The sequence below is a fragment of the Pseudomonas sp. GW821-FHT03A09 genome (assembly GCF_059421065.1).
Window position 1 is genome coordinate 57672 of sequence record NZ_JBWKUX010000007.1, and the last position, 57671, is coordinate 115342.

Sequence of the window (57671 nt, forward strand, 5' to 3'; positions counted from 1 at the left end):
TGCGACCACGCGGCCTTGGCAAAGCGTGGCCAGTCCACGGCGGGGTTGGCTTGGGGCTGGTTGGGGTCAAGCAGATCGCGGTTTTCGATAAACAACAGGCTGTTGATCACCAGCGGCGGGATCGACGTGAAACTGTCGTACAGCTGCTGTGGGTAGTTGTATTGGTACAGCGGTACGGCACGGCAATCGGTGATGGACAGCCCGGCCTGGATCTTTTGCGAGTAGGGCACGAACAGGCCCTTGGCGCTGTAGTCCATCAATGCTGGCGAGAAACGTGACTGGGCCTGGATCACATAACCGCGCTTGAGCAGGCGTGGCAAAAACGTGCCGAGGTCGCTGTAGCCCAGGCGTCGGTCAAACGGGCCCGCGCCAGGGTAGACCATGGCGTCGCTGGCACCGGGTTTTACCTGGTAAGTGAGGTCACGGGCCAGGCGGCTGAGTTCCTGGGCCTGCAGACGCGAGGTGCGCATTTCTTTGTGGGCGGCAAAACCCAGGGCGATCAATGCCATCAGCACGATCAACCAGAACAGTCGGTGCCAATGGCGGGGCCTGGGTTTATTTTCGGGTAAAGGCGCTGGGTCCGAACTGCCTTGTAGTCGCGCAGCCTTGGTCGATTCGGTTTGCCACAGTACGCCCATAGTCGATTGATCCATTCACGCAGATTGATCGGACTTGCTTGAAGCGTAGTCGCCGAGTGAAGGGTTGTGAGGAAAATATGTTCTGCATGTCGGAATCTTCTTGTGGCTACGGCGTACGGTGCGCACCGCGGCGTTTTGTCGCCCGTTGTAGGTCATATGCACCTGTTAAATTGCATTTTGACGGGTACATCCACTAAATTGGCCCGCTTTTATAGTGAATGAGCCTGACCCTGGCTTTTTATACTGCACGCCCCGCTGATCTTGCCCGGCAAGAAGGGCCCGTCCATGAGGCGGCTCCGGTCTCGGCAAGGGCACAGGCCTATCGGCTTGCACCCTGGAGACTCGACGGACAATCCAATAACAAGATGAGGTTGTACCCCTATGCCAGTTGGCAACCCACTGCCCCATGGCGAGACCGCTCAAGGCGGCCCGCTCAAGCGCGAACTCGGTGAACGGCACATTCGCCTCATGGCCCTTGGCGCCTGCATCGGTGTCGGCCTGTTCCTCGGTTCGGCCAAGGCCATTGAAATGGCCGGCCCTGCCATCATGCTTTCCTACATCATTGGCGGCCTGGCGATTCTGGTGATCATGCGCGCCCTCGGCGAAATGGCCGTGCACAACCCGGTGGCCGGCTCCTTCAGCCGCTATGCCCAAGACTACCTCGGCCCGCTGGCGGGCTTTCTCACCGGCTGGAACTATTGGTTCCTGTGGCTGGTGACCTGTGTCGCGGAGATCACTGCGGTGGCGGTGTACATGGGCGTGTGGTTCCCGGATACACCACGGTGGATCTGGGCCTTGGCCGCCCTGATCAGCATGGGCACCATCAACCTGATCGCGGTCAAGGCGTTCGGTGAATTCGAGTTCTGGTTCGCCCTGATCAAGATCGTCACGATCATTGCGATGGTCATCGGCGGTGTCGGCATTATCGCGTTCGGTTTCGGCAACGACGGCGTGGCCCTGGGGATTTCCAACCTGTGGGCCCACGGTGGTTTCATGCCTAACGGCGTGCAGGGTGTGTTGATGTCCCTGCAAATGGTGATGTTTGCCTATTTGGGCGTGGAAATGATCGGCCTGACCGCCGGTGAAGCGAAGAACCCGCAGAAGACCATCCCCAGCGCCATCGGCTCGGTGTTCTGGCGCATCCTGCTGTTCTACGTCGGTGCGTTGTTCGTGATTCTGTCGATCTACCCGTGGAATGAAATCGGCACCCAGGGCAGCCCGTTCGTCATGACGTTCGAGCGCCTCGGCATCAAGACCGCAGCGGGTATCATCAACTTCGTGGTGATCACGGCGGCGCTGTCGTCGTGCAACGGTGGCATCTTCAGCACCGGGCGCATGCTCTACAGCTTGGCGCAGAACGGCCAGGCTCCCGCGACTTTCGGCACGACCTCCAGCAATGGTGTGCCGCGCAAGGCGCTGCTGCTGTCGATCTTCGCCTTGCTGCTGGGCGTGTTGCTCAACTACCTGGTGCCGGAAAAAGTCTTTGTGTGGGTGACCTCCATCGCCACCTTCGGCGCGATCTGGACCTGGCTGATGATCCTGCTGGCCCAGCTCAAGTTCCGCAAAGGTCTGAGCCCCGCCGAGCAGGCAGGACTCAAATACCGCATGTGGTTGTACCCGATCAGCTCGTACCTGGCGCTGGCGTTCCTGGTACTGGTGGTGGGCCTGATGGCGTATTTCCCGGACACCCGCGTGGCGCTGTATGTAGGGCCGGCATTCCTGGTACTGCTGACGGTGTTGTTCTACGTGTTCAAGCTGCAGCCGAATGACGCTAGCTCTGCGTCAGTGCGTTCAGCCTGACGTGCGGGAGGGCTCGCTGCGCACAGCGGGCCTTCCTCCTGCGGTTGACTTGAGCGACTGGTCCAGTCGCTTGTTGAACTCTAGCCACACGGCAAGCATCACCATCAATGCAGCGCCGGCCACGGCGGTCAGCAGCTGCATCACCAAGGCATCCCCTGCCAGGGCATTGACCATATCGGCCAACGGCGCGAGTACAACGCCCAGGCAAAACACCTCCAGCGAATAACGCCCCATACGGCAGACAGGTTGTGCCAGCCGGTTTTTGGTCCAGCCTCGGCCGGGCAGCAGCTTGGCGGTGACGTAGGCCAGGGCGAGGAAGTGCAGCAGGCGCACCGGTGATAGGTCCGTCTTGCTGATGGGGTAGATCAGATCGCTGAGCAGGGTTGGCATCAGTGCATCGTGGATCTCTGGCCAGCGCCAGGACAGGGTCAGCACTCCGGCCATCACGGCATAAATCGCAGCCACGACAAACATCGGCTGGTGGCGCAGAGGCCGCCTTTCGATTGGCCGTTCTTGTCCGCTGTAAATCGCCGCGGCGCCTCCCAGCACGAACAGGAATTGCCAGGTCACCGGGTTGAAATACCACACGCCGTCGGCAATCGCCCGCAGGTTCCAACCCATCCACGGCGCCAACAGGTACACCGTGGCAGAGATGCCCACCACCAGCCCTGTCCTGCGCAGCATCAGCGGCAGCACCAGCGGTAACCCTGCAAGTAATACGATATACAGCGGCAATGGGTCCATCAGGTTGGGTTTGAAGCGCAGCAGCAACTCATCGGTAAGTGCCTGTTGCGGGTGGGTGACGAAATGCGTCAGGCCCATCTCTTCGACGAGGTCACGGGTTTCCACATGGCTGTTGGCGTAGAACACGATGCCCATCAGCATCGCCAGCAGGAAGATGTGCACAACGTACAGCACCCAGGTGCGGCGCAGGATTTTCAGGGAGGCAATCCAATAGCCATCACGTTGCAGGATCTTGCCGTAGGCCAAGACGGCGGCGTAACCAGCGAGGAATACAAAGACCTCTGCCGCATCGCTGAAGCCGAAGTTTCGCAGGGTGATCTGGCCGAGCGGGTTGTGGGGGACGTGATCCCAGAAAATGAAGATCAACGCCAGGCCCCGGAAAAAATCGATGCGTGGGTCGCGTCCGTTCAGCATGGCTGCGGGCTCTTGAACAAAAGGTTTAGTAAAGACAGGCGAATGCGCGTGTTGTCGTACGCCACACGTCGGGCGGGCGCAGGTTGGCGGTATTTGTAAGCAATTGCAAAGGCTGGGTATTACTGAATGTCTCTAGACATCAATGATCACCAAAGTGCCATGGCTGCCGGCGAGCACACTGTGGGCTGTGCCGGCTTGCACAAGGTACATCTGGCCGGCATCCACGCGGACTTCCTGGTTGTCGACGCTCAGTTGCAGATGACCGCTGACCACAAACAGCCCTTCGTTGTAGTCATGGGTCTCTTCCTCATACGCCTGCTCATCCATGCGCAACACCTTGATCCGCGCCGGGCCGACTTGACCCAGGCGCGTTGATTTCCAGGTATCGGGCAGTTGCCCGGCGATGGCAGTGAAGTCGAGTAACGGCATGTGAGTCTCCTTGTTTCAACGATGCCGTCGGTGGTCCGGTTCAGCGGGAAAAGGGTTGGTTAGAACGCATCCATCAGCAGCACTTTGCACGGCTTGGCCTGATACGCATTGATCTGTGGCACCAGCCGAGTGAAATGTTCGGTCTGGCAGTGCGTGTCGAGCGCTGCCTGGTCGGGCCATTGCTCGACGAAGATAAAGTGCCCCGGGTCTTTTTGATCGACAAACAAATCGTAGGCGATGCATAGCGGTTCCTGGCGAGTTTTTTCCACTAGCTCGGCGTACCACGGGCGCACAGCATCCAGGTGTTCAGCCTTGATGAAATCTTCGGCGATGACTTTCAACACGGTATCGATCCTTTACGCGGCCACGACTTCATTGGGTTCGAAGCTGTCTGCGCGTGCCATCTGCCACATACGCGAATAAAATTCGCCGCTCACCTCTCCGGTCAACAACTCGCCGGGCTTGAGGAACACATGCAGCTGCGAGAACAGCTTGATCTCGGTCGCGGACATGCGCCGCACCAAATGCTTGGCCGACAGCTGCGAGGGATGATCCAGCCCTGCTGCCGCAAGCATCTCCGCCAGCGCCTTGAGCGTGCTGCGATGGAAGTTGAACACGCGCTGGGCCTTGTCCGGCACGACTAGCGCACGTTGGCGCAAGGGGTCTTGAGTGGCGACGCCGGTCGGGCATTTATTGGTGTGGCACGACTGGGACTGAATGCAGCCAATGGCAAACATGAAGCCCCGCGCCGAGTTGGCCCAGTCGGCGCCGATGGCCAAGACGCTGGCGATGTCGAACGCGCTGACGATTTTGCCACTGGCGCCGAGCTTGATCTTGTCGCGCAGGTTCAAGCCCACCAGGGTGTTGTGCACGAATAACAGGCCTTCACGCAACGGCACGCCGATATGGTCGGTGAATTCCACCGGTGCGGCGCCGGTGCCGCCTTCCTTGCCGTCGACCACGATGAAGTCAGGGAGGATGCCGGTCTCGAGCATGGCCTTGGCGATGCCCATGAATTCCCACGGATGGCCCAGGCAAAACTTGAAGCCCACCGGTTTACCACCGGACAGCTCACGCAGTTGGGCGATGAAGTGCATCATTTCGATGGGGGTGGAAAATGCGCTGTGGCGTGACGGCGAGATGCAGTCTTCACCCATCATGATGCCGCGTGTCTCGGCGATTTCCTTGGTGACCTTGTGCTTGGGCAAGATCCCGCCATGGCCGGGTTTGGCACCCTGGCTCATCTTGATTTCGATCATGCGCACTTGTGGATTTTGCGCCTGTGCGGCGAAGCGTTCCGGGTCGAAATGGCCGTCACTGGTGCGGCAGCCGAAGTAGCCGCTGCCCAATTCCCAGGTCAGGTCGCCGCCGTTTTCACGGTGATAGGGGCTGATGCTGCCTTCACCGGTGTCATGGGCGAAGTTGCCGAGCTTGGCGCCTTGATTGAGGGCACGGATCGCGTTGGCGCTAAGGGAACCGAAGCTCATCGCCGAGATGTTGAACACCGACGCCGAGTACGGTTGCTTGCACTGCGGGCCACCGACCATCACGCGGAACGCGCTGGGGTCGCTCAACGGCGCGGGGCGCATGGAGTGGCCGATGAATTCGAAGCCCGATTGGTACACGTCAATCAAGGTGCCGAAAGGTTTGTCGGCGCTTTCGTTCTTGGCGCGTGAGTAGACCAGCGATCGCTGTGCCCGGGAAAAGGGGAGGGCGTCGCTGTCGGACTCCAGCAGGTACTGGCGGATCTCCGGTCGGATAGTCTCCACGAGGTAACGGATATTGCCCAGGATCGGGTAGTTACGGCGTACGGCGTGAGGGGTTTGTATCAGGTCGAAAATGCCGATCAGGCTCAACACGCCAGTGATGATGGTAATCGGCCACAACCATTCGTGTTCGATGAAGGGGAGGCTGGCAAGGGTGAAAATGACGCACACGGCAAAGAAGGCGTAACGGCTTAATAACGACAGGCTCATACGGGTTTCCTTGGGTTCGGACTCTTTTGGTCGGTACGGCATTCTGCGCTTGTAAGGAAACCCTAGACAACCAGCGGGAATATTCAGTTTGGCACCACCGGTGAGACAGACTGGCCCGAGATAGGCAGTTTGCGGCTATCGGTGACTTCGAAATGGGCTTGGTTAGTGGTGGTCGAGTCGCCGCCGACGAAGACGGTAAAAGTGCCGGCTTCCACCACGGGCAGCAAATTCTTGTCCAGGAGGGCGAAGTCCTTTTGATCTAGGGTGAAGGCCACGTCCTGGGTTTCACCGGGGGCCAAATGCACTTTGCGAAAACCGCGTAACTGGCGCACCGGGCGGGTGACACTGGCAACATCATCACGCAGGTATAGCTGAACAATTTCATCGCCTGTGCGCGGGCCGTTATTGGTGACGTTGACCTCCACGGTCAGAGGCTGGCTGGAGCTGATGCGCGTACTGCTCAGGCGAGGAGGGCCATATCTGAACGTGGTATAGCTAAGGCCGAAACCGAAGGGGTACAACGGGGTCGAGGACTGATCGATGTACCTCGATTCCCAGGCATCGTCTTCGCCGTCGACCGGGCGCCCGGTGTTTTTATGCGCGTAGTAGAGGGGAACCTGGCCCACGCTACGGGGGAAGGTAATGGACAGTTTACCGCTGGGGTTTGTATCACCAAACAGCACATCGGCCACGGCGTGACCCGCTTCGGTTCCCAGAAACCAGGACTCTATGAGCGCCGGCACTTGTTCAATAGCGCCGGTCAGCGCGAGTGGGCGCCCATTCATCAGAATAACCACTATGGGCTTCCCGGTTTCTTGGAGTGCTTGCAAGAGGGTGTTCTGGGCACCAGGCAGATCCAGGCTGGCGCGGCTGTTGGCTTCGCCGCTCATGTCGACAGTTTCCCCCAGCACGGCGACTATCACATCGGCGTCTTCGGCAGCATTTTTTGCTGCGGCAATACCCCCGGTGTCTTGGTTGACCGGTGACGCACCGGGTACGTAGACCACTCGGCTGTCGGGGGAGACCGCGCTTTGTATGCCTTGCAAGACGGTGGCGGCTCTGTTGGGGAGGGTAGTAGCGGCACAGGTACCCAGGCTGGAGGTGGTTTCCATCGCGAGGCTACCGACGACCAAAATGTGCCGCAGGTTTTTTGACAGTGGCAGCAATGAGTCCGTGTTTTTCAGCAGAACAATGGATTTCTGCGCAGCCTCACGGGCCAGGGTGACGGCTTCTGGTGTCTGGGTCAGTGTGCGTTCCCGGTCTTCATCACTGTAGCGGTAGGGATCATCGAACAAGCCTAGTTGTTGCTTGGTCTTGAGCACTCGGCGCACAGCAATGTCCACGGCCGTTATGGGGACTTCGCCACTCCTCAAAAGAGAGGGCAGGTTCAGCCTAAAGAGCTGGTTGGCCATTTCGATATCCACGCCGGCATTGAAGGCTTGCCGAGTCGCGTCCAGCGGTGTTTTCGCAACTCCATGAGTGATCAATTCTGCCACCGCGTCATGGTCACTGACGATCATCCCGGAAAAGCCCCATTGCTGACGTAAAAGACCGTCAAGCAGCGCTTTGTTACTGACCATGGGCTCCCCTGCGATTTCGTTGAAGCTCGGCATGATGGCATTGGTCCCAGCCCGGACGGCTGCATAGAAAGGCGGTAGATAGGCTTCGCGCAGGGTACGCTCCGACAGGTCGACTGTGTTGTAGTCACGCCCTGCTTCGGCGGCGCCGTACCCCACGAAGTGTTTAGCAGTGGTCAGCATGAACGAGGTACTGGGTGGCCCCTCACCGTGAAAGCCTTTGATTCGCGCGGTGGCCATGATCGAACTCAGGAACGGGTCCTCGCCAGCTCCTTCCACCACTCGGCCCCAGCGTGGGTCGCGAGCGATATCGATCATCGGTGCCAAAGTCCAATGCACGCCACTGGCCGTCGCTTCGACTGCGGCAGCACGAGCGGTACGTTGAGTCAGGTCAGGGTCCCACGCACTGGATTCGGCGAGTGGCACCGGGAACATTGTGCAAAACCCATGAATCACGTCTTTGGCAAATAGCAAAGGGATATGCAGGCGCGACCCCTCCACCACGAGACGCTGCAAATGGCGCGTTTCCTCGGCGCCGCTGTCGCCTATCACTGCGCCGACATTGACCGTAGGCAGCTGTGTTTGGCCTTGTTGATCAATGAAGGAACCGTTGGGCGTGTCCACGATATGCGACATAGTGAGTTGGCCCAGTTTTTCTTCGAGGGTCATCTGCGCTAGCAGGTGCTCGACCGCATCGTCCTGAGCCATCGTCGGCCATGGCATATACATTAATAGCAGAGCAAGCAGTCGACTACGCACGGGTAGTTCCAGCGGCAACGAACATAGGTGGAGTGTTCAGGGCACAGGCAAGCCGGTCTACTGTCAGAACTGACAGTGCATAACCACTTTTAGACAGATGGCGCAGGTGTCAGGCGTTTTGCGCCTGTAGAAAGATCGAGAACAGCTCCGACTGGGATTTGATCCCCAGCTTGCTGTACATGTGTTTCTTATGGACTTTCACGGTTTCAACTGAGATTTCCAGCTTACGAGCGATTTCCTTGCTTGAGCAACCGCTAAGCATCAAACGGCCTACATCCAGCTCGCGAGCGGTGAGTTGTGCACCCCATTCGTCGTTCTGGACGGACGGCTGTGGTGTTGTGGTGACTTGGTTGAGTTCATAGGGCAGGCGTTGGCGCAGCAGGCTTGATACCCAAGGCTGGATCAGCGACAGCAAGGCTATTTGTTGCGGATCATAAGGCTGCTTCGAGCCCAGGGACACGCACAGGGTACGCCCATCCGGCAGTTGGCAATTGAACTGGATTTCATCGGCCACCACATTCAGGCGGAAGTAGCGCTGGTAGTACTCGGTGAGTTCGAAATGTTCCGGTGCTACGTCAGCCAGGCGAAACAGGCCGGTGCGCGAGTGCTCGCGGCTGGCGATGTAGAAGGGGTCGAGCAGGTACAGGCCGTTGAGGTAGTCCTGGAACAGGTGGTCCGGTGTGCCGTTGGCGCCTGGGCATTCGGCGAACACCAGCGGGCGATGCTCGTTGCTGAACAGCAACACGACCCAGCTATCGAAGGGCACGTATTGGCCCAGCAAACGGACGAGCTGCGTCCAGAAATTGGCCTGGTCCAGGGCATCTATCATTTGCCCCACCGAACGGTGCCAGGCGATGTCTTCCAGCGACATGGTCATTGATCTACCCCTATAGGGTTACCTCGGCCGCGTAATTCCCTGGCCGGTTGTGGCTGCGCATACTGCGGCACAGATAAAGAACAAGGAAATCCCCATGAAGGTCGAATTCGCCCAACTGGCAGGCCGTGATAACGGTACAGCTTACAACCTTGAGCGCGCCTTGGCGGCAATCGCTGCAAGCGACGCGGATACGCAACTGATCGTCTTCCCGGAAACCTACCTGATGGGGTTCCCGACTCTCGAGACCGTCGCCGAGGTTGCCGAACCCTTGGACGGTCGTACCGTGCAGGCTGTCATCGAGGCGGCCCGCGCTCGCGATGTTGCGGTGGTGATCGGCATGGCGGAAAACGACGGCGGCCAATTCTACAACACTACCTTGCTGATCACGCCCGAAGGCATCGCCCTGCGCTATCGCAAGACTCACCTGTGGCCCCTGGAGCGCGGCGTGTTCATCCCGGGTGATCGCTACGCCACCGCACTGTGGAAGGGACTGCGTGTCGGCCTGCTGATCTGCTATGACATCGAGTTCCCGGAAACCGCCCGTGCCCTGGCGCAGTTGGGGGCTCAATTGCTGATCGTCACCAACGGCAACATGGACCCTTACGGCCCCACGCACCGTACCGCGATCATGGCCCGCGCCCAGGAAAACCAGGCGTTTGCGCTGATGGTCAACCGGGTGGAAGAGGGTGATGGCGGCCTGTTGTTCGCGGGTGGCAGCGCCCTTGTGGACCCGTTCGGCACCTTGCTGTTCGAAGCCGGGCGCGAGGCTGGGCAATTCACGGTCGAGCTGGATCTCGAGCAACTGGAGGCGGCTCGCAAGGACTACCGCTACCTGGACGACCAGCGCTTGAAATTGCCGGGGGAGGTGATTGAGCGCACTGACGGGACGCGGGAGCTACTGATCCCTGAATCCTGATTTCACACCGGTTCTTGTAGTGAGCGGGGCAAGCTCGCTCACTACAAAACTCGCACCAGAGATAAAAACAAGACACCCGCAGCACCCCATTTCAGTTCTGCCATAAATCTAATAAATCAGCGGAGAATCACTCATGGCTCGTTTGCAACGCACCCTGTCGTTAGGGGCGGTGGTGCTGTTCGGCATCGCCTATATGACGCCTATCATTGTACTCGGCACCTTCGGCATCCTGGCGCAGTCCACCGCCGGCATGGTCCCAGCCGCGTACCTGGCTGCGCTGGTGGCGATGTTCTTTACCGCCATGAGTTACGGGCGCATGGCCTCAGCATTTCCGGTGGCGGGTTCGGCCTACAGTTATGTGCGCAAGGCGATCAGCCCCAAGCTGGGTTTTATCGCTGGCTGGGCGGTGTTGCTCGACTATCTGTTCTTACCCATGGCTATCTGGTTGATCGGCGCGGCATACCTGCATTCGGCATTCCCGGCCGTGCCGCAGTGGATCTGGGTGCTGGCGTTTATCGGCATCACCACGGCGATCAATATCATTGGCCTGAGACTGGCCAACGGCATCAACGCATTGCTGATGCTGGTGCAGTTCCTGGTGCTGATTGCTTTCGTCGCGCTGTGCATCCATTACCTGGGCGGCGATGCGAGCCAGCCACTCTGGACTATCGCCCCGTTCTTCAACGGTCAGATGCAAATGCCGTTGATCATGAGCGGTGCGGCCATCGCTTGTTATTCGTTCTTGGGCTTTGATGCGGTCAGCACCTTGACGGAAGAAACCCGCGACCCACGCCGCACCATTCCCCGGGCGATCATGTTGATCACCTTGATCGGCGGGCTGATCTTCGTCGGTGTGTCGTACTTCGTGCAGGTCGCTCATCCGTCGTTCGCGTTTACCGACGTGGATTCAGCGGCCTACGAGATTGCCCGCAACGTGGGCGGCGATCTGTTCGTGTCGATTTTCCTGATCGGCCTGATCGTCGGCCAATTCGCCTCGGGGCTGTCGGCCCAGGCCAGCGGTTCGCGCTTGTTGTTTGCCATGGGCCGCGACGGCGTGTTGCCCAAATCGTTCTTCGGCACTTTGCATGGGCGCTTCGGCACGCCGGTCAACAGTATCCTGTTGTGTGCAGTGGTGGCCTTACTGGCGCTCAAGCTCGACGTGACGACTTCCACTTCGTTTATCAACTTCGGTGCATTCCTGGCGTTCAGCCTGGTCAACCTGTCGGTGATCTTTCACTACTGGATCGCTGCCAAACAGCGTGGCCTGCGTGAACTGATCCTGTTTCTGGTGTTCCCGGCCATCGGCCTGTTGGCGGATCTGTGGCTGATGGTCAGCCTCGATCACCTGGCGATTTACCTGGGTGTGGTGTGGTTGGCGATTGGCCTGGTTTACCTCGGCGTGCTTACCCGTGGCTTCTCGCAGCCGCCGCCGGAGATGGACTTCCAAGAAGCCGCATAGACGCTGACGGCCTATTCTTATTGCAATCTGTTCTCGTTTGGGTGCATGATTTGTGTTACTGTATAACACGTTTAGTGCACCCAAACGCCCCGGAGGCCTTATGAAAGCTGGTATCCATCCCGACTACCGCACCGTGCTGTTCCACGACACCGCCGCCGATGTGTTCTTTCTGATCGGCTCCACCGCCGACAGCGATCGCACCCATACCTACAGCGATGGCAACACCTACCCGTACATCCCGTTGGACGTGTCCAGCGCCTCGCACCCGATCTACACCGGCCAGCAGCGCAAGACCCAGGCCGAAGGCCGGATTGCCGGGTTCAACAAGCGTTTTGCTTCGTTCGGATCGAGCCCGAAAAAAGCTGAAGCCTGAGCAGGATTCGGCGGCGTGTCTCACGCCGCCGTTTGCCGGATCGGCAGCACCACCCGAAACTTCGTACCTTTGCCCACTTCACTGCTGACAGAAATGTCGCCGCGGTGTTTCTTGACGATGCCGTAGGACAATGACAGCCCCAACCCTGTGCCTTCGCCCACCGGCTTGGTGGTGAAGAATGGATCGAAAATCTTCTGCACGGTTTCCGGGGCAATCCCACAACCGTTATCCGCCACTTCCAGCCATACGTTTTCGCCTTCCACCCCATTGCTGATGGTGATCGTGCCACGCTCCGGGCCCATGGCTTGCGCCGCGTTGATGACCAGGTTCATCACCACCTGATTGAGCTGCGAAACCAGGCATTCGATGTCCGGCAATGGCGCGTAATGCTTGACCACGTCGGCCTTGTGCTTGAGTTCACTGGCGACGATATTCAGCGTGGAGTCTATGCCCTGTTGCAGGTTGGCGAATTGCCAGGTCTGGTCGTTATCCACCCGGGAAAAGTTCTTCAGGTCTTTGACGATCTGTACCACACGGCCAATGCCCTCCTTGGACTCCCGGATCAGGATGGGAATGTCTTCCTTGAGAAAGTCCAGCTCCAGCTCAGCCCGCAATGCCCTGAGTCGGTCTAAAGGCTCACCCGGCGTGAGGTTGTTTTCGGCCTCATGATAGGCGTCGAGCATCTGTTGCAGTTGATTGAAGTAGCTATCCAGGGTGCCGAGGTTGGACGAAATAAACCCCACCGGGTTGTTGATCTCATGGGCCACACCGGCTGCGAGCTGCCCCAGCGACGCGAGTTTCTCCGACTGCACCAGTTGGCTTTCCAGCAGCTTGCGCTCAGCGATTTCCACCTGCAGCGCCTGGGTGCGTTGTTCCACCAATTGTTCCAGGTGAGAGGTTTGCAACGAAGCACGACGGGCCATGTCCCATTTGTTGGCCAGGGTATGGGCCATTTGCTGGACTTCGATATTATCGAAGGGTTTTTTCAGGATCAGCAAGCGGTCATGGCCGTGCAAGCGATCCAGCAGCGTCTCCCACGCGTAATCCGAATACGCCGTACACACCACCACTTGCAGGTCGGGGGCAACTTTCCAGAGCTCTTCGATAGTCTTCGCCCCGTCCCAACCCTGGGGCATACGCATGTCGACAAAGGCCAGGGCGTAAGGTTGTTTGGCGGCCATGGCGGATGTCAGCAACCCGAGGCCTTCCTCTCCGCCATACGCCGAATGCAGCTCGAACGCCTGGGCCTGGGGCTTGCTTGTGTCGCCAAACAGTGCCGACTCCATCTCATCCAGCGCCTGGTTGGATTCGACAGTGGGCATCAGGATTTTGCGGAAGTCGTCGTGAATCGACGGCGTGTCATCGACTAACAGGATGCGCCGGTTGGGAGGCTGGTTCATGCGGGCGTTCCGGCAGGAGTGAAAGGGATTTTCAAGGTGAAGACCGCGCCTTTGCCTGGCCCGTCACTGTGGGCACTGAGCTGTCCATGCATTTCTACGGCGGCCAGGGCGCAACTGTGCAGGCCGAAACCGTGGCCTTCCTTACGCGTGGTGAAACCATGGGTGAAGATGCGCGTCATGTTTTCCGCCGGTATGCCTTCACCGTCATCCTTGACGCTGATCTCCAACATGTCCTCACCCTGCGGTTGCACCGTGAGGGTCATCTGCCGTGGCCGATCACTGAGGTTGGACATGGCGTACTTGGCGTTGCTGATCAGGTTGACCATGATCAGCAACAGCCGGTGTTTATCCCCCAGCACTTGCGGTACCCGCGCGTATTCCTTGACCACCGTGACGTGATGGCGGCTGAGGGCGCCAGCATTCATGCGCAAGGCATCCTCCATCAAGGCGCTGATGTCGACCGGCTCCAGCAAGCTTGAAGCACCGGCATAGGATTGCTGGGTGGCAACGATATCCTTGATGTGGTCGACACTTTTGCTCAGTTGCGCCAGCTCCTCGGTCATACCTTGCTGTTCAACGGCGATGGCATCCACCAGTTGGTTCAAGTAACCCGGCAGTAACTTGCCTTTTTCATCTTCGCTCAGGAAAGTACCGAGGTCGTGGGGATGTTCGTTGATCAACTGCATGGCCTTGCCCAGGCCCAGTGCCTTGCTGCTGCGCAGCTTGCGGGTGACCAGGTCGGCGGAAATATTAACGCTGTTGAGCACGTTGCCGACGTTGTGCAACACGTTGGTGGCGATCTCGGCCATGCCGGCCTGGCGAGCGCTGTCCATCAGTTCACTCTGGGCATCCTTGAGCTGTTGGGTGCGCCGTTCAACGCGCTGCTCCAGGGTTTCGTTGGCCGCCTGCAAGGCGCGGTTGACCCGGTTGATTTCGGCGAAGCTGCGTAACAGACGTACTGCCAGGAAGAGCAGCGACACCACCAGCAGGGTCGAGAAAATCAGCAGGTAGCGATGGTACTGATGATCCACCAAGTCGGCCGTTTGCTGGTCCTGGTTGAGATGGGTGGTCAAGTCGTCAAGGCGTTCGGCCACGGGGACGGCGGCAATGCGTTCAAGCAAGCTGTTGACCGCCGGCTGCTCGCGCAAGATCAGCGAAATATGATTGCTCAGGATATCGACGGGCGCCTGAAATTCACTGGGCAGGTTTTCCTTGTTGATCGCCAGTTTGCCCAGGCCCACCAGAATATCGGCCGCGCGATCATCGCTGGTGACCTGGGCGAACTCCAGGCTGCTGAGCAGCAGGTCGTAGGTGTCGGTGGCCACGCTTTGCAGGTGCAGCTTGCCTTCATCGTCCACGCGGTTGAATTGGGCCTGGATGTCGTCCTCGGCGGTCGGCAGGAAGGCGAGGGAGTTGCGCAGCACCGCGTTGTGGGATTTGAACTGGTCTACCAGGCGGGCTTTTTCCTGGATGGCGTCCTCGTACGCCTGCTGGCTGGCTTGCCAGCGAGGCAGGTCGGCAGACTCGTGGTAAGAACCACGGCTTTTCAGGTCGGCCCATACCGTGGTCATTTCCAGCAACGGTGAGACCAGCGGGTCGTAGTTGCGGGTAATGGCAATCCTGGCCTTGAGCACCTCACTGTCCCACTGCGCATTGAGTTGCTGCAGTTGCCGGATCAAGTCCCGCGACTGGGTATAAGTGGCTGTCTGGTCACGGGCAGACTTGAGGTACAGAAATAGCAGGGTCGAGGCCAGCAACACGGTCATCAGGGCCAGCAGCAACGTGCTGGTATGGCGGCGAGACAGGGTCATAGCGGCTTACCCGCCCATTGGCCGGTCAGGGTCTTGAGAAACTGGATGATCAGGTCTTTGTCTTCCTGGGAAGGGGTGCGCCCCAGTTGGTACTTGAACATGACATCTACCGCTTCCTCCAGGGTCTTGGCCGAAGCGTCATGGAAATACGGTGCAGTGATCGCCACATTGCGCAGGCTGGGCACCTTGAACACATGGCGGTCCTCTTCATCCTTGGTCACCAGGTAGCGGCCCAGGTCTGCTTCGACCGGGTTGCCGCGGGCCTTGAAGTAATCACCCATCACTCCGAATTTCTGGAACATATTGCCGCCGATATTCACACCCTGGTGGCAGGCGATGCAGCCGTAATCCTTGAAGCGCTGGTAGCCGTATTTTTCCTGGATCGTCAGTATGTCGGTGTTGCCCAGCAAATATTGATCAAACCGCGAGTTGGGTGTGAGCAGCGTGCGCTCATAAGTGGCCAGGGCGTTTTGCACGTTGGCGGCGGTGATACCATCAGGGTAGGCCTGGGTGAAGGCAGATTGGTAGGCGGGCATGGTCGCCAGGTTCTGCACCACGGTTTGCCAATCGCTGCCCATTTCCACCGGGCTGATGACCACTTGTTCGACCTGGGCTTCGAGGGTATCTACCCGGCCATTCCAGAACTGTTTGAAGTTGAGGCTGGCGTTGAACACGCTCGGGGTATTGATGGCGACCGGCTTGCCATCGAATCCCAAGGAGAACGCTTTATCATCGGCTCCTCCGGTTTCCAGGCGATGGCAACTGGCGCAGGACAACGTGTTATTCACTGACAGGCGCGGCTCGTTGAACAGTTGGCGACCCAACTCGACTTTGGCGGGGTCCAGGGTGGGCACCGACGGCAGTGGTTTGAGCGCTTCGTCCAGGGGCGCGGCCATCAGCGGCAAACCCATGCCTAGCCACATGGCAACGATGAGCCCGTAAGTTGACACTTCGCTCAAGCGAGCACTCCTTGCAGTCGACTAATGATCGGGCATCAGGCTGGTTTGACCGGCCTGTAGCAACAGTGCGAAATCCTTCGGGGGCACCGCCTTGCTGAACAGGAAGCCTTGGCCTTCCTCACACAGTTCGGCCTGTAGAAATTTCAGTTGATCGAGGGACTCTACCCCTTCCGCAATAATGTTCAAATCCAGGCTTTTACCCATCCCGATGATTGCGCTGATCAATTGCGCATCCTGGCTGTTCACACTCAGGCCGCGAATGAATGACTGGTCGATCTTCAGTACATCGATGGGAAAACGTCGCAGGTAGCTGAGGCTGGAGTAACCGGTGCCGAAGTCATCCAGGGCCAGGCGCACCCCCATGGCTTTGATCCGGTTCAGGGTGATCACGGTGGCGTCGACGTTCTGCATCAACACACTTTCGGTGATTTCCAGTTCCAGTTGAGTCGGCGCTAGTCCGGTCTGTTTTAGGATATTGGCCAGGTTGTCGACAAAGTCGCGCTGACGGAAGTCGATCGACGAAATGTTCACGGATATGCACAACGGGCTCAGGCCCATCGCATGCCAGGCTTGGGCCTGTTCGCAGGCGTGACGCAGCACCCATTGAGTCAGGGGCACAATCAGCCCGCTGTCTTCGGCCACCGGGATGAACTCGGCAGGGCTGACCCAGCCTGAGCGGGGCTGAAACCAACGTATCAGGGCTTCCGCACCAACGATCTTGCCTGAGGCCAAATCCAGTTTCGGTTGGTAGTGCAGAACAAACTCATCTCGTTCCAGTGCCTGGCGTATTGCGCTTTCCAAACTCTGTTGGTGCTGTGCCCGCAGGTTCATGTCTTCGGTGTAAAAACTGAAGTCGTTCGGGCCTTGTTCCTTGCTGTTGTGCATGGCGGTTTCAGCGTGCTTGATCAACTCCACTGCACTGCCGCTGTCGTTGGGGTAAATGCTGATACCCAGGCTGGCGGTGACACTCAGGTCATGCCCGGCCACATGGCGAGTCACGCCGACGGCATTGAGCAGTTTTTGCGCAATATGCTGGGTTTGTTGAGGATGCTGGATATCGTTGAGCAAGATCACGAACTCGTCGGAGCCATAACGAAACACTGAATCCGATTCCCGCACGGCCTCCACCAAGCTTTGACTGGTCAATTGCAGCACCTCATCGCCTACCGGATAGCCCAGGGCGTTGTTGACGCGTTTGAAGCGGTCCAGGCCAATAAAGATGACCGCCAGCTGGGTCTCGTGGCGTCGGCCCAGGGCAATCGCCTGGGTCAGGCGGTCACCCAACAGTGTGCTATTGGGCAAATGGGTGAGGGCGTCGTATTGCAACAGGTGCGAAACCTTGAGCAATTCCTGGACACGTTCTTCGATGGTGCGCTCCAGGCCTATCACCTTGAGCGCGACGTCCTGGGCCAACTGCCATTTCCAGGTGAGGGCGCTGGCCATCTGGCGGATTTCCAAGTGATCGAAGGGCTTTTTCAGGATCAGCAACTGGTCGTTGTACTTCAACCGCGCTTCGATGGCTTCGAAGGAGTAGTCGGAATAGGCGGTGCACAAAGCGATTTGCAGGTTGGGATCGACATTCCACAGTTGTTCGATGGTTTGCAGGCCATCCCAGCCTGGCGGCATGCGCATGTCGATAAACACCATGGCGTAGGGGGATTGTCGCGCCAGGGCTTTGTTCACCAGCTCAAGGGCTTCCTGACCTTGATAGGCCGAGTCCAGCACAAAGGCCTGGCGTACTGGCGCGGACGAGCCAAACAAGGTTTCCTCGAGGCTGTCCAGGGACTGTTCGCCGTGTGCCTCGGCGCACAGGATCTTGCGAAAGTCATCGTGGATCGAGGCGGTGTCATCGACGATCAGAATGCGGCGGTTAGCCCGTCCGGAGTCTGGGTTCATGGCGCGCTCCGCAGCAGTAAAAGGCTCGACGGCATAAGGTTTCCTTCCCTGGTTCCCTCGCTGAGCGGGGCGCGAACCTGTAGTGACAGCATAGCCGAGCTCCCTTGATATCGACGGCCAGTTGGCGTCAAATCAACCCGGTTCCTTCAAGATAACCTGCAACGTATGTCGGCCTTGCCTACAAGCGAAGGAGCTAGGTACGACATAAGGGTTCAATTTAGCTCAACTTTGTTTGATTTGAAGGCAGAGTCTCCATGGATGAACAACTCGCTACGAAGCCCGCCATCCTGCTGGTTGACGACGAAGAATCGATCCTCAACAGCCTGCGCCGCCTGTTGCGCACCCAGCCCTATGAAGTGTTACTGGCCGGTAGCGGCGCCCAGGCCCTGGACATCCTGGCAACCCGGCCCGTCGACCTGGTGATGAGCGATGCGCGTATGCCCGGAATGGACGGTGCGCAACTCTTGGCCGAGGTACACCGTTTGTATCCCGCCACCAGCCGCATCCTGCTGACGGGGTATGCGGACGTGACAACGATCATCAAGGCGATCAACGAAGGCCAGATTCACCGCTACATCAGCAAACCCTGGAATGATGACGAGTTGCAGTTGGTCCTGAGCCAATCCCTCGAACATCAACGTCTGGAACGCCTGACCCGCGAGCAGAACGAGCAGCTCAAGGTGCTCAACAGCACGCTGGAAAAACGGGTGGCGGCCCGTACTGCCGAGTTGCAACAGACCGCCGACATGCTCGACCTGGCCTACGATGAGCTCAAGCACAGCTACGTGACGGGCACTGAAGTGTTCTCGCTGCTGGCCAACTTGCGCCTGCCCAAGGACAAGCAGACCAATCGCGCCTTGATCGAACTGATCCGGGTGTACTGCGCTACCCAGGCCATGGATGAAGCCAGTACTCGCGACCTGACCATGGCTGCCGCGCTGTACAACATCGGCAAGCTGAGCTGGAGCGACGGCATGATGGTTGTGCCGTCGGACAAACTACACAGCACCGACCGAGCGTTGTATCGCGAGTACCCGGCGCAAAGCGAATCGCTATTGATGACTCTGGAGCCGATGAAGGATGCTGCGCGAATCATTCGCCATCATCAGGAACGCTGGGACGGCACGGGCTTCCCCGACCATCTCAAGGAGGAGGTGATTCCGTTCGGTTCGCGCCTGCTGAAGCTGGCGGTGGACTTCATCGAACTGCAGAAAGGCTTGATCCTTGAGCGGCATTTGAACAGCGACGAAGCGCTGCTGTATATCCGCAAGTATGCCGGGCGCCTGTACGATCCAGCGCTGGTTGAAGATTTTGTGCGAGCCTGTGCCACATTCCTCAGCGATGTGACCCTGGGCGACCCCACTGTCAAAGTCCTTTCCACCCGAGAGCTGGAAGCCGGTATGGTCCTGGCGCGCAACCTAAATGCCGATAACGGCATGCTGCTGCTCAACGCCGGCAAGGTGCTGAACCTGCCGTTGGTGGACAAGCTGATCGCGTTCGAAGCGATGGAAGGTGCGAAATACAGCGTATTTATCAAAGACACCGCTGTGACCACAGGCTGAACACGGTCTAAAAATGTGGGAGCTGGCAAGCCAGCTCCCACATTGGATTGCGGCGCAACTGCGGGTCATGTGATCCTTGCGTCCTTTGCCGCCAAGGAAGATCGTTCATGCCCTCCACTATTCGTATTGCCGCCGCCCTCCTGATCGGTCGCGATGGCCAGACCTTGCTGGTGCGCAAGCGCGGCACCCAGGCGTTCATGCAACCGGGCGGCAAAATCGACGCCGGTGAGCAACCTGCCGAAGCCCTGGCCCGCGAGCTGCACGAAGAACTCAATCTGCGCATCGACCCCAGCCAGGCTATTTACCTCGGCAACTTCTCGGCCCCGGCCGCCAACGAGCCGGGTTTCACCGTGCACGCCGAGCTGTTCCAGGTGCATATCGATGTGGCCGTGATGCCGGCGGCGGAAATCGAGGAAGTGCGTTGGATCGATCCCATGGGTGACGGCGGCCTGCACTTGGCGCCATTGACCCGCGACCTGATCCTGCCGTTTTATCGCGAATCGCTGACGGCATGATCATCCGCACGCTGGGGGCCGGCGACGCCGAGGCGTATCGCGCCTTGATGCTTGAAGCATACGGCGCTTATCCGCAGGCGTTCACGTCCAGCGTGGCCGAGCGTGCAGCGATGCCGTTGAGCTGGTGGGAAAAGCGTGTGGCCAGCCCGTTGGATCGGCTGCTGGGTGGGTTCGACGGCGACGAACTGGCCGGGATTGTCGGCCTGGCCTTTGAGCACCGTGAGAAGGCTCGGCACAAAGTGACCTTGTTCGGCATGTACGTGACCGAGGCGCACCAGCAGAAGGGGCTTGGCTGCCAACTGGTGGAAGCGGCGCTCGATGAAGCACGCCGCCAGCCCGGTCTCAAAGTGATTCAATTGACCGTCACCGCCGGCAACGACGCCGCCTTTGCGTTGTACCAGCGGTGCGGGTTTATCCAATACGGCCTGGAACCGTTGGCGGTGCGGGTGGGCATCGAGTATTTCGACAAAATCCACATGTGGCGTGAACTGAAAGGCCAGTGATATCCCGCAGTTTTACTGTGTGTTGTTCAGCGAACCGCACTGACCCCATCCAATGTGGAAAACGACGTGTCCTTGGCCGTCAGCAAAAAGTCGCGCATATACGGCGCGTCCAGCATGTCGGCACGAATCCCTGCATACAGCGTCGCAAACAAGCCTTTCTCGCCCAGGCGCTTGGCCTTCACGTACCCCCGCGAGCTGTACTCATGCAACGCCCAATGGGGCATGCCGCAGACGCCCCGGCCGCTGGCCACCAATTGCATCATCATCACCGTCAGTTCCGAAGTGCGTACCTGGGCCGGCTCGATGTCGGCGGGTTCGAGGAAACGGGTGAAAATATCCAGGCGGTCGCGTTCCACGGGGTAGGTGATCAGGGTTTCGCTGAGCAGGTCTTCCGGAACGATGTACGACTTGTTCGCCAGGGCATGTTGGTTGGCCACCGCCAGCATGGCTTCGTAGGTGAACAGCGGAACATAGGTGATGCCTGGCAGCTCCAGCGGATCTGAAGTCACCACCAGGTCCAGATCGCCACGGGCCAGGGCCGGCAGGGGGGCGAAGGCGAAGCCCGAGGCCAGGTCCAGCTCGACTTCCGGCCAGGCATCGCGGAATTGGTCGATGGTCGGCATCAGCCACTGGAAGCAGCTGTGGCACTCGATCGCCATATGCAAGCGCCCGGCGGTGCCCCCGGCCAGGCGGGCAATGTCACGCTCGGCACCACGCAGCAAGGGCAGGGTCGCGTCGGCCAGTTGCAGCAGGCGCAGGCCGGCGCTGGTGAAGCGCAGCGGCTTGGTCTTGCGCACGAACAGCGGCATGCCCAGGCGTTCCTCCAGCTCCTTGAACTGGTGGGACAGCGCCGACTGCGTCAGGTGCAGGCGTTCGGCGGCTTCCACCAGGCTGTCGGCTTCGCGCAGGGCGTGCAGGGTCTTGAGATGACGGATTTCGAGCACGGGCTCTCCATGAAGATAATTTGTGACGAGTCGGAATAGCGTGAGTTTGTCTCATGTTGCAGAGGCTTGTCGATAAGCAGGTCCGCCATGACCGCTGGGCACTCTTCATCAAACTGTCACGAAACTGTGGCAGCGCGCTTGAACAAACTTCATCAGACTCGCGCTCTACTGGGGTTCTGCGTTTCGGTGTTTTTCATGCGCGTGTTTTTTCTATTGGCCGCTCTGTTGTTCGGCCTGCCGTCTTTTGCGGCTTCTCGATGTGATGTCAATGTCCCGACCCAAACGGTCGACCTGGAAAAGGTGAGCATCGCCTACCAGAGTATCGGCCGTGCGTCCGACCCGGCGTTGCTGTTGGTGATGGGCCTGGGTGGTCAGTTGATCCACTGGCCGGATGAAGTGGTGGTTGCCCTGTGTCAGCAGGGCTTCCGGGTGATCCGCTACGACAATCGCGACGTCGGCCTGTCCACCTGGCGCCAGGCCCCGGCCAGTGCCAACCTGACCTTCGAGGTGCTGCGCTACAAGCTCGGTCTGCCGGTGGCGGCACCCTATACGCTGACAGACATGGCCGATGATGCACTGGGTTTGATGGACGCCTTGCAGATCCAGCAATTCCACGTATTGGGCGCGAGCATGGGCGGCATGATCGCCCAGCATCTGGCAGCGATGGCGCCGCAGCGGGTGGAAAGCCTGACGCTGGTCATGACCAGTTCCGGCGCCGAAGGCCTGCCGGCGCCGAATGCGGCATTGGTGCAATTGTTGTCGCGGCGCAGTGCGCCCAACCGCGAAGTTGCCCTGGAGCAGCAGGCAGATCTACTGGCGGCCTTGGGCAGCCCGGAAGTGAAGGATGATCGCCAGGCGTTGTTGCATCAGGCGGCGTTGTCCTATGACCGCGCGTTCAACCCGGATGGAGTAAAGCGCCAGATCATGGCGATCCTCGCGGAGCCCAGTCGTGTGCCGCTGCTCAACCAGCTGCGGGTGCCGACCCTGGTGGTGCACGGCACCGCCGACCCGTTGTTGCCGGTCATGCACGGTGTGCACCTGGCGGCGCATATCCAGGGTAGCCAGTTGAAGCTGATTCCCGGCATGGCCCATCGTTTCCAGGAAGCGTTCAAGGCGCCGCTGCTGACGGCGGTGTTGCCGTACCTGCAAGCCCATCGTGAAGATGCCGCACATTGGGCGCAGATTGACTTGGGCGGGTCTTCGAAGGTGTTGTGACATTGGTGTATCGTGCAACCTTTCCGGCACTGTGACTGCCAAAGAGAATGCCTGCGAGGTTGCCCGCCATGAGTACTCCCCTGAAAATCGATTTCGTCAGTGACGTATCTTGCCCCTGGTGCATCATCGGCCTGCGCGGCCTGACCGAAGCCCTCGACCAGCTTGGCGCCGAAGTGCAGGCCGAGATTCACTTCCAGCCGTTCGAACTCAACCCGAACATGCCCGCCGAAGGGCAAAACATCGTTGAGCACATCACCGAAAAGTACGGCTCTACCGCCGAACAATCCCAGGCCAACCGTGAGCGCATCCGCGACATGGGCGCCGCGTTGGGCTTTGCCTTCCGTACCGACGGCCAGAGCCGTATCTACAACACCTTCGACGCCCACCGCCTGCTGCATTGGGCCGGGCTTGAAGGCTTGCAGTACAACCTCAAGGAAGCGTTGTTCAAGGCCTACTTCAGCGATGGCCAGGACCCGTCCGACCACGCGACCCTGGCAATCATCGCCGAAAGCGTCGGCCTGGACATCAAGCGCGCAGCCGAGATCCTGGCCAGCGACGAATACGCCGCCGAGGTCCGCGAGCAGGAAGAGTTGTGGGTGTCCCGAGGCGTGACCTCGGTGCCGACCATCGTGTTCAACGATCAGTACGCGGTCAGCGGTGGCCAACCGGCGGAAGCCTTTGTAGGGGCAATCCGACAGATCATCAGCGAGTCCAAAGGCTAAAGCCAAACATAGAACAAAATGTGGGAGGGGGCTTGCCCCCGATAGCGATGGGGCAGTCAGCTAATCCAGTGGCTGACACTCTGCTATCGGGGGCAAGCCCCCTCCCACATTGGCAAAGCAGTGCGCGGGTCAATCAAACTTGTAGCTGATCGCCGTCTGCACCTGGCCTTGGTTCACGTTTCCGGCTTCTTTGACGATGCTGCTTTTGGCCGCAGAGCCGACCAAGTGCACCCAACTGGCGCTGGTCAGCAACGTCCATTTGGCGGCCAGGGGGAATTCGAAATTCTGGGTTAGCGTCAGGTTCTGGAAGCCCGCGCTAGCGTTATAGGGCCGATAGCCTGAAGCCGCGGACTCCTTGGCGTCGACGCCGAAAAAGGTTTGGGTCTGGCGAGCGTCGGCAAAATGCGCGATCAGGTCGGTGCTGCCAATAATACCGCCACCTAGCGGGTAGCCTACCTCGCCGCCGAGTTTGCCCAGCACGCCACTTTGATCGCGCGGTCCGCCTACGGCCTGGCCCACCTGGGCATACACGCGCCAGAAGTCGGCCGGGGCGTATTGGATGAAACCACCCACCTCCGCCATGTCCGGCACATCACGCAAGCCACGCAGCGAACCATTGGCCGAACGACCCGGCAGGTAATTGATGTAGGGGCCGGCGGTAAAGCCGCTGGTGTTGAGTGCGCTCCAACTCAGGCCGTCGTCGGAGTCCAGGCTGACGCTACCCCACTCCAGGTCCAGGTAGGGAATAGGCTGTGTTTCGTAGCGGCTGCCGGTGGGGTCGTAGGGTTGATAGCTGACACCAGCGCCCACGTCACCCGTGATGCCGGCCGCCCAAGCGGCGCTGGAAACTCCCAGCAACCCGAGTAAACCGGTGAATACAGCGCACGTGACCTTGAACATGGAGCGGATTCCTTATCTGAACTGGCGCGCATTCACGCGCGAAGGACCTCCCTCGCGCAAGCACTCATCTTGTTTGTAGCAAGCTACAAAAATTGTAGCTTGCTCGATACATATAACCACCGTTTTCAATCAAAGCCCCAGCCCCGCTGGCTCTTGGGCAGTTGGCACACTCCCTGCTTTACCTTGCTGGCAAGCGCACAGAGCGCTCCTCTTCAAGGTAAACGCAATGATCCAGTGGCATATCGTGTGTGACTTCGACGGGACCATCACCCCCACCGATGTCATCGACAACGTCCTCCAACGCTTCGCCGGCCCCGAGTGGGAAACCATCGAACAGGAATGGCTGGATGGGCATATCGGTTCCCGCGAATGCCTGAGCCGCCAACTGGCGCTGATCAAAGCTACCCCTTCCGAGCTGCTGGCCTATTTCGACAGCGTCGAAATCGACCCCGACTTCCCGGACTTCGTCGATCACGTCATGGGCCTGGGCGCCACTATCGAAGTGGTCAGCGACGGCATTGAGCAAGGCATCGCGCGCATCTTGTCGCGCAACTACGTGACCCTGCTGCCGATCCTCGCCAACCGCCTGCGCCAGGTCGACCAGAACAGCTGGCGCATCGACTTCCCGTACTCCAGCGATGCCTGCCGTGCCGCTTCCGGCAACTGCAAGTGCAAATCCACCCCACGCAACAAACGCGTGCTGGTGATCGGTGACGGCAAGTCCGACATGTGTGTGGCCTCCACCGCTGACTTCGTCTTCGCCAAAGGCAGCCTGGCCAAATACTGCGAAGCCAACAACATCCCTCACGCGCGCTTCGACACCTTTGCCGAACTGCCTGCGCTGCTGGCCAAACTGCCGCAAGGCGTCGCCGCCAATGCCAGCACCTATGCCGCTGAACTCTCTATTGAAAATCAGGAACTCTTCCACCATGTCTGATATCCGTATCGCTACCGCCGAAGACCAGATCCTTCTGGATAAAGAAGCCAAGTATTGCTCCTACGGCGACACCGTTCACTACATCGAACCACCGCGTATTTTCAGCCGTTGCGAAGGCTCCTACGTGTGGGACACCGAAGACCAGGCTTACCTCGACCTGCAAATGTGGTACTCGGCCGTTAACTTCGGCTATGCCAACCCGCGCCTGAACAACGCGCTGAAACAGCAAATCGACACCCTGCCGCAAATCGCCAGCCAGTACCTGCACAAAGGCAAGATCGAGCTGTCGGAAATGATCGCGGTCGACGCCAAGAAGAAATTCGGCCTCGACGGTCGCGTGCATTTCAACGTCGGCGGTTCGCAGTCCATCGAAGACTCCCTGAAGGTCGTGCGTAACGCCACCAACGGCAAGAGCCTTATGTTCGCCTTCGAAGGCGGCTACCACGGCCGTACCCTCGGCGCATCGTCGATCACCTCCAGCTACCGCTACCGTCGCCGCTACGGCCACTTCGGCGAGCGCGCGCAGTTCATTCCGTTCCCGTATCACTTCCGCGGCCCTAAAGGCATGACCAAGGAAGAATACGGCAGCCACTGCGTGCAGCAATTCGCCCGCCTGTTCGAAACTGAATACAACGGTGTGTGGGACCCGAAAGTCGGTTCCAGCGAATACGCCGCGTTCTACGTCGAGCCGATCCAGGGCACCGGCGGCTACGTGATCCCGCCGATGAACTTCTACCGCGAATTGAAGCAAGTGCTGGATCAGCACGGCATCCTGATGGTGTCCGACGAAATCCAGATGGGCTTCTACCGTACCGGCAAGCTGTGGTCGATCGAGCACTTCGACGTGCAGCCGGACGTGATCGTCTTCGGTAAGGCGCTGACCAACGGCCTCAACCCACTGGGCGGCATCTGGGCCCGTGAAGAGTTGATCAACCCGAAGATCTTCCCACCAGGTTCGACTCACTCCACCTTCGCCTCCAACCCTCTGGGTACGGCGGTAGGTCTGGAAATGTTCAAGATGACCAGCGAAGTCGATTACGGCGCCATGGTCATGGCCAAGGGCAAGTACTTCCTGGAAGGTCTGCAAGACCTGCAGAAACGCTTCCCGATCATCGGCGACGTCGATGGCCTGGGCCTGGCTCTGCGCTGCGAAATCTGTGGTCCGGATGGCTTCACGCCGGACAAGGCGACCCTGGACTACATGGTCGAGGAAGGCATGAAGGGCGACATGATCGTTGACGGCCAGAAACTCGGCCTGATCCTCGACGTGGGCGGCTACTACAAGAACGTGATCACCCTGGCACCGTCCCTGGAAATCAGCTACCCGGAAATCGACCTGGGCCTGAAACTCCTCGAGCAACTGCTGGTGCGAGCGACAAAACGGTGAGCAACCTCGGGATCGACCTCGGTGAAGGTGATGCCGGCTTCGTTCTCGGTGAAGGTCCGGTCGGGATTCTGTTGATCCACGGCCTGACCGGCACCCCGACGGAATTGCGTCAGGTTGCCAAGGGTCTGGCCAAGGCGGGTAACTGCACGGTGTACGTGCCCACCCTGGCCGGGCACTGCGGCGATAACAGCGACTTGCAGGCCACCGGCTGGCTGGACTGGTACGAAGGCGTGCGCAAGACCTTTGCGCAAGTCAAGCAACGCCACGAGCAGGTGTTTGTCGGTGGCTTGTCCATGGGCGCGGTGATGTCGATGTACGTGGCCGCCGAGCATCCGGGACAAGTGACTGGGCTGCTGATGTATTCCACCACCTTGAAGTACGACGGTTGGAGCATCAACAAGCTGGCGTTCCTGACGCCACTGTTGATGAAGATCCCATTCGGCGTGCACATCTGTCGCTTCGAAGAGAAGCCGCCGTATGGCATCAAGAACGAGCGCCTGCGCTCGATCGTCGAACGGCAGATGAAGGAAGGGGAGAGCAGCGAGGCCGGTTTGTTGACCATGGAAGGCATCACGGTGCGCGAATTGCACCGCATGAATGCCGTGGTCAAGAAACGCATGCCCGAGGTCAAGGTACCGGCCCTGGTGTTGCATTCCATCGAGGACGACATCACCAGCCGCTGGAACGCCGATTACGTGGAGCGCCACCTCGGCGGGCCCGTGACCAAGATCCTGCTGGACAACTGCTATCACATGATCACCGTCGACCTGCAATACCGTCGGGTGATCGAGTTGAGTGCCGAATTCGTCGAGCAACATGCCGCAGCTATCCAGGCGCCTGTAGATTATCGACAGCGGGCATAAGCCTAAGGACGCGACGTGATCACCGCCCAAGCCTTCTCGACCATCCGGGCCATCCAGCGCAGTGCCTGGAACGACTGTTTCCCCGGAGCCCTGGAGGATTGGGACTATTACGTCGCCGTGGAAAATGCGGGCATCGATGACTTCCAATGGCGTTACCTGGCGGTCTACGAAGATGAAACGCTGGTGGCGGTAGCCGCCGCGTTCATCACTCATTATCGGCTCGACACCACGGTGTCGGGCAGCAGTAAGCGCTTCACCGAGCGCCTGGCGCGACTGTGGCCGGGCGTTTTGCAGTTGGGGTTGTATGCCATCGGCTCCCCGGTTGCCGAGCGCTGTGATGCAGGCGTTGCCAGCGCCGTGCCCGAGGCGCGGCGCCCGTTGTTGCTCAAGCATTTGCTGGAGGCCGCGCAACAGGATGCCAATGCCTTCGGCATCGGCCTGGTGGCGGTCAAGGATGTACCGACCAATGATTCGCACTGGGCGTTGAGCTGCCGCGACGCTGGCTTTCAAAGTATGCCGAGCCTGCCGTCCGGGCTGCTGACACTGCCCTTCGGTTCGGTGGACGCCTACCTGGGGTCGCTGTGCAAATCGACCCGCAAGGACCTGCGCCGCAAACTGCGTGCACCGGGACCGCGGGTAGAGTGGCGGCATAACATCGATGACGTATTGCCCGAGGTCATGCGCCTGTACGAAGACACCCTCAATCGCTCGGATTTGCAGTTCGAACGCCTGCCCGCGAGTTACTTCACTGGCATCCTTGAACGGCTTGAGGAACGTGCGGTCTGTGTCTTGTACTGGGTGGACGAGCGGCTGGTGGCGTTCAACCTGATCCTATTGGACCAACACCGCTTGGTCGACAAGTTTTTCGGGCATGACGTTGCGTTCAGTCGTGAGTACAACCTTTACTTCCGTAGTTGGCTGACCAATGTCGACTATTGCATTGCGCACCATATTCCAGTGTACGAGTGTGGTCAGGAAGGTTACGCCAGCAAGCTGCGCCTGGGGTGCGAGTTCCAGTGCAACAGCATGTTCTTCCGCCACCGTAATCGGCTGGTGAACGAACTGCTCAAACTCGCGAAAATGTTTCTACGACCGGATCGCTCCGACCCTGCCATGGCTGCTGTGATAAGCGAAACCTGATGATCACCAAAAACCGCCAGAAAGCCCGCCCCTTTGCCATTTCGCGCTGGAGCGTCCAGCGCAAGCTGGTGCTGGCGTTCTGGCTGGTCAGCGTCATTCCCACCATGATTGCGGCTGAGCTGGCGGCCACCACGCTGTCGCAGATCTTCGACAGCAACGTGCGCATCTGGCTGCAAGAGTCGACCAAGATCGTCAAGGACGAGATCGGTGACATCCTTCATGACAATGCGCGCATGGCCAAACTGTTTCTGCGCTACACCAGCCCGCCTTCCAGCAAGCATGCCGCCAAGCACGATCGGCTCACCGCCGACATCGCCGACGCCACTGATATTGATGTGGTTGCGCTGATTCGCGTGAGCGATCAAAAAGTGGTGTTCAGCACGGCGGCCGACGATGTGGTCAAGCAGATCAACCTGACCAGCAACGCCGTCTTGCAGACCGTGCAGGTGGCGGGCGTGACGACGGGACTAGTGGTCTCGACGTTTGGAACGTCGCAAGAGGGGGTCGACTACCTGCTGTTGGTGGCGACCTACCTGGACAGCAGTTTCCTCACCAGTGTGGCGGATGTGCACTCCCTCGACCTGCGCTTGTACCTGGCCAACCCTACTGGTTTTTCCGAGATTTTCTCGACCCAGCGCTTTGACAATCACCCGTCGCGCATTCCGAAAAGTGTCGAAACGGCTATACGTGCCACCAAGCAGCCGAGTGAGCAGTTCACCAACAATTACAGTGGCTTGTATTGGCCGATCTTCAACGACAACGGTGACTTGCAAGGCGTGATCTTCAGCGGCCTGCTACGCCATACCAGCCTGGTGGGGCTGGTGAACCAGAGCAACCTGTTTGTACTGATTTTCCTGCTGAGTTCGGCGTTGTCCCTTGGTGCCGGGGTGTTGGTGTCACGCCGGCTGACCAAGCCGCTGCGGGACTTGTCCCAAGGCGTGGACGCAGTGATTTCTGGCCATTATGAACACCGTGTGCTGGTGAGTGGCGGCGACGAACTGGCGCAGTTGAGCAGCACTTTCAACCACATGACCGAGCGCCTGGGCGAGTTGCACCACCTGGAAGCCCAGTTGCGCCGTCGTGACCGGTTGCACGCACTGGGCGAAGTCGCCATGGGCCTGGCCCACGAGATCCGTAACCCGCTGGGCATCATCAAGACCGCTACCCAGTTACTGCACCGCCGCACCGACTTGCCGGAGACCGACAAGCGCCACCTGGAATACGTGATCAGCGAAGTCAGCCGGATCAACGACCTGATCACCGAGTTCCTCGACTTCGCCAAACCCAACCCACCGTTGCGCGTGCTACAGGCCGCACGTCCGGTGGTAGAGGAAATCCTCGGCTTCTGCGGCCCGGAATTGACCACCCACAACATTGATGCGCAAATCGACGACCAGGCCCCCGGCGCAACCCTCTATGCCGATGCCAAACAGCTCAAGCAGGCGTGCCTCAACCTGATTCTCAACGCCATTGATGCGATGCCTGAAGGCGGGCGCCTTACGTTGGGCATCGCCAGCAAAGACGGCTACACGGTGATCAGCATCGCCGACACCGGCCAGGGCATCCCGGCGGATATGATTGAGCGTATCTTCACGCCATTCGTCACCACCAAGGCCTCGGGCACGGGCCTGGGGCTGGCTAAAGTCTATTCGATCATGGAAAGTCACGACGGCAGCATTGAATGTGCCAGTGAGCAAGATGCCGGCGCCACCTTCAGCCTGTACATTCCGGCTCAGGGTGAAGACGACGGTGAGGATGAGGAAGGTCATGACGCATAACGTGTTGGTAGTCGACGACGAGCCTAAGCTGTGTGACTTGTTGTCGTCTGCCTTGAGCCAGAATGGCATCCAGGTGTTCACCGCGAGCAACGGCCTGCACGCGCTCAAAGTGCTGGAGCAGGAAGACATCGACCTGGTGATCAGCGACTGGCGGATGCCGGGCATGGACGGACCCGCGCTGCTGGCCGAGATCAAGGTGCGTTTCCCGGAGTTGCCGGTGATCGTGATGACGGCCTACAGCACCGTGAAAAACGCCGTGCAGTCGATGCGTAACGGCGCCTATGACTACATCGCTAAGCCGTTCGACATCGACGAGCTGGACATCACTGTGGCCAAGGCCTTGCAGTTTCGCGACATCCTGCGTGACAACGCGCGCCTGCGCGCCGAACTCGATCACCATGCGCAATTCGACAGTCTGGTGGGCGACAGCCCGGCCTTTCGCCAGGTGCTGCACGCGATCGACTCGGTCCGCGATAGCAATGCAACTATCCTGCTCACCGGCGAAAGCGGCACCGGCAAGGAAATGGTCGCCCGCGCCATCCACAAGCATGGTAGCCGCGCCGATAAACCCTTCGTGGCGGTCAATTGCGCGGCGATCCCCGAAGGCTTGCTGGAAAGCGAGATGTTTGGCCACCGCAAGGGCGCTTTCACCGGTGCCGTCAGTGATCGTGTCGGGCGCTTCATGCAGGCGGACAAGGGCACGCTGTTCCTCGACGAAGTGGGCGACATGCCCCTGTCGCTGCAGGCCAAGATCTTGCGTGCGTTGCAGGAGCGGGTGATCGAGCCGGTGGGTGATCCACGCGAGCGCAAGGTCGACGTGCGGGTGATCGCCGCCACCAACAAGAACCTGCTGGATGCAGTGGCCAATAAAGAATTCCGCGAAGACCTGTATTACCGCCTCAACGTGTTCCCGATTCCACTGCCGGCCCTGCGTGAACGTGCCGAAGACATCGTGCCCCTGGCCCGGCACTTCGCCCAGACCCTGAGCGCTACCGCTGGCAAACGCATCACGGGCTTCAGCCCGGAAGCGTTACAGGCCATGGCGGCGTACAACTGGCCGGGCAATATCCGTGAGCTGCAAAACTGCGTGGAGCGGGCGACCATCGTGGCGGCCAAGCCGGTGATTGAAGATATCGACTTGCCGGCTTATTTGTTTGCTTCCAAACCCGCCGAGGGCAACGTTACTGCACTGCTGGGTGACACACCGGGCGTGCCTGCGGACCTGGACGCTGCGCTGGCCGAGGTCGAGAAAACCTATATTCTGGCCGCGTTGAATGAGAGTAACGGCGTGCAGGCTGCGGCGGCGGCGAAGATCGGGATTTCCGAGAGGAGCTTCTGGTATCGCTTGAAGAAGCTGGGCATTCAGGTAGAAAAGATCATCCGCTGATTCAACAGCCTCATCACTGAACTCAATGTGGGAGCAGGCAAGCCAGCTCCCACATTTTTTGACCGAGGTGTGTCAGGCGTGCACGCGTACCCACACGCTCACCAACACCGTCGCCGCCATCAACCACGCCACTGCCGCTACGGCGAGTGATGCTTCCAGGCGCATGCGGTCGACCATCACGTACAGCGTCGCCAAATACACGAAATACGGAATGATCGACCACATCCCGAACAGGATCGTGGTCTTCAAGTCGTCCACCGACCGGCCTTTACCCACAATGTAGTGGGCGATCAAGGCAAAGGTCGGAAACAGTGGCACCAAGCCTGCGATGTAATAGTTCCTGGTCTTGGCCAGTGCGGCCAGAATCAACACGACCGCCGCGCCCAAGGCGGCTTTCAATAGCAGATCCATCAGTGGCTCAACCCGTATTTCTTGACCTTGTCGAACAGCGTGGTCTTGGCCATTCCCAGTTCCTGGCTGGCCTGGGTCAGGTTGCCGCCGCTGCGTTGCAAGGCATCGTTGAGCAAGTTGCGTTCGAAGGCTTCCACCGCTTCGGTGAAGGCCAGTCCCTGGCTGCCGCTGCTGGTGCCGCTTTTCTTGAAGGCGGGCAGGCCGAGGGCAAAACGTTCGGCGACGTTGCGCAACTCGCGCACGTTACCGGGCCAGTCGTGGCTCATCAGGCTCGACAGGGTCTGGTTATCCAGCTCCGGCGCGGTGCGGTCGAATCGCAGGGACGACTGCTGCAGGAAGTGTTCGAACAGTTGCAGGATATCTTCGCGACGCTCGCGCAGCGGCGGTAGCTCCAGGGTGACCACGTTGAGGCGATAGTACAGGTCGCTGCGGAATTGACCGGCACGGCTCAGCTCGTCGAGGTCGGATTTGGTGGCGGCGATGACCCGGCAATCCACCGCCACGCTTTGGTTCGAACCCAGGCGTTCCAGGGTGCGTTCCTGCAACACCCGCAGCAATTTGATCTGCAGGTTGATCGGCATGCTTTCCACTTCATCGAGAAACAGCGTGCCGTCATGGGCATGTTCGATCTTGCCAATGCGGCGTTTACCGGCCCCGGTGAAGGCGTTGGCTTCGTGGCCGAAAATCTCGCTTTCGAACAGGTTTTCCGGCAGGCCACCGCAGTTCAGCGCGACGAACTGATGGGAATGACGGCGGCTGAAATCATGCAGGCAGCGCGCGACCAATTCCTTGCCGGTACCGGTTTCGCCCTCGATCAGCACGTTGGCCGAGGTGTCGGCGATGTTGGCGATCAATTCGCGCAGGTTCTGCATGGCGGGGGAGCGGCCGATGATACGGCCCTCCAGGGAGTCGCGTTCGGCCAATTGGCGGCGCAGCGACCACACTTCTCGGGCCAGTCCGCGTTGCTCCAAGGCACGACGCGCCACGTCAACCAGACGCTCGGGGGAGAAGGGTTTCTCCATGAAGTCATAGGCGCCGTTGCGCATGGCGCCAACCGCCATGGAGATATCACCATGGCCGGTGATCAGCACCACCGGCAGGCTTTTATCCAGGGCCTTGAGGCGGGTCAGCAGCTCCAGGCCGTCGATGCCTGGCAAGCGAATATCGCTGATCACAATGCCGGCAAAATTCTCGCCGATGTGCTTGAGCGCTTCTTCGGCACTGCCCACACCCACGCTGGGTATATCTTCCAGCGCCAGGGCTTGCTGGCAGCCGAGCAGCACATGGGGGTCGTCCTCGACGATCAGGACGGTGAGGTCTTTAGGATCAGTATTCATGTCGACTCAGCTGGTTGAGCGCCTGCCAACGGCAGGCACAGGACAAAGGCAGTACCACCACTGGCCGGGTGCTCCACAGCGAGGTTGCCGCCGGTGGCCGCCGCGAGGCTGGCGGAAAGGGTCAGGCCCAGGCCCAGGCCTTGCTCGCCGGGTTTGGTGGTGAAGAACGGTTCGAATAAATGCTTGCGCGCTTCCGGGTCGATGCCATGACCGTTGTCGCGCACTCGCAGGCGGTATTTGCCATCGGCGCTGTGGCCGTCCAGCCACAGTTCGGGCGCCGCTTGTGCCTGCATGGCGTCGAGGGCGTTGCCGATCAAATTGACCAGGATCTGCTCCAAACGCGTCTGGTCGATCTGCAATTGGGCATGGGTGAAGTCTCGATGCAGGGTCATGGGCAGGCCGTCCAGGCGTGCGCTTAAGACCTGGAGTGCAGCGTCCACGGCTTTGCCAAGGTTGGCTTCACCCTGGTCGTCACCGCGTCGGGCGAACGAGCGCAGGCTGGCGGTGATACGGCCCATGCGGTCGATCAAATCGTTAATGGTCTTGAGGTTGGCGCTGGCGGTATCGAGGGCACCGCGTTCAAGGAAGCGCACGGTGTTACCCGACAGCGTGCGCAGTGCCGCCAGCGGCTGGTTCAGTTCATGGGCGATGCTGGTGGACATCTGGCCGATGGCCGCCAGTTTGCCCGCTTGAACCAGCTCATCCTGGGCGCGGCGCAGGGTTTCTTCGGCCTGGCGTCGTTCGCGGATCTGGCCCTTGAGACGTTCATTGCTGGCACGCAGATCGGCCGTGCGCTCGGCAATCCGCCGTTCCAGTTGGCTGTTGGCTTCCTGCAAGGCTTCGCGAGCAGCGAGGCGGGTGGCGATGACCTTGCGCCGCTCGTTCCAGGCGATCAGCAGGAAGGCCACCAAGCCAAAGGCGACGGCCACCAGGATGCCTTGATTGATCGCCGCGCGACGCAAGTCATTGAGTGGCGTCAGCAAGGTGAAATTCCACGGTGTGTCATTGAGCGGACGTGTCTGGGCTAGGAAGGTGACTTCCTTCTCGTCGGCGACCAATTCGCTGTTGGCCGGGAAGGTGAGTTTTTCACTGCCTTCGTTGATGCGTTCGCGGGCCAAAGGCTCCAGCTCGTTCAACGTCGCCCAGTAATATTGCAGGCTGTGGGCCAGGCGTTCCTTGGTGTCATCACTCAATGGGCGCACGGCCTTGAGGCGGCGCGCCGGGTCGCTGGACAGAATGATGATGCCGTTCTCATCGCTGACAAAGGCTTCAAGGCGTGCGCGTTGCCAGCGTTCTTCCAGGGCTTCGAGGCGCACTTTGACCACCGCCACGCCGATGATCTTGCCGTGTTCTTCCAGGCCATGGGCCAGGTAGTAGCCGGGTTCGCCGTTGGTGCTGCCAATGCCATAGAAACGGCCGGGCTGGCCCCGTACGGCATTCTGGAAATAGGCTCGGAAGGACAGGTCTTCACCCTGATAACTGTCGGCGTCGCGCCAGTTACTGGTGGCCAGCACGCGGCCGGTGGTGTCCATCACGTAGATGGCCCGACTGCGACTGCGTCGGTTCAGGCCTTCGAGGTAATCGTTGACGGTTTTCCGGGTTTCCTGGGTCGGGTCGGCCAGCAGCTGTGAAACGCTGGACTCCAATTCCAGGAGGCTAGGCAGGTAGGTGTATTTGCTCAGTTCGCTTTCGACGGTGCGGGCGTGCAGTTCCAATTGGCGCTCGCCATTGTCGCTGAGGGTGCGGATGCCATAGTACTCACTGATCCAGAAGCCGATGTAACCCAAGCCGATCATCAGGGCGATGATCAACGGCGGCAGGAACAGTTGGCGGATCAGACGTGGCTTCACGGCAAGTGATGGCGGTGCGGCGCGAAATTGGTTGGGGTCGCATTTCATCACAGATGCCTTGGGTCAACCAGAGCTGTCAGCCTGTGCGGTCCAGTGTGGGAGGGGGCTTGCCCCCGATTGCAGTATGTCAGTCGGTATATCTATCGCTGATCCACCGCTATCGGGGGCAAGCCCCCTCCCACATTGGTCCGGTTTCCACAGTTGGCGCTATGTAATGCTTAGTGCTGCAGGATTTTCTCAAGGAAGTGCTGCGCGCGTTCGGAGCGGGCGCTGATGTCGCCGAAGAACTCTTCTTTCGGGCAGTCTTCGATGATCTTGCCGGCGTCCATGAAGATCACACGGTCGGCCACTTTGCGGGCGAAGCCCATTTCGTGGGTCACGCACATCATGGTCATGCCTTCGTGGGCCAGTTGCACCATTACGTCCAGCACTTCGTTGACCATTTCCGGGTCCAGCGCAGAGGTCGGTTCGTCGAACAGCATGACGATCGGGTCCATGGCCAGGGCGCGGGCAATCGCTACCCGTTGTTGCTGACCGCCGGACAGTTGGCCCGGATGCTTGTGGGCGTGTGCCGACAGGCCTACGCGGTCGAGCAGTTGCAGGCCCTTCTTGGTGGCTTCTTCCTTGCTGCGGCCGAGCACCTTGATCTGCGCGATGGTCAGGTTTTCGGTGATGGTCAGGTGCGGGAACAGCTCGAAGTGCTGGAACACCATGCCCACGCGCGAGCGCAGTTTCGGCAGGTTGGTCTTCGGGTCGGCGATGGACGTGCCATCGACCACGATGTCGCCCTTCTGGAACGGTTCCAATGCGTTGACGCACTTGATCAGGGTGGATTTGCCCGAGCCCGATGGGCCGCACACCACGATCACTTCGCCTTTTTTAACCTCGGTGCTGCAATCGGTCAGCACCTGGAAGTCGCCATACCACTTGTTGATGTTCTTGATAGAGATCATACGGCAAACCTTTTTTGCAGACGCTTGACCAGCAGCGAGGCGGAAAAGCTGATGATGAAGTAGACGACACCGGCGAAGATCAGGAACTCATTGGAGCGGCCGATGATGTCGCCGTTGGAGCGGGCGGAGTTGAGGAAGTCCACCAGGCCCACGGTGTAGACCAGCGAGGTGTCCTGGAACAGGATGATCGACTGTTGCAACAGCAACGGGGTCATCTTGCGGAACGCCTGGGGCAGGATGATCAGGCGCATGGTCTGGCCGTAGGTCATGCCCATCGCTTGTGCTGCGCCCATCTGGCCCTTGGGGATCGACTGCACGCCGGCCCGCACGATTTCACAGAAGTACGCGGCTTCGAACATCATGAAGGCCACGACGCAGGAGGTGAACGCACCGATCGGGGTGTCTTCGCCGGTGATCCAGCGCAGCACGAACGGCACCGCCAGGTAGAACCAGGTGATCACCAACAGCAGTGGGATCGAGCGGAAGTAGTTCACATAGGCGCCGGCCACGCGCGACAGCAGTTTGCTGGACGACAGGCGCATCAGCGCCAGGACCGTACCCAGCGCGATGCCGCCGACCACGCCCATGACCATCAACTGCAAGGTCATGACCATGCCGTTCCACAGGCCAGGGATGGCGGGGATGATGCCGCTGAAATCGAAGTCCATTATTTACCCCCCACGGAGATCAGGCCGGGCACGGCGACTTTCTTCTCGACCAGGCGCATCAGCAACATCAGGCTCATGTTCAGGGTGAAGTAGATCAGGGTGGCCAGGGTGAAGGCTTCAAACAGGTTGGCCGAGAACTCGGCGGTCTGTTTGGTTTGCGCCAGCAGTTCCATCAGGCCGATCAAGGACGCCACGGAGGAGTTCTTGAACACGTTGAGGAATTCCGAGGTAAGCGGCGGAATGATGATCCGATAAGCCTGGGGCAGCAGCACGTTCCAGTAGATCTGCGGCAGCTTGAAACCCATGGCGCGTGCGGCAGACTCTTGGCCACGTGGCAGCGCCTGGATGCCGGTACGCACTTGTTCACACACACGAGCGGCTGTGAACAGGCCCAGGCACACCACCACGCTCAGGTAGGCCGAGGTGGTCGGGTTCAGGTCTTGTTTGTACCAGTCCTGCAGGTTCTGCGGCAGCATGTCGGGTATCAGGAAGTACCAGATGAACAGCTGAACCAGCAGCGGCACGTTACGAAACAGTTCCACGTAGCAGGTCGCGATGCCCGATACGATGCGGTTTGGCACGGTGCGCATGACGCCCAGAATGGAGCCAAGCAACAAGGCGATAATCCATGCCACGACAGCGATGGCGATGGTCCAGCCCAAGCCGGCGATGTACCAGTCGAGATAAGTCTCGCTGCCAACGCCGGTGGACTTGAAGAACACGCCCCAGTCCCAGTTGTAATTCATTAGGGTCTCCCCTCGAGATCGATCGATGTACAAGCACCCGCTTGGGGAAGATCCTTTCCCGCCTGACGGTGAACGCCAGGCACACGCGATCGGCTCGAAAACCGCCAGGTCGAGTGTTCCAAATTAAAGCCAGCAGGTAGTAACAGAAGCCTGAGGGAGAGTTGGCTCCCTCAGGAATAAGCTTAGTCAGGTATCAGATTTTTACGTCAGGCGCTGGCTTGTCGCTTGGGTTGGCAATCAGCTCCTTCACCTTGTCGCTCATCGGGAAGTTCAGGTTCAGGCCTTTCGGTGGGATCGGGCTTTCGAACCACTTGCTGTAGATCTTGTTGATCTCGCCAGACTTGTACAGGCCAACGATGGCGTCATCGACAGCCTTCTTGAACGCTGGATCGTCTTTGCGAACCATGCAGGCATAGGCTTCGAAGGACTGTGGAGTGCCGGTGATGACCCAGTCATCCGGCTTCTTGGCCTTGGCTTCTTCGCCGGCCAGCAGGGCGTCGTCCATCATGAAGGCAACGGCACGGCCGCTTTCCAGCATCTGGAAGGATTCGCCGTGGTCTTTGGCGGAGATGACGTTCATGCCCATCTGCTTGTCGGCGTTCATCGCCTTGATGATGCGCTCGGACGTGGTGCCGGCGGTGGTCACGACGTTCTTGCCTTTCAGGTCGGCAAAGTCGGCGTAGGAGGGCTTGCCATCCTTGTCTTTCTTGACCAGCAGGCGAGTGCCGATTTCGAAGATGTTGACGGTGAAATCAACTTGCTGGGCGCGTTCGGCGTTGTTGGTGGTTGAGCCGCACTCAAGATCCGCGGTGCCGTTCTGGATCAGCGGGATACGGGTTTGCGAGGTGACCAGGTTGTACTTGACCTTGAGGTCGGGCTTGTTCAGGTCTTTTTTCAGGGCTTCAACTACAGCCAACTGAACGTCGTGGGAGTAGCCCACAGGTTTGCCCGAACCATCCGCAATGTAGGAAAACGGAATGGAGCTGTCGCGGTGCGCGAGAGTGATGGTGCCGGAGTCGTTGATCTTCTTCAGCGTGCCGGTGAGTTCGGCGGCGAAAACTGGAGTGCTGATCAGAGCAGCAGCGATAGCTGCGCCCAGGATATGGGGAACGATGCGCATCAATACTTCCTCGACATTTGTTTTTTTTATGAAGCCGGCTAAACGGCTCTCTTGTACAGCGAATGCCCGTAACGGCTCCTGAGGCGTCTCAGGCAATCGTCAGGGAGTGTAGAGCATGAGTCGTGCCATACCCGAAATAAAAGGTTAACTGTATGATTTGTATGATTATTAATATTGTGTGACGACAAAAATTCCAGCGTGTGGTCCGGCAAACCGAATGGTGTGGTGGGCGGCGTTCGGAAAACCGAATGACAGCGCGGATATAAAAAAGCCCCTGGACCTTAAGGTGCAGGGGCTTTTTTTGGGGCTGGCGGTCAGGCCGCTTCGATCTTGCCCCGATTCTGCTCAACCTTGGACAGGTAACGCTGCACGTTCTCCTGTTCTTGCGGCGTAGTGAACAGACCCAGCTTGGTGCGGCGCCACAGTACATCCTGCGGTTGTGTCGCCCATTCTTCGGCGCACAGGTAATCGACTTCGCGGGTGTACAGGCCACCCCCCAGGTGGTCGCCTAGGTCAGCCAGCGATTGCACGCCTTCCAACAGGCGCCAGGTGCGGCTGCCGTAAGTGGTGGCCCAGCGTTGGGCGATTTCACTCGGCACCCAGTCGTATTTGCTGCGAATGGCGTCAGCCAGGGCTTGCGGCGTGGTCATGTTTTCGCCGCCGGGCAGGCTGGCCGTGGCGGTCCAGCTTGGGCGCATCTGGGTGAAGAACGGCGCCAGTTGCGCCATCGCCGATTCAGCCAGCTTGCGGTAGGTGGTCAGCTTGCCGCCGAACACCGACAGGATTGGCGCTTCACCGTTACCGCCAGACAGCGCCAGGGTGTAGTCACGGGTAATGGCCGATGGGTTATCCGATTCGTCGTTGCACAGCGGGCGAACACCGGAATAGGTGTGGACGATATCGTCGCGGCTCAGTTGCTTCTTGAAGTGGGCGTTGACCACTTTGAGCATGTAGTCGGTTTCACCTTCAGTGATCGCAACTGCAGCCGGGTCGCCGGTGTATTCACGGTCGGTGGTGCCGATGATAGTCAGGTGATTCAGGTACGGAATGGTGAAGACAATACGCTGGTCTTCGTTCTGCAGGATGTGTGCGTGGGCTCCTTCGTACAGTCTCGGCACGATCAGGTGGCTGCCCTGGATCAGGCGGATGCCATAAGGCGAATCGAGCTTGAGGTCGTCCTTGATGAACTTGGCGACCCACGGGCCGGCGGCATTCACCAGGGCACGGGCGCGGATCGAGAACAGGCTGCCATCGGCGCGCTCCATATTCATTTCCCACATGCCGTTGCTGCGGTGTGCGCTGACGCAACGGGTTTGCGTGTGGATATGCGCGCCTTTCTCCCGGGCGGCCATGGCATTGAGTACGACGAGGCGGGCGTCATCGACCCAGCAGTCGGAATACTCGAAGCCTTTGGTGATTTCGCTTTTCAGCGGGCTGTCAGGGCCAAACTTGAGGCTTTTGGAGCCCGCGAGCTTCTCGCGCTTGCCCAGGTGGTCGTACAGGAACAGACCGGCGCGAATCATCCATGCCGGGCGCAGGTGCGGGCGGTGCGGCAATACGAAACGCATCTGCTTGACGATATGTGGGGCTTTGGCCAACAGCACTTCGCGTTCGGCCAGGGCTTCGCGCACCAGGCGGAATTCGTAATGTTCCAAGTAGCGCAGGCCGCCGTGGATCAGCTTGCTGCTGGCAGAAGACGTGTGGCTGGCCAGGTCGTCCTTTTCGCAAAGAAATACCGACAACCCACGCCCGGCTGCGTCTGCTGCAATGCCAACGCCATTGATCCCGCCACCAATTACGGCAACGTCATAGACTTCGGCAAGCGGTGGAGCAGGCAAGGTGGAAGGGTTCATCGGCTGGCCTCGCAATCTTTTCGTCTTGGAATTCGAACATTAATGTTCATTTGCGAAAATGGTAGCTGATAAACGCACGCGCAGCCACCCAACTTCGATTGAAAAAACTCATCGAAGGGCGGAAAAAGGAAGAATTGTGAACAATTACGAGTAATGGAGTGCCTGTTCGATCGTTATCGCGGGCAAGCCCGGCTCCCACAGTTGATCGCATTCCAAACTGTGGGAGCCGGGCTTGCCCGCGATAGCGTCAGAGCAGGCGCTAGACGACTTCCAGTCGAACCTTGTGTTGGTTCAGCAACTGCATCAGCGCCGGCACCGGTTGCTGATCGGTCACCAAACAATCCACCAGGCTGATCGGGCCCAGGCGAATCATGGCATTGCGTCCGAATTTGCTGGAGTCCGCCGCCAGGATCACTTGGCGCGCATTGGCAATGATCGCCTGGGAAACCCGCACTTCCTGATAGTCGAAATCCAACAGGCTGCCGTCTTCGTCAATGCCGCTGATGCCCACCAAGGCAAAGTCGACCTTGAACTGATTAATGAAGTCGACACTGGCCTGGCCCACCACACCGCCATCCCGACGCACATTGCCTCCGGTCAGCAACACATCGAAGTCGTCCTTGGCACTGAGCATGGTGGCGACGTTGAGGTTGTTGGTGATGATTTTCAGATGGTTGTGATTGAGCAGCGCCCGGGCGATGGACTCAGTGGTCGTACCGATATTGATGAACAGCGAGGCATGATCGGGAATTTGCGCGGCGATGGCTTCGCCGATGCGTTGTTTTTCATCGCGCATCTGGTCGGCACGCATGGCGTACGCGGTGTTCTCGACACTGGAGTCATAGGCCGCGCCGCCGTGGTAGCGACGCAGCAGGTTGGCGTCCGCCAACTGGTTGATATCGCGGCGGATGGTTTGCGGGGTGACAACGAACAGCTGCGCCATTTCCTCGATACTCACGTAGCCGCGTTCGCGGACCAGTTCGAGGATTTGTTGTTGGCGGGGAGGCAGATTCATGGGGCGTCCTTTGGGCTGCCATACAAAAGTGGCCCATGATGACGCAGCAAGCGGCTCCCCGCCAGTTACAACCGGACGTTGGCTTATTCAGCGCCTTCGTGGGGCTCCCAGTCGCGGGTGCGGCTGACCGCTTTTTGCCAGCCGGCGTACAGCTTCTCTTTGGCGGCTTCATCGAGCTGAGGTTCGAATTCGCGCTCGATCACTGCTTTGCCGCGCAGTTCGTCCAGGCTGCCCCAGAAGCCACAGGCCAGGCCTGCCAGGTAAGCCGCACCGAGGGCTGTGGTTTCGCGCATTTGCGGGCGCTCGACCTGAGTGCCAAGGATGTCGGCCTGGAACTGCATCAGGAAGTTGTTGGCCACGGCGCCGCCGTCTACGCGCAGAGCCTTGAGGCGTTCGCCCGAGTCCTGCTGCATGGCGTCGAGAACGTCGCGAGTCTGGTAGGCAATCGACTCCAGGGCCGCACGGATAATGTGATCCACACGTACGCCACGGGTCAGGCCGAACAACGCGCCACGGGCGTAGGGGTCCCAATACGGCGCGCCCAGGCCGGTGAAGGCTGGCACCAGGTACACGCCGTTGCTGTCCTTGACCTTGCCGGCGAAGTATTCGGTGTCGTGGGCGTCGTTGATGATCTTCAGCTCATCACGCAGCCATTGCACGGTGGAGCCGCCGTTGAACACGGCGCCTTCCAGGGCGTAGGCCACTTCGCCACGTGGACCGCAAGCGATGGTGGTGAGCATGCCGTGCTTGGATTTCACGGCTTTGTCGCCGGTGTTCATCAGCAGGAAGCAGCCGGTGCCGTAGGTGTTCTTGGCTTGGCCGGCTTCGACACACATCTGGCCGAACAGGGCGGCCTGCTGGTCACCGGCGATACCGCCGATGGCAATGCCGCTTTTGGTGCGGCCGTAGATTTCGGACGACGACTTAACTTCCGGCAACATCTCACGCGGGATATCGAGGATCTCCAGCATCTTCGCATCCCACTCCAGGGTGTGGATGTTGAAGAGCATGGTGCGCGAGGCGTTGGTGTAGTCGGTAACGTGGGTCTTGCCACCGGTAAATTTCCAGATCAACCAGCTGTCGACGGTACCGAACAGCAGCTCGCCGTTGCGGGCGCGCTCGCGGCTGCCTTCGACGTTGTCGAGGATCCACTTGAGCTTGGTGCCGGAGAAGTACGGGTCGGTGACCAGGCCGGTGGTGTCGCTGATGTATTGTTCGTGACCGTCGCGCTTGAGCTGCTGGCAGATCTCGGTGCTGCGGCGGCACTGCCAGACGATGGCGTTGTAGACCGGGCGGCCGGTGATTTTGTCCCACACCACCGTGGTTTCACGCTGGTTGGTGATGCCGATGGCTGCCACCTGGTCATGGTGCAGCCCGGCTTGGGCCAGGGCCTCGACCATCACGGCGCTCTGGGTGGCGAAGATTTCCATCGGGTCATGCTCGACCCAGCCGGCTTGTGGGTAATGCTGAGCGAATTCACGCTGGGCGGTGCAGACCACGTTGGCGTCCCGATCAAAAATGATCGCCCGCGAACTGGTGGTGCCCTGATCAAGGGCAATGATGTAGTTCTTATTCTGAATGTCGGTCATGTCGATTGCCTTGGACGGAAATGAGGAAATAAGTAATCAGCCTGGGCCGTGAAAAGGGCAGTGGGCGCCAGGCTGGCGCTATCAGGAAATATGCGTCTTGCCGTTGACAGCCGTGTCAGTTGTTTCAGGAACAGTGAGTGCCGCGCTCGGCAAATGGCGGGCAATCAGCCCGCGATAAGCCGCAGCGCCGAGGCATGCGCCGACGATCGGCGCGAAAACCGGCACCAGGAAGTAAGGAATATCGCGGCCGCCTGTAAAGGCCATTTCACCCCAACCGGCGAAAAAGGTCATCAGCTTGGGGCCAAAGTCACGCGCCGGGTTCATCGCAAAGCCGGTCAGCGGGCCCATGGCACTACCAATCACGGCGATCAGCAGGCCGATCAGCAGAGGCGCCAACGGGCCGCGCGGCAAGCCGTTGTTATCGTCGGTGAGGGCCATGATCACACCCATCAGGATGGCAGTGATGACCATCTCCACCAGGAATGCCTGGGCAGTGCTCAGCAACGCATGGGGGTAGGTGGAGAATACCGACGCCAGCTCCAGGCTGGCCTGGGAGCCGCGAACCATGTGGTGCGTTTGTTCGTAATCGAAAAACAGGTTGCTGTAGAGCGTATACACCAGCGCCGCGGAGCAGAACGCACCGGCAATCTGGGAAAGGATGTAGAAGGGCAGTTTGCGCTTTTCGAAGTCGGCAAAAATACACAGGGCGATACTGACTGCCGGGTTGAGATGGGCCCCGGAAATACCGGCGCTCAGGTAGATCGCCATGCTCACGCCGACCCCCCAGATGATACTGATTTCCCACAACCCAAAGCTGGCCCCCGCGACCTTGAGCGCAGCCACACAACCGGTACCGAAGAAAATCAGAAGTGCAGTCCCCAGGAACTCGGCCATGCATTGGCTCGAGAGTGAAGGCTGTTGAAGAGCAGTTGTCATGGAAAACCTCTGTTTTTGTTGTTGTCTGTTGTCTCGTCGCAACGGGCGAGCGTCGATTTTCACCGTGATGAAGATCCCCATCCTTACCTACGGCTTACTGCTCGAGCGCTGTAGGTTCATTTCCTACAGTATTCGGAAACGAAAAAATATAGACAAGAATGACGGCTGTCAAAGGTCGAAAGTGAACCATTGGTCATTTTCGAACTATTGGTCTGGTGAATGATCACGCTCGGTGCGCTGCGTGACGGCTATTCAAGGGGCGCACTAGAGCGTTTTGTGCGGGCTTGGCCTAGAATTGGCCATCAGTTTGCCCTGCCTGGAGCCCACATGACCCCCGCATTGGACCTGTTGAAAAAAGTTCGCGCCGAACATCGCATCCACAGTTATGAACATGACCCCAAGGCGGCGTCGTATGGCTTGGAGGCCGCGGAAAAATTGGCGCTCGACCCGGCCCGGGTGTTCAAGACATTGCTGGCCAGCAGCGAGAAAGGTGAATTGCTGGTGGCGGTGGTGCCGGTCGTCGGAAGTCTGGATTTAAAAGCCTTGGCCCACGCGGCGGGGGTGAAAAAAGTCGAGATGGCCGACCCGGCAGCGGCGCAACGTGCCACGGGTTACTTGCTGGGCGGGATCAGCCCATTGGGCCAGAAAAAGCGCTTGCGCACGTTCATCGATGTGACGGCGCAGCCGTTTGCGACAATTTTTGTCAGTGCAGGGAGGAGGGGGCTGGAGGTTGAGCTACCGGCTGTGGTGCTGGCTGAGCATACCCAGGCCAAGTTTGCGGAAATTGGCCGGGTATGAATCCACTTTGAGCTGTATGAGAATCAACATGTGGGAGGGGGCTTGCCCTCGATAGCAGAGTGTCAGCCACAGCATCTGTTGACTGACCCACCGCCATCGGGGGCAAGCCCCCTCCCACATTTAGACACGGTTTTGTCAGTTGCCCACTGCGAAACGTCGTACGCCTGATTCGACATGAGGAATGTGTGCGGCGGTACTGCCTGACGCCTGGAACAGCACCAGGTGTTCGGCGGCGACACGAATCCCCACATCCGCCCCCACCTGATGATCGGCATGGCTGGGGAAAATCGACTCCAACTGAGCACCTGTCGGTAGTTGCAAGCGGTACAAGGTTGACGCGCCAAGGAAGGTCTTGCCGACAATCCGCGCTTTCAAGGTGCTGTCCGGTGCGTAGACGATGTCGTCCGGGCGCAGCAACACGTCCACCGCGCCACCGGTTGGCCAGGTGTAGGCGCGATTACCGCGCAGGTCACCCAGTTCGGTGCTGACCGATTCCGGCGAGCTCAATTGACCACGAATGAAATAACCCTGGCCGATGAAGCTGGCCACATAAGGTGTCTGCGGTTCGTGATAGAGGTTGTAGGGAGTGTCCCACTGTTCAAGCCGGCCCTCTTTGAAAACCCCCACCTGATCACTCACGGCGAAGGCTTCTTCCTGATCATGGGTGACCAGGATCGCACTGGTGCCGCGAGCCTTGAGGATGTCACGCACCTCATGGCTGAGCTTGCGCCGCAGTTCACCGTCGAGGTTGGAGAAGGGTTCATCCAGCAGCAACAGTTGCGGCTCCGGCGCCAGGGCGCGGGCGAGGGCGACACGTTGTTGCTGGCCGCCGGAAAGCTCGTGAGGGAAGCGCTTGCCCAGGTTTTTCAGGTTGACCAGTTCAAGTAGTTCAGCGACCACGCGGTCTTTTTGCGGGTGCTTGCGAATGCCGAAGGCAATGTTGTCGGCCACGCTCAGGTGAGGAAACAGCGCGTAGTCCTGGAACACCATGCCGATCCGACGTTTCTCTGGTGCCAGGGTGAACCCTGCGCTGGAGATGACCTCGCCGGCCAGGCTGATTTCACCTTCGTGCACGGGTTCAAAACCGGCAATGGCTCGCAGGGTGGTGGTTTTGCCACAGCCTGAGGAGCCGAGCAAACAACCGATGTCGCCTGCGTTGAGGTGCAGGTTCAGGTTCTGCACCACCCTTTGATCTTGATAGCCGCATGCCAGATTGCGCAGGTTCAGCAGGAGTGGATGGCTCATGCGTGGTGGTACGCCGGCTCGACCAGGAATTCAAGCAAGGCCTTTTGCGCGTGCAGACGGTTTTCGGCCTGGTCCCAGGCGACCGAGCGTGGGTCGTCCAGCAAGTCGAGGCTGATTTCTTCGCCACGATGTGCGGGCAGGCAGTGCATGAACAGTACGTCCGGCGCGGCCAGGTCGAGCAGTGCACGGGTGACCTGGAACGGCGCGAACAAGGCCAGGCGCTTGGCGGTTTCGTCTTCCTGGCCCATGGAGGTCCAGACGTCGGTGCTCACCAGGTGTGCCCCGACTACCGCATCACGCGGGTCGCGCACGATGGTGACGCGATCACCAGCCTGTGCCAGGAAGCGCGCATCAGGCTCATAGCCTTCCGGGCAAGCGATGCGCAGCTGGAAGTCGAACTGGATCGCCGCTTCTATATAGCTGTTGCACATGTTGTTGCCATCGCCGATCCAGGCCACGGTCTTGCCCTGGATCGCGCCGCGATGCTCGAGGAAGGTTTGCATGTCAGCCAGCAACTGGCACGGATGCAGGTCATCGGACAGGCCGTTGATCACCGGTACACGGGAGTTGGCAGAAAATTCGGTCAAGGTGCTGTGGGCGAAGGTACGGATCATCACCGCATCGAGCATGCGCGACATGACGATGGCGCAATCGCTGATGGGCTCGCCGCGTCCCAGTTGGGTGTCACGCGGCGACAGGAAGATGGCCTGGCCGCCCAACTGGATCATGCCGGCCTCGAAGGACAAGCGGGTGCGGGTCGAGGACTTTTCGAAAATCATCCCGAGCACGCGGTTTTTCAAAGGCTCGAACAGTACGCCGCGGTTACGCAGGTCTTTAAGCTCAATGCCTCGACGGATCACGCTGACCAGCTCTTCGGGCGTGCAATCCATCAGGGAGAGAAAGTGCCTTGCGCTCATCATTAACTACCTTTTTGCAACAGACCGCAGATACTCAAAGCCTTGTTTATTGTGACAACGGGCGAGACCTGCGGCGAAAGCCGCACGGGGCGACGAAATAGGGGAAGGCGCGATATTGACATTAAATGTCGCGTCTTACCAATAGGGCTACGTTTTTAGGGGTGTTCAAGAAGGGCGCGATAGCGCTTTTGAAGACAGTTTCCTGGCAGCAGCGGCTCATTTGTACACTGGCCTCGCAGCCTTTTGCAATGCGCGGCGGCGGGCCCAGGCCAGGCTGCGTCGGTTTCAGAGACTGCGTGGGAAGCTTCTGAAACATTTGCTCATGCTTAGACACATGGCTTGGCCTGATAACCCTCGATTCATGCGGCGAACGGTGCTGGCGACTCGGTAGGGCCGGGTCCATAGTCTGGCCAAAGCCCTTATAAAGAGACTGGCCATGACCAAGACTCTCCACCACCGTGCCTGCCATCTGTGTGAGGCCATCTGCGGCCTGACCCTGGAAACCACCCAGTCCGACGACGGTAGCCTGGCGATCACCTCGATCAAGGGGGACCCGCAGGACACCTTCAGTCGCGGGCACATTTGCCCCAAGGCGGTGGCGCTGCAAGATATCCAGAATGATCCGGACCGCCTGCACCAGCCGATGTTGCGGGTGGGCAGCGAATGGCAGCCGATTGCGTGGGAAGACGCCTTTGCGCTGGTAGCCGAGCGGCTGTCAGGTATCCAGGCACGGCACGGGCAGAATGCGGTGGCGGTGTACCAGGGCAACCCAAGCGTGCACAACTATGGGTTGATGACCCACAGCAATTACTTCCTTGGCCTGCTCAAGACGCGCAATCGGTTCTCCGCGACCTCGGTGGATCAACTGCCCCATCACCTCACCAGCCACCTCATGTACGGTCATGGCCTGCTGTTACCGATCCCGGATATCGATCACACCGACTTCATGCTGATTCTCGGTGGCAATCCGTTGGCGTCCAACGGCAGCATCATGACTGTGCCGGATGTGGAGAAGCGCCTTAAAGCCATCCAGGCCCGGGGGGGTAAAGTGGTGGTCGTCGACCCTCGGCGCAGCGAGACGGCGGCTATGGCCGATCAACATCTGTTCGTGCGCCCGGGCGGGGATGCGGCGCTGTTATTCGGGGTACTCAACACGCTGTTTACCGAGAACCTGACCCGCGCCAGCCATTTGCCGATTGAAGGGTTAGAGGAGGTACGACAAGCCATCGCCGGGTTTACTGTCGACAGCATGAGCCGCCAATGTGCGGTGCCTGCCGAGCAGATTCGCCAGTTGGCGCGGGATTTTGCTGCCGCTGACAAGGCCGTATGTTATGGGCGAATGGGCGTCTCGACCCAGGCCTTTGGAACGCTTTGCCATTGGCTGGTGCAGTTGATCAACCTGGTCACCGGCAATCTGGACCGTGTCGGCGGTGCGTTGTGCACCACGCCGGCGGTGGACTTGGTGGCGTCAACCGGTGGTGGGCATTTCAACCGTTGGCAGAGCCGGGTTTCTGGGCGCCCAGAGTACGGTGGAGAGTTGCCCGTATCAGCGCTGGCTGAAGAAATGCTCACGGGTGGCGAAGGACAGATCCGAGCGTTGGTGACGGTGGCGGGTAACCCGGTGCTGTCGACACCCAACGGTCGCCAACTGGAGCAAGCCCTGGATGGCCTGGAGTTCATGGTCAGCATCGACCTCTATATCAACGAAACCACGCGCTATGCCGACCTGATCCTGCCGTCCACCTCGGCGCTGGAAAACGATCACTACGACACCACCTTCAATATGTTCGCCGTGCGCAACATCAGCCGCTTCAATCGCGCGATCCTGCCCAAGCCTGAAGGCGCGCTGCATGATTGGGAGATCTTCGTCGGCCTGGCTCAGGCGTTTGCTACGCAGACGGGCGTGGTGCTCAAGCCGACGATGGCGCCTGCGCAGATGATCGATTTCGGGTTGCGCGCTGGCGTATATGGCGATGCTTCCGATCACAAACTGTCGGTGGCGATGTTGGCGGAGCATCCCCATGGCGTGGACTTGGGGCCGCTCAAGCCCAATCTGGCTGCACGCTTGAAGACGACCAATGGTCAGGTGCAGGCGGCGCCCGCTGTGATCCTGGCGGATCTTGCGCGCTTCGCGGCGCAGCCGGTACCCATGGCCGATGAGTTGCTGCTGATCGGCCGCCGGCATGTACGCAGCAATAATTCCTGGATGCATAACTATCACCGACTGGTGAAAGGCAAGCCACGCCATCAACTATTGATGCACCCCGAAGATTTGGCCCGACGCCACCTGAGTGATGGCCAGCGGGTGCGCGTCAGCTCACGCATCGGCATGATCGAGGTGGAGGTGCTCGCCAGTCTGGACATGATGCCTGGCGTGGTCAGCCTGCCCCATGGCTGGGGGCATGGTCGTCCAGGCGTGCAGATGACCATCGCCAGCGGGCAGCCGGGAGCCAGTGCGAATGACTTGACCGATGAGCGGCAGTTGGACGAATTATCGGGCAACGCTGCGCTCAATGGCGTTCCTGTACAGGTCGCAGCCGCCTGAGCACTGTGCTGGAATTTTGCGTTACAATGCGCCACCGTGCCGACCTGTGAGTCGCAAAGTTCCAGCCGAGGTGTTCCATGGATATCATCGAAACGATCAAAGAGCAGATTGCCAACAACACCATTCTGCTTTACATGAAGGGCGCGCCAAACGCTCCTCAGTGCGGTTTCTCCGCGAAGGCTTCCCAGGCCGTCATGGCGTGTGGCGAGAAATTCGCTTACGTGGATATCCTGCAAAACCCTGAAATCCGCGCCAACCTGCCGAAGTACGCCAACTGGCCAACCTTCCCACAACTGTGGGTGGCTGGTGAACTGGTCGGCGGCAGTGACATCATCGTTGAGATGGCGGCTGATGGTTCGCTGCAAGCGCTGATCAAAGAAGCGGCGGCAAATGCGGCAGCCAAGACTGACGCTTGATTCGCCTGCAATAAAAAGCCCCGCTACTCGAAAGAGAGCGGGGCTTTTTTATACCGGCATGCTGAGGGCTTATTCTTCGCCCATCTGCGATTGCAGGTAGTTTTCCAGGCTGACTTTGTCGATCAGACCCAGTTGGGTTTCCAGCCAGTCAATGTGTTCTTCCTGGTCTTCCAGGATGTCTTCCAGCAGTTCGCGGCTGCCGAAATCGCCCTTGGTTTCGCAGTGAGCGATGGCGGCCTTGAGGTCGCTGTGGCTCTTGTGTTCGAACTTCAGGTCGCTGCTGATCATTTCCTGGGTGTGTTCGCCGATGTTCAGCTTGCCCAGGTCCTGTACGTTCGGCAGGCCTTCCAGGAACAGGATGCGCTTGATCAGCGCGTCGGCGTCCTTCATGGCCTTGATGGATTCTTTGTATTCACGCTTGCCCAGCTTTTCCAGGCCCCAATCGTCATACATGCGTGCATGCAGAAAGTACTGATTGATCGCGACCAGTTCATTGGCAAGGATTTTGTTGAGTTGCTGGATGACTGAGATGTCGCCTTTCATGACTGGGGTCCTGCCCTGTAATAGCTGTGTATAAGGCAGAGTTTGAGCGGCGTAATCTCTAGTGTCAAACCTAAGTTATTGAATAATAAATGAAAATTAATCGGAATAAGAATGTTTGTGTTCCGCGTCTTGGCGCTAACTAATTGAATTACGGGCATAAAAAACCGGACATTAAGTCCGGTTCTTTAAAACACACCCATTTAAGCGTGTGTAAATTCTGCTGAGTAGGGGAGCGCGGCCTGGGCTGTCTGCAACTGCGTCAGGGTTTCCCGTACCACTTGCTTGGCGAGGCAAGCACATTTTCCGCACTGGCTGGCAACGCCGGTGGTTTCGCGTACTTCCTTGTAGCTGCAGCAACCTTCGTAGATTGCTTCGCGGATTTGTCCGTCGGTGACGCCAGTGCAGAGGCAGACATACATAAGGGAGAACCATCGCGGGTTTAAGGCTTAAGTGCGGTGGATCTTAATGTTAACGAGAATGATTGTCAAAGTAGATTCATAGGCTATTGACTGGCACCGCGCCCGCACTGACGAACGGTTTTTTCAGTGTATGATGGTCGATCTTCACGAAGCGTGACTGTGTCACAGGGTTGTCGCTTGAAAGCGGCAGGCTTGGGAACAGTCCTTTTACTTCAATCGTCACCCCTACATCAGGAGATACCCAATGAGCGTACTCGTCGGCAAACAAGCCCCGGATTTCGACGTACCTGCCGTCCTCGGCAATGGTGAAATCGTAGACAGCTTCAAACTGTCCGAAGCCATCAAAGGCAAATACGGCCTGGTGTTCTTCTACCCGCTGGACTTCACCTTCGTCTGCCCGTCGGAGCTGATCGCTCTGGACCACCGCATGGACGATTTCAAGGCGCGCAACGTTGAAGTGGTAGCCGTTTCCATCGACTCCCATTTCACCCACAACGCCTGGCGTAACACTGCCATCAACGATGGCGGCATCGGCAAAGTCAAATACACCATGGCTGCCGACATGAAACACGACATCGCCAAGGCCTACGACGTTGAGTCCGAAGGCGGCGTGGCTTTCCGTGGCGCGTTCCTGATCGACGACAAGGGCGTTGTGCGCTCGCAGATCATCAACGACCTGCCGCTGGGCCGTAACATGGAAGAGCTGATCCGCCTGGTTGACGCCCTGCAGTTCCACGAAGAGCACGGCGAAGTTTGCCCAGCCAACTGGAAAAAAGGCGACAAAGGCATGAACGCTTCGCCAGAAGGCGTTGCGGCTTACCTGACCGAGAACGCTGGCAAGCTGTAAGCCAAGTTCGAGGTACAAAAAAACCGGCCTGAGAAGGCCGGTTTTTTTATGCGCGGGAAATGGCTGTAGTGAGCGGGCTTGCCCCGCTCACTACAAAAGCGCTGTTAGTCGCCGAAATCTTCCCAGCCGCCCATCTGCTTCCAGCGATTGACGATGCCGCAGAACAGCTCGGCCGTCTTCTCGGTGTCGTAGCGCGCCGAGTGTGCCTCACGACCGTCAAAGTCGATACCGGCTGCCTGGCAGGCCTTTGCCAACACTGTCTGGCCATAAGCCAGGCCGGCGAGGGTGGCGGTGTCGAAGCTGGAGAACGGATGAAACGGGTTGCGTTTCATGTCCAGCCGTGCCACGGCAGCGTTCAGGAAGCCCAGGTCGAAGCTGCTGTTGTGCCCGACCAGGATCGCGCGTTTGCAGCCATTGGCTTTCAGCGCCTTGCGCACGCCACGGAAGATATCGGTGAGTGCCGCTTCTTCACTCACTGCCATGCGCAGGGGGTGATCGAGCTTGATCCCGGTGAATTCCAGGGCAGCCGCTTCGATGTTGGCACCTTCGAAGGGCTCGACACGGAAGAAGTGAGTGTGCTCCGGGTACACGAAGCCCTGCTCATCCATGCCGATGGTGGTGGCGGCGATTTCCAGCAGTGCGTCGGTGGCGCTGTTGAAACCACCGGTTTCTACGTCGATGACAACGGGCAGATAGCCGCGAAACCGCTCGGCCATCGGGTGACGGGAGCCACCACCACTGTGCTCGTGTTCGTCGTCGAAATGGTCTTCACTCACTTGTTTTCCTCCAGCAGGCGCCAGCGCAGTGTTTCACCGGCGCGCAGCGGGATGACAGTCAGCTCGCCAAACGGCAGGCTGGTAGGGGCGGTCCAGTCTTCACGAACCAGGGTAATGCGGTCGGTATTCGCCGGCAGTCCGTAGAAGCGCGGGCCATTGAGGCTGGCGAAACCTTCGAGCTTGTCCAGGGCGTTACGCTGTTCGAACGCTTCGGCGTACAACTCGATCGCCGCATAAGCGGTGTAGCAGCCGGCACAGCCGCAGGCAGCTTCCTTCGCGTGTTGGGCGTGGGGCGCGGAGTCGGTGCCGAGGAAGAACTTCGGATTGCCGCTGGTCGCCGCATCCAGCAAGGCCACTTGGTGGGTGTTGCGCTTGAGGATCGGCAGACAGTAGAAGTGCGGCCGAATCCCGCCCACCAGCATGTGGTTGCGGTTATAGAGCAGGTGATGCGCGGTGATGGTTGCGCCGACGTTGGCCGAAGCCTCGGTGACGAACTGCACGGCATCGGCCGTGGTGATGTGTTCGAACACCACCTTGAGGGTCGGGAACAACTCGACCACCCGGCGCATGTGTTCGTCGATGAAGATCTTCTCGCGATCGAAGACGTCAACATCACCCCGGGTAACTTCACCGTGGATCAGCAACGGCATGCCGACTTCGGCCATGGCTTCGATGGCTGGCAGGATCTTGTCGATACTGGTCACGCCGGAATCGGAGTTGGTAGTCGCACCTGCCGGGTACAGCTTGGCGGCGTGCACGAAACCGCTGGCTTTGGCCTGGCGAATCTCGTCAGGTTGGGTACGGTCGGTGAGGTAGAGCACCATCAGCGGTTCAAAGCGGCTGCCGGCCGGCCGTGCAGCGAGGATGCGCTGGCGATAGGCATCGGCTTCGGCGGCATTGCGGACCGGCGGTACCAGGTTAGGCATGATGATGGCGCGGCCGAACGTGCGCGCGACATCGGCCACAGTTTGGGGTAACGCAGCACCATCGCGAAGATGAATGTGCCAGTCGTCGGGACGCAGCAGGGTCAGGCGGTCGGACATTGGGGATTCCAGGCGGGTCAATCTGGTGGGAATGCTACCGGAAAAGACTCTTGCAGGCACTCGCTATCAAGTTTTACAGGACGCGACCGATATCCCTGGGTATGCCTTAACGATGTATGACGCTTTGAAGTGTTGTAGAAACCAGTGGAGCCTCCCGTGCGCCAGCATTATCTAGCCCTGCTCAGTGTGTTCGCCAGCCTGCCTGCGATGGCCCTCACGTTCCAGACACGTCTGGAGAATATTGAGTGGAAGGTGGAGGGCGATCAATTCGAGTGCCGTCTGACCCAGCCGATTACCGATTTTGGCTCGGGTGAGTTTGTGCGCCGGGCGGGCGAGCAAGCGACGTTTCGTCTGAAAGCCTACAACGGTTCGCTGGGCGCAGGCTCGGCTACCTTGTTGGCCGCTGCCGCCCCTTGGCAGCCAGGCCGGGGCGATATCAATCTCGGTGCCGTGCGAGCGGGCAGTGGTGACGTGCTGTTCAACAGTTCCCAGGCCCAGGCCGGTCGCCTGTTCAATGGTTTACTGGAAGGGCGCAGCCCGACCGTGCGGCATTACGGGCGTGAAGGCGGCTACTCGGAAATTCGCCTGCTGCCAGTCAAGTTCAACAAGGCCTTCAATGACTATCAGTTGTGCACTACCAAGCTGCTGCCGATGAATTACGATCAGGTCAAGCAGACCGAAGTCGGGTTTCCCGGCGGCGGTATTGAGTTGGACGCGGCGGCGAAGAAGAAGCTGGACGTGATTCTTGCCTTCATGAAAGCCGACCCCACGGTCAACCATATCGAATTGAACGGCCATTCCGACAACAGCGGCAATCGCCTGACCAACCGTGACGTCTCGCGCCGCCGTGCGCTGGCGGTGACGGACTATTTCAAGGCTAATGGCATCCCCGAATCGCAGATTACTATGCGTTTCCATGGTGAAAGCTACCCGCTGGCCCCCAACACCAATGCTGCCAATCGGGCGCGCAACCGCCGTGTGAATATTCAGCTTGAACGTGTGGCTGTACCCGAGAAACCGGCGCCTTCGGCCACAGGCCCAAGCAACCCTGCGCATACCTCTTGAAGGTGCGACCATCGGTCGCTCGCTCGACATAATCTGTCGCTTTATCTTCATTTGCTGTCGCGCCTCTGTAAATTCACGGTTTTGGTCGGTAGAATCGACGCCTTTCCGTACAACCCCGTGGAGTGATGGCATGGCCGACGTAAACAAGGTCGTTCTCGCGTATTCCGGCGGCCTGGACACTTCGGTGATCCTCAAGTGGCTGCAGGATACTTATAACTGTGAAGTGGTGACCTTCACCGCTGACCTGGGTCAGGGCGAAGAGGTCGAACCTGCACGCGCCAAGGCGCAAGCCATGGGCGTGAAAGAGATCTACATTGACGACCTGCGCGAAGAGTTCGTCCGCGATTTCGTCTTCCCGATGTTTCGCGCCAACACCGTCTACGAAGGCGAGTACCTGCTGGGTACTTCCATCGCACGTCCGCTGATCGCCAAGCGTCTGATTGAAATCGCCAATGAAACCGGCGCCGACGCCATTTCCCATGGCGCTACCGGCAAGGGCAACGACCAAGTGCGTTTCGAGCTGGGCGCCTACGCGCTCAAGCCAGGCGTGAAAGTGATTGCCCCTTGGCGTGAGTGGGACCTGCTGTCCCGTGAAAAGCTGATGGATTACGCTGAGAAGCACGCGATCCCGATTGAGCGTCACGGCAAGAAGAAGTCCCCGTACTCGATGGACGCCAACCTGCTGCATATTTCCTATGAAGGCGGCGTGCTGGAAGACACCTGGACCGAGCACGAAGAAGACATGTGGCGCTGGACCGTCTCCCCGGAGAACGCACCCGACAAGCCGCAATACCTGGAACTGACCTACCGCAACGGCGACATCGTCGCGCTGGACGGTGTCGAAATGACCCCGGCCACCGTACTGGCGACCCTGAACCGTATCGGTGGCGAGCACGGTATCGGTCGCCTCGACATCGTCGAGAACCGTTACGTGGGTATGAAGTCCCGTGGCTGCTACGAAACTCCAGGCGGCACCATCATGCTGCGTGCTCACCGTGCCATCGAGTCCATCACCCTGGACCGCGAAGTGGCGCACCTCAAAGATGAGCTGATGCCCAAGTACGCCAGCCTGATCTACACCGGCTACTGGTGGAGCCCTGAGCGTCTGATGCTGCAACAGATGATCGACGCCTCCCAGGCCCACGTGAACGGTGTTGTGCGCCTGAAGCTGTACAAGGGCAACGTGATCGTCACCGGTCGCAAGTCCGATGAGTCGCTGTTCGACGCGAACATCGCCACCTTCGAAGAAGATGGCGGCGCGTACAATCAGGCAGACGCAGCAGGTTTTATCAAGTTGAATGCACTGCGCATGCGTATTGCGGCGAACAAAGGTCGCTCATTGTTCTGAGTGATTCGCCCGATGTGAAGAGTGGCCCCTTATTCAAGGGGCCATTTTTTTGCCTGGATATTTTGAATGAGGGCGGAATGTTTAAATTGATTAAACATATGTTGATGCTTCTGTAGCGGGCAATTATTTATTTTTATCTCGGCCAAGCCATGAATGAATTTTTGTAGGAGGAATGAATTTTTACACCTGGCTCGGAACTAGTCTTACAGAAACTTCACTCATAAAAGCGTGGCGGAGGTATTTACGCTGAAACGTCTGTAGGAATCTTGGGTGTTAGAAAATATGTTAAATGGAACTATGTCAGCTGAATTTTTTATGCCAGCTTTCCCTTGTGCAGGCGAGAGGCAAGGGGTATTTCCTGAAAGGTATGTGCGCTACGTTTACCGTACCCCCCATACTCACTGGAGATTTCACTCAAAATATGTTCAGGCCGGGAAAGGTCTGAAAGGTTTCATAAAACTGGGCACACCAAAGTTGGCGGTTTTTTGTAGGTTAATTCTTATATCGCTGTGGGTTGGGTCTCTGCTTGCCGTTGTTCGGGGGGGAATGCTATGCCAACTAGGAAACGACTAGGCTATTGTGCTTGCTCTAAATAATTCGAACAGCGAAATTGGACTTTCTCATGAATAAAGTGCTGATCGTGGATGATCATCCCGTCATTCGTCTTGCTGTGCGCATGCTGATGGAACGTCATGGTTATGAGGTCGTTGCCGAGACTGATAACGGTGTCGATGCGTTGCAACTTGCACGGGAACATACCCCGGACATCGTCATACTGGATATCGGAATTCCCAAGCTCGATGGCCTGGAAGTTATTTGTCGACTGGCTTCAACCAAGCAACCGGCACCGTTCAAGGTGCTGGTGCTGACGTCGCAGGCTCCGGGGCATTTTTCCATGCGCTGTATGCAGGCAGGAGCTGCCGGCTATGTGTGCAAGCAGCAGGACCTGACCGAGTTGCTGAGCGCCATCAAGGCAGTGCTCTCCGGTTACAGTTATTTCCCGAACCAGGCGCTCAACTCGGTGCGCTCCACCATGGGCAACGCCAGTGAGGCTGACATGGTCGAGCGTTTGTCGGGGCGAGAGATGATGGTGCTGCAGCAACTTGCCCGAGGCAAAACCAATAAGGAGATTGCCGACGGCATGTTCCTTAGCAACAAGACCGTCAGCACCTATAAGACCCGCCTGTTGCTCAAGCTCAATGCCCGCTCTCTCGTTGACCTGATTGAACTGGCCCAACGCAACGGCCTGGTATGAGATCCGGCATTTCAGCGTCCGAATGCCCATGTAACCGGTAGAAAAAAGCCTCCGTCAGGGAGGCTTCCGGTCGTTAGCGAGTCAATCAAAGATCG

General features: G+C 59.1%; 53 protein-coding genes (2 of these 53 cut by a window edge). 22 read left to right on the forward strand and 31 right to left on the reverse strand.

Annotated features, from left to right (window positions below; all coding sequences use genetic code 11):
• Window positions 1–638 carry the start of a biosynthetic peptidoglycan transglycosylase gene (locus AC07V4_RS14605; protein ID WP_492637151.1) on the reverse strand. It extends 2452 nt beyond the left edge of the window, so the window shows 638 of its 3090 coding nt (coding positions 1–638); its start codon is at window positions 636–638; its stop codon lies beyond the left edge, outside the window.
• Window positions 639–1019: 381 nt separating this feature from the next.
• Here AC07V4_RS14605 and AC07V4_RS14610 point away from each other — a divergent pair, with 381 nt between their 5' ends.
• Entirely contained in the window at window positions 1020–2438 is a 1419-nt protein-coding gene (locus tag AC07V4_RS14610; protein WP_492637150.1) for an amino acid permease, read from the forward strand.
• On the opposite strand, the gene AC07V4_RS14615 is transcribed toward AC07V4_RS14610, so the two are convergent.
• The 6 genes from AC07V4_RS14615 to AC07V4_RS14640 all read right to left on the reverse strand — a co-directional run bounded on the left by AC07V4_RS14615 (window position 2430) and on the right by AC07V4_RS14640 (window position 9214).
• Window positions 2430–3596, reverse strand: coding sequence for an OpgC family protein (locus tag AC07V4_RS14615; RefSeq protein WP_492637149.1), 1167 nt, complete (start codon window positions 3594–3596; stop codon window positions 2430–2432). The two genes, AC07V4_RS14610 and AC07V4_RS14615, sit on opposite strands and share 9 nt — an antisense overlap.
• 132 nt (window positions 3597–3728) lie before the next feature.
• Entirely contained in the window at window positions 3729–4025 is a 297-nt protein-coding gene (locus AC07V4_RS14620; RefSeq protein ID WP_492637148.1) for a cupin domain-containing protein, read from the reverse strand.
• Window positions 4026–4084: 59 nt separating this feature from the next.
• Window positions 4085–4369: a putative quinol monooxygenase gene (locus AC07V4_RS14625; protein WP_492637147.1), complete on the reverse strand. Its 285-nt coding sequence runs from the start codon at window positions 4367–4369 to the stop codon at window positions 4085–4087.
• A 12-nt stretch (window positions 4370–4381) separates the two neighbouring features.
• Entirely contained in the window at window positions 4382–6001 is a 1620-nt protein-coding gene (locus tag AC07V4_RS14630; protein WP_492637146.1) for an FMN-binding glutamate synthase family protein, read from the reverse strand.
• An 83-nt stretch (window positions 6002–6084) separates the two neighbouring features.
• Window positions 6085–8337: a glycoside hydrolase family 3 N-terminal domain-containing protein gene (locus AC07V4_RS14635; RefSeq protein WP_492637145.1), complete on the reverse strand. Its 2253-nt coding sequence runs from the start codon at window positions 8335–8337 to the stop codon at window positions 6085–6087.
• A gap of 109 nt (window positions 8338–8446) precedes the next feature.
• The gene (locus AC07V4_RS14640) at window positions 8447–9214 is read right to left on the reverse strand and encodes a response regulator transcription factor (protein ID WP_492637144.1); all 768 of its coding nucleotides are present in this window, start codon (window positions 9212–9214) and stop codon (window positions 8447–8449) included.
• A gap of 94 nt (window positions 9215–9308) precedes the next feature.
• Here AC07V4_RS14640 and AC07V4_RS14645 point away from each other — a divergent pair, with 94 nt between their 5' ends.
• The 3 genes from AC07V4_RS14645 (at window position 9309) to AC07V4_RS14655 (ending at window position 11962) form a co-directional block, all read left to right on the forward strand.
• Window positions 9309–10130, forward strand: coding sequence for a carbon-nitrogen hydrolase family protein (locus AC07V4_RS14645; RefSeq protein ID WP_492637143.1), 822 nt, complete (start codon window positions 9309–9311; stop codon window positions 10128–10130).
• A 133-nt stretch (window positions 10131–10263) separates the two neighbouring features.
• On the forward strand, window positions 10264–11589 hold the full coding sequence (locus tag AC07V4_RS14650; RefSeq protein ID WP_492637142.1) for an APC family permease: 1326 nt from the start codon (window positions 10264–10266) through the stop codon (window positions 11587–11589).
• Window positions 11590–11689: 100 nt separating this feature from the next.
• Window positions 11690–11962 (forward strand): type B 50S ribosomal protein L31, encoded by a 273-nt coding sequence (locus AC07V4_RS14655; protein ID WP_492637141.1) that lies wholly within the window; start codon window positions 11690–11692, stop codon window positions 11960–11962.
• 20 nt (window positions 11963–11982) lie between these two features.
• On the opposite strand, the gene AC07V4_RS14660 is transcribed toward AC07V4_RS14655, so the two are convergent.
• From AC07V4_RS14660 to AC07V4_RS14675, 4 genes are read right to left on the reverse strand one after another with little or no spacing between them, the layout of a single operon-like run.
• On the reverse strand, window positions 11983–13362 hold the full coding sequence (locus AC07V4_RS14660) for an ATP-binding protein (protein WP_492637140.1): 1380 nt from the start codon (window positions 13360–13362) through the stop codon (window positions 11983–11985).
• Window positions 13359–15173, reverse strand: a complete 1815-nt coding sequence (locus tag AC07V4_RS14665) for a DAHL domain-containing protein (RefSeq protein WP_492637139.1) — start codon at window positions 15171–15173, stop codon at window positions 13359–13361. The genes AC07V4_RS14660 and AC07V4_RS14665 overlap by 4 nt, the downstream gene beginning before the upstream one ends.
• Entirely contained in the window at window positions 15170–16096 is a 927-nt protein-coding gene (locus AC07V4_RS14670; protein ID WP_492637189.1) for a cytochrome-c peroxidase, read from the reverse strand. Before AC07V4_RS14670 ends, AC07V4_RS14665 begins: the two co-directional genes overlap by 4 nt.
• 57 nt (window positions 16097–16153) lie before the next feature.
• Window positions 16154–18028, reverse strand: a complete 1875-nt coding sequence (locus AC07V4_RS14675) for a putative bifunctional diguanylate cyclase/phosphodiesterase (protein ID WP_492637138.1) — start codon at window positions 18026–18028, stop codon at window positions 16154–16156.
• Window positions 18029–18282: 254 nt separating this feature from the next.
• Between AC07V4_RS14675 and nosR the strand changes: the two genes are divergently transcribed.
• The 3 genes from nosR (at window position 18283) to AC07V4_RS14690 (ending at window position 20608) form a co-directional block, all read left to right on the forward strand.
• Window positions 18283–19590, forward strand: a complete 1308-nt coding sequence (gene nosR / locus AC07V4_RS14680) for a response regulator c-di-GMP phosphodiesterase, NosR family (RefSeq protein ID WP_492637137.1) — start codon at window positions 18283–18285, stop codon at window positions 19588–19590.
• A gap of 107 nt (window positions 19591–19697) precedes the next feature.
• A complete protein-coding gene (locus AC07V4_RS14685) occupies window positions 19698–20105 on the forward strand; it encodes an NUDIX hydrolase (RefSeq protein WP_431751229.1) in 408 nt (135 codons plus the stop codon).
• Window positions 20102–20608, forward strand: a complete 507-nt coding sequence (locus AC07V4_RS14690) for a GNAT family N-acetyltransferase (RefSeq protein WP_492637136.1) — start codon at window positions 20102–20104, stop codon at window positions 20606–20608. Before AC07V4_RS14685 ends, AC07V4_RS14690 begins: the two co-directional genes overlap by 4 nt.
• 26 nt (window positions 20609–20634) lie before the next feature.
• Here the strand turns inward: AC07V4_RS14690 and metR are convergent, their stop codons facing one another.
• Window positions 20635–21552, reverse strand: coding sequence for a transcriptional regulator MetR (gene metR, locus AC07V4_RS14695; RefSeq protein WP_492637135.1), 918 nt, complete (start codon window positions 21550–21552; stop codon window positions 20635–20637).
• Between the two features lie 195 nt (window positions 21553–21747).
• On the opposite strand from metR, the gene AC07V4_RS14700 reads away from it, so the two are divergent.
• Window positions 21748–22767 carry an alpha/beta fold hydrolase gene (locus AC07V4_RS14700; protein ID WP_492637134.1) on the forward strand — a complete coding sequence of 340 codons (1020 nt, stop codon included), beginning with the start codon at window positions 21748–21750 and terminating at the stop codon, window positions 22765–22767.
• A 68-nt stretch (window positions 22768–22835) separates the two neighbouring features.
• Entirely contained in the window at window positions 22836–23489 is a 654-nt protein-coding gene (locus tag AC07V4_RS14705) for a DsbA family oxidoreductase (protein ID WP_492637133.1), read from the forward strand.
• 129 nt (window positions 23490–23618) lie between these two features.
• On the opposite strand, the gene AC07V4_RS14710 is transcribed toward AC07V4_RS14705, so the two are convergent.
• Window positions 23619–24389, reverse strand: a complete 771-nt coding sequence (locus tag AC07V4_RS14710) for a MipA/OmpV family protein (protein ID WP_492637132.1) — start codon at window positions 24387–24389, stop codon at window positions 23619–23621.
• 226 nt (window positions 24390–24615) lie between these two features.
• Here AC07V4_RS14710 and AC07V4_RS14715 point away from each other — a divergent pair, with 226 nt between their 5' ends.
• Genes AC07V4_RS14715 through AC07V4_RS14740 form a run of 6 tightly spaced genes read left to right on the forward strand, consistent with a single transcriptional unit; the run spans window position 24616 to window position 31881 of the window.
• Complete coding sequence (locus AC07V4_RS14715) at window positions 24616–25326, forward strand: MtnX-like HAD-IB family phosphatase (protein WP_431750316.1); 711 nt, start codon at window positions 24616–24618, stop codon at window positions 25324–25326.
• Window positions 25319–26713, forward strand: coding sequence for an aspartate aminotransferase family protein (locus AC07V4_RS14720; protein WP_185707623.1), 1395 nt, complete (start codon window positions 25319–25321; stop codon window positions 26711–26713). The genes AC07V4_RS14715 and AC07V4_RS14720 overlap by 8 nt, the downstream gene beginning before the upstream one ends.
• Window positions 26710–27576, forward strand: a complete 867-nt coding sequence (locus AC07V4_RS14725; protein ID WP_492637131.1) for an alpha/beta hydrolase — start codon at window positions 26710–26712, stop codon at window positions 27574–27576. The genes AC07V4_RS14720 and AC07V4_RS14725 overlap by 4 nt, the downstream gene beginning before the upstream one ends.
• 15 nt (window positions 27577–27591) lie before the next feature.
• Window positions 27592–28716, forward strand: a complete 1125-nt coding sequence (locus AC07V4_RS14730) for a GNAT family N-acetyltransferase (protein WP_492637130.1) — start codon at window positions 27592–27594, stop codon at window positions 28714–28716.
• Entirely contained in the window at window positions 28716–30494 is a 1779-nt protein-coding gene (locus AC07V4_RS14735; protein WP_492637129.1) for a sensor histidine kinase, read from the forward strand. Before AC07V4_RS14730 ends, AC07V4_RS14735 begins: the two co-directional genes overlap by 1 nt.
• A complete protein-coding gene (locus AC07V4_RS14740; RefSeq protein ID WP_492637128.1) occupies window positions 30484–31881 on the forward strand; it encodes a sigma-54-dependent transcriptional regulator in 1398 nt (465 codons plus the stop codon). Before AC07V4_RS14735 ends, AC07V4_RS14740 begins: the two co-directional genes overlap by 11 nt.
• A gap of 72 nt (window positions 31882–31953) precedes the next feature.
• Here the strand turns inward: AC07V4_RS14740 and AC07V4_RS14745 are convergent, their stop codons facing one another.
• The 11 genes from AC07V4_RS14745 to AC07V4_RS14795 form a co-directional block, all read right to left on the reverse strand.
• Window positions 31954–32292 (reverse strand): GlpM family protein, encoded by a 339-nt coding sequence (locus AC07V4_RS14745; RefSeq protein WP_033896402.1) that lies wholly within the window; start codon window positions 32290–32292, stop codon window positions 31954–31956.
• Window positions 32292–33629, reverse strand: coding sequence for a two-component response regulator AauR (gene aauR, locus AC07V4_RS14750; protein WP_492637127.1), 1338 nt, complete (start codon window positions 33627–33629; stop codon window positions 32292–32294). The genes AC07V4_RS14745 and aauR overlap by 1 nt, the downstream gene beginning before the upstream one ends.
• Window positions 33626–35527, reverse strand: a complete 1902-nt coding sequence (gene aauS / locus AC07V4_RS14755; RefSeq protein WP_492637126.1) for a two-component sensor histidine kinase AauS — start codon at window positions 35525–35527, stop codon at window positions 33626–33628. Before aauS ends, aauR begins: the two co-directional genes overlap by 4 nt.
• Window positions 35528–35697: 170 nt before the next feature.
• Window positions 35698–36432: an amino acid ABC transporter ATP-binding protein gene (locus AC07V4_RS14760; protein WP_003188952.1), complete on the reverse strand. Its 735-nt coding sequence runs from the start codon at window positions 36430–36432 to the stop codon at window positions 35698–35700.
• Window positions 36429–37100 (reverse strand): amino acid ABC transporter permease, encoded by a 672-nt coding sequence (locus AC07V4_RS14765; RefSeq protein WP_177006068.1) that lies wholly within the window; start codon window positions 37098–37100, stop codon window positions 36429–36431. Before AC07V4_RS14765 ends, AC07V4_RS14760 begins: the two co-directional genes overlap by 4 nt.
• Window positions 37100–37846: an amino acid ABC transporter permease gene (locus AC07V4_RS14770; RefSeq protein ID WP_492637125.1), complete on the reverse strand. Its 747-nt coding sequence runs from the start codon at window positions 37844–37846 to the stop codon at window positions 37100–37102. Before AC07V4_RS14770 ends, AC07V4_RS14765 begins: the two co-directional genes overlap by 1 nt.
• Window positions 37847–38039: 193 nt before the next feature.
• Entirely contained in the window at window positions 38040–38966 is a 927-nt protein-coding gene (locus AC07V4_RS14775; RefSeq protein WP_431753605.1) for a glutamate/aspartate ABC transporter substrate-binding protein, read from the reverse strand.
• A 314-nt stretch (window positions 38967–39280) separates the two neighbouring features.
• Complete coding sequence (gene glpD, locus AC07V4_RS14780; RefSeq protein ID WP_492637124.1) at window positions 39281–40819, reverse strand: glycerol-3-phosphate dehydrogenase; 1539 nt, start codon at window positions 40817–40819, stop codon at window positions 39281–39283.
• A gap of 259 nt (window positions 40820–41078) precedes the next feature.
• The gene (locus tag AC07V4_RS14785) at window positions 41079–41834 is read right to left on the reverse strand and encodes a DeoR/GlpR family transcriptional regulator (protein ID WP_122719723.1); all 756 of its coding nucleotides are present in this window, start codon (window positions 41832–41834) and stop codon (window positions 41079–41081) included.
• Window positions 41835–41917: 83 nt separating this feature from the next.
• Window positions 41918–43423, reverse strand: coding sequence for a glycerol kinase GlpK (gene glpK, locus AC07V4_RS14790; RefSeq protein WP_431750562.1), 1506 nt, complete (start codon window positions 43421–43423; stop codon window positions 41918–41920).
• 81 nt (window positions 43424–43504) lie between these two features.
• A complete protein-coding gene (locus AC07V4_RS14795; RefSeq protein ID WP_492637123.1) occupies window positions 43505–44359 on the reverse strand; it encodes an MIP/aquaporin family protein in 855 nt (284 codons plus the stop codon).
• A gap of 327 nt (window positions 44360–44686) precedes the next feature.
• Here AC07V4_RS14795 and ybaK point away from each other — a divergent pair, with 327 nt between their 5' ends.
• The gene (ybaK, locus tag AC07V4_RS14800) at window positions 44687–45157 is read left to right on the forward strand and encodes a Cys-tRNA(Pro) deacylase (RefSeq protein WP_492637122.1); all 471 of its coding nucleotides are present in this window, start codon (window positions 44687–44689) and stop codon (window positions 45155–45157) included.
• A gap of 135 nt (window positions 45158–45292) precedes the next feature.
• On the opposite strand, the gene AC07V4_RS14805 is transcribed toward ybaK, so the two are convergent.
• A complete protein-coding gene (locus AC07V4_RS14805; RefSeq protein ID WP_492637121.1) occupies window positions 45293–46402 on the reverse strand; it encodes an ABC transporter ATP-binding protein in 1110 nt (369 codons plus the stop codon).
• A complete protein-coding gene (argF, locus tag AC07V4_RS14810) occupies window positions 46399–47319 on the reverse strand; it encodes an ornithine carbamoyltransferase (protein ID WP_492637120.1) in 921 nt (306 codons plus the stop codon). The genes AC07V4_RS14805 and argF overlap by 4 nt, the downstream gene beginning before the upstream one ends.
• Window positions 47320–47755: 436 nt before the next feature.
• Between argF and AC07V4_RS14815 the strand changes: the two genes are divergently transcribed.
• Together AC07V4_RS14815 and grxD are read left to right on the forward strand one after the other, a co-directional pair.
• Window positions 47756–49864 (forward strand): molybdopterin oxidoreductase family protein, encoded by a 2109-nt coding sequence (locus AC07V4_RS14815; protein WP_492637119.1) that lies wholly within the window; start codon window positions 47756–47758, stop codon window positions 49862–49864.
• Window positions 49865–49941: 77 nt separating this feature from the next.
• Complete coding sequence (gene grxD, locus AC07V4_RS14820) at window positions 49942–50280, forward strand: Grx4 family monothiol glutaredoxin (protein WP_034111962.1); 339 nt, start codon at window positions 49942–49944, stop codon at window positions 50278–50280.
• Between the two features lie 69 nt (window positions 50281–50349).
• On the opposite strand, the gene bfr is transcribed toward grxD, so the two are convergent.
• A complete protein-coding gene (gene bfr / locus AC07V4_RS14825; RefSeq protein WP_016977953.1) occupies window positions 50350–50823 on the reverse strand; it encodes a bacterioferritin in 474 nt (157 codons plus the stop codon).
• 200 nt (window positions 50824–51023) lie between these two features.
• A complete protein-coding gene (locus AC07V4_RS14830; RefSeq protein WP_010564137.1) occupies window positions 51024–51242 on the reverse strand; it encodes a bacterioferritin-associated ferredoxin in 219 nt (72 codons plus the stop codon).
• Window positions 51243–51486: 244 nt separating this feature from the next.
• On the opposite strand from AC07V4_RS14830, the gene AC07V4_RS14835 reads away from it, so the two are divergent.
• On the forward strand, window positions 51487–52089 hold the full coding sequence (locus AC07V4_RS14835; protein WP_003172097.1) for a peroxiredoxin: 603 nt from the start codon (window positions 51487–51489) through the stop codon (window positions 52087–52089).
• Window positions 52090–52193: 104 nt separating this feature from the next.
• Here AC07V4_RS14835 and rnt read toward each other — a convergent pair whose 3' ends face one another.
• Together rnt and pyrC are read right to left on the reverse strand one after the other, a co-directional pair.
• Window positions 52194–52865, reverse strand: a complete 672-nt coding sequence (gene rnt, locus AC07V4_RS14840) for a ribonuclease T (RefSeq protein ID WP_492637118.1) — start codon at window positions 52863–52865, stop codon at window positions 52194–52196.
• Complete coding sequence (gene pyrC, locus AC07V4_RS14845) at window positions 52862–53908, reverse strand: dihydroorotase (protein WP_492637117.1); 1047 nt, start codon at window positions 53906–53908, stop codon at window positions 52862–52864. Before pyrC ends, rnt begins: the two co-directional genes overlap by 4 nt.
• A 156-nt stretch (window positions 53909–54064) precedes the next feature.
• Between pyrC and AC07V4_RS14850 the strand changes: the two genes are divergently transcribed.
• The 3 genes from AC07V4_RS14850 to AC07V4_RS14860 all read left to right on the forward strand — a co-directional run bounded on the left by AC07V4_RS14850 (window position 54065) and on the right by AC07V4_RS14860 (window position 57576).
• Window positions 54065–54973 (forward strand): flagellar protein MotY, encoded by a 909-nt coding sequence (locus AC07V4_RS14850; protein WP_492637116.1) that lies wholly within the window; start codon window positions 54065–54067, stop codon window positions 54971–54973.
• Between the two features lie 130 nt (window positions 54974–55103).
• The gene (locus AC07V4_RS14855; protein WP_123714792.1) at window positions 55104–56321 is read left to right on the forward strand and encodes an argininosuccinate synthase; all 1218 of its coding nucleotides are present in this window, start codon (window positions 55104–55106) and stop codon (window positions 56319–56321) included.
• Between the two features lie 622 nt (window positions 56322–56943).
• Window positions 56944–57576, forward strand: coding sequence for a response regulator transcription factor (locus tag AC07V4_RS14860; RefSeq protein WP_060753953.1), 633 nt, complete (start codon window positions 56944–56946; stop codon window positions 57574–57576).
• Window positions 57577–57661: 85 nt separating this feature from the next.
• Here the strand turns inward: AC07V4_RS14860 and AC07V4_RS14865 are convergent, their stop codons facing one another.
• Window positions 57662–57671: the 3' portion of a PA3496 family putative envelope integrity protein gene (locus AC07V4_RS14865; protein ID WP_492637115.1), read on the reverse strand. The gene runs 173 nt beyond the window's last position; 10 of the gene's 183 nt are visible here — the last part of the coding sequence; the start codon falls outside the window, past its right edge — the gene reads right to left on this strand; the stop codon is at window positions 57662–57664.

Coding starts and splice junctions, on each gene's coding strand:
- AC07V4_RS14610 (WP_492637150.1), top strand. CDS start 1,020: ATGCCAGTTGGCAACCCACTGCCCCATGGCGAGACCGCTCAAGGCGGC.
- AC07V4_RS14615 (WP_492637149.1), bottom strand. CDS start 3,596: ATGCTGAACGGACGCGACCCACGCATCGATTTTTTCCGGGGCCTGGCG.
- AC07V4_RS14620 (WP_492637148.1), bottom strand. CDS start 4,025: ATGCCGTTACTCGACTTCACTGCCATCGCCGGGCAACTGCCCGATACC.
- AC07V4_RS14630 (WP_492637146.1), bottom strand. CDS start 6,001: ATGAGCCTGTCGTTATTAAGCCGTTACGCCTTCTTTGCCGTGTGCGTC.
- AC07V4_RS14640 (WP_492637144.1), bottom strand. CDS start 9,214: ATGACCATGTCGCTGGAAGACATCGCCTGGCACCGTTCGGTGGGGCAA.
- AC07V4_RS14645 (WP_492637143.1), top strand. CDS start 9,309: ATGAAGGTCGAATTCGCCCAACTGGCAGGCCGTGATAACGGTACAGCT.
- AC07V4_RS14650 (WP_492637142.1), top strand. CDS start 10,264: ATGGCTCGTTTGCAACGCACCCTGTCGTTAGGGGCGGTGGTGCTGTTC.
- AC07V4_RS14655 (WP_492637141.1), top strand. CDS start 11,690: ATGAAAGCTGGTATCCATCCCGACTACCGCACCGTGCTGTTCCACGAC.
- AC07V4_RS14660 (WP_492637140.1), bottom strand. CDS start 13,362: ATGAACCAGCCTCCCAACCGGCGCATCCTGTTAGTCGATGACACGCCG.
- AC07V4_RS14665 (WP_492637139.1), bottom strand. CDS start 15,173: ATGACCCTGTCTCGCCGCCATACCAGCACGTTGCTGCTGGCCCTGATG.
- AC07V4_RS14670 (WP_492637189.1), bottom strand. CDS start 16,096: ATGTGGCTAGGCATGGGTTTGCCGCTGATGGCCGCGCCCCTGGACGAA.
- AC07V4_RS14675 (WP_492637138.1), bottom strand. CDS start 18,028: ATGAACCCAGACTCCGGACGGGCTAACCGCCGCATTCTGATCGTCGAT.
- nosR (WP_492637137.1), top strand. CDS start 18,283: ATGGATGAACAACTCGCTACGAAGCCCGCCATCCTGCTGGTTGACGAC.
- AC07V4_RS14685 (WP_431751229.1), top strand. CDS start 19,698: ATGCCCTCCACTATTCGTATTGCCGCCGCCCTCCTGATCGGTCGCGAT.
- AC07V4_RS14690 (WP_492637136.1), top strand. CDS start 20,102: ATGATCATCCGCACGCTGGGGGCCGGCGACGCCGAGGCGTATCGCGCC.
- AC07V4_RS14700 (WP_492637134.1), top strand. CDS start 21,748: ATGCGCGTGTTTTTTCTATTGGCCGCTCTGTTGTTCGGCCTGCCGTCT.
- AC07V4_RS14705 (WP_492637133.1), top strand. CDS start 22,836: ATGAGTACTCCCCTGAAAATCGATTTCGTCAGTGACGTATCTTGCCCC.
- AC07V4_RS14710 (WP_492637132.1), bottom strand. CDS start 24,389: ATGTTCAAGGTCACGTGCGCTGTATTCACCGGTTTACTCGGGTTGCTG.
- AC07V4_RS14715 (WP_431750316.1), top strand. CDS start 24,616: ATGATCCAGTGGCATATCGTGTGTGACTTCGACGGGACCATCACCCCC.
- AC07V4_RS14720 (WP_185707623.1), top strand. CDS start 25,319: ATGTCTGATATCCGTATCGCTACCGCCGAAGACCAGATCCTTCTGGAT.
- AC07V4_RS14735 (WP_492637129.1), top strand. CDS start 28,716: ATGATCACCAAAAACCGCCAGAAAGCCCGCCCCTTTGCCATTTCGCGC.
- AC07V4_RS14740 (WP_492637128.1), top strand. CDS start 30,484: ATGACGCATAACGTGTTGGTAGTCGACGACGAGCCTAAGCTGTGTGAC.
- AC07V4_RS14745 (WP_033896402.1), bottom strand. CDS start 32,292: ATGGATCTGCTATTGAAAGCCGCCTTGGGCGCGGCGGTCGTGTTGATT.
- aauR (WP_492637127.1), bottom strand. CDS start 33,629: ATGAATACTGATCCTAAAGACCTCACCGTCCTGATCGTCGAGGACGAC.
- aauS (WP_492637126.1), bottom strand. CDS start 35,527: ATGAAATGCGACCCCAACCAATTTCGCGCCGCACCGCCATCACTTGCC.
- AC07V4_RS14760 (WP_003188952.1), bottom strand. CDS start 36,432: ATGATCTCTATCAAGAACATCAACAAGTGGTATGGCGACTTCCAGGTG.
- AC07V4_RS14765 (WP_177006068.1), bottom strand. CDS start 37,100: ATGGACTTCGATTTCAGCGGCATCATCCCCGCCATCCCTGGCCTGTGG.
- AC07V4_RS14770 (WP_492637125.1), bottom strand. CDS start 37,846: ATGAATTACAACTGGGACTGGGGCGTGTTCTTCAAGTCCACCGGCGTT.
- AC07V4_RS14775 (WP_431753605.1), bottom strand. CDS start 38,966: ATGCGCATCGTTCCCCATATCCTGGGCGCAGCTATCGCTGCTGCTCTG.
- glpD (WP_492637124.1), bottom strand. CDS start 40,819: ATGAACCCTTCCACCTTGCCTGCTCCACCGCTTGCCGAAGTCTATGAC.
- AC07V4_RS14785 (WP_122719723.1), bottom strand. CDS start 41,834: ATGAATCTGCCTCCCCGCCAACAACAAATCCTCGAACTGGTCCGCGAA.
- glpK (WP_431750562.1), bottom strand. CDS start 43,423: ATGACCGACATTCAGAATAAGAACTACATCATTGCCCTTGATCAGGGC.
- AC07V4_RS14795 (WP_492637123.1), bottom strand. CDS start 44,359: ATGACAACTGCTCTTCAACAGCCTTCACTCTCGAGCCAATGCATGGCC.
- ybaK (WP_492637122.1), top strand. CDS start 44,687: ATGACCCCCGCATTGGACCTGTTGAAAAAAGTTCGCGCCGAACATCGC.
- AC07V4_RS14805 (WP_492637121.1), bottom strand. CDS start 46,402: ATGAGCCATCCACTCCTGCTGAACCTGCGCAATCTGGCATGCGGCTAT.
- argF (WP_492637120.1), bottom strand. CDS start 47,319: ATGAGCGCAAGGCACTTTCTCTCCCTGATGGATTGCACGCCCGAAGAG.
- AC07V4_RS14815 (WP_492637119.1), top strand. CDS start 47,756: ATGACCAAGACTCTCCACCACCGTGCCTGCCATCTGTGTGAGGCCATC.
- grxD (WP_034111962.1), top strand. CDS start 49,942: ATGGATATCATCGAAACGATCAAAGAGCAGATTGCCAACAACACCATT.
- bfr (WP_016977953.1), bottom strand. CDS start 50,823: ATGAAAGGCGACATCTCAGTCATCCAGCAACTCAACAAAATCCTTGCC.
- AC07V4_RS14830 (WP_010564137.1), bottom strand. CDS start 51,242: ATGTATGTCTGCCTCTGCACTGGCGTCACCGACGGACAAATCCGCGAA.
- AC07V4_RS14835 (WP_003172097.1), top strand. CDS start 51,487: ATGAGCGTACTCGTCGGCAAACAAGCCCCGGATTTCGACGTACCTGCC.
- pyrC (WP_492637117.1), bottom strand. CDS start 53,908: ATGTCCGACCGCCTGACCCTGCTGCGTCCCGACGACTGGCACATTCAT.
- AC07V4_RS14855 (WP_123714792.1), top strand. CDS start 55,104: ATGGCCGACGTAAACAAGGTCGTTCTCGCGTATTCCGGCGGCCTGGAC.
- AC07V4_RS14860 (WP_060753953.1), top strand. CDS start 56,944: ATGAATAAAGTGCTGATCGTGGATGATCATCCCGTCATTCGTCTTGCT.